A 57,671-nucleotide genomic window follows, 5' to 3' on the forward strand; every position below is an offset into this window, starting at 1 on the left:
CGTGAAAAAGCCGGCGTGGTGGACAGCGGCAGCGATGCATTGCGCACGCAACTGGTCGACCTGCAACAACGCCTCACCGCGCTTCAGGGCGAAACGCCGCTGATCCTGCCCACCGTGGATTACCAGGCCGTGGCCTCGGTGGTCGCCGACTGGACCGGCATTCCGGTCGGCCGCATGGCGCGCAATGAACTGGAGACGGTGCTCAACCTCGACCAGCACCTGAAAAAACGCATCATCGGCCAGGACCATGCCTTGCAGATGATCGCCAAGCGCATCCAGACCTCCCGCGCCGGCCTCGACAACCCGAGCAAGCCGATTGGCGTGTTCATGCTGGCCGGCACATCCGGCGTGGGCAAGACCGAAACCGCCCTGGCGCTGGCCGAAGCCATGTATGGCGGCGAGCAGAACGTCATCACCATCAACATGAGCGAGTTCCAGGAAGCTCACACCGTGTCCACCCTCAAGGGCGCGCCGCCGGGTTATATCGGCTACGGCGAAGGCGGCGTGCTGACCGAGGCGGTGCGGCGTAAACCCTACAGCGTGGTGCTGCTGGACGAGGTGGAAAAAGCTCACCCGGACGTGCATGAAATCTTCTTCCAGGTGTTCGACAAAGGCGTGATGGAAGACGGCGAAGGCCGGGTGATCGACTTCAAGAACACCCTGATCCTGCTCACCACCAACGCCGGCACCGAGCTGATTTCCAAGGTCTGCAAAGACCCGGCGAACATCCCGGAGCCGGAAGAAATCGCCAAGGCCCTGCGTCAGCCGCTGCTGGAGATCTTCCCGCCGGCGCTGCTCGGCCGCTTGGTGACCATTCCGTACTACCCGCTGAGCGACGAGATGCTCAAGGCGATCACCCGCCTGCAGCTGAACCGCATCAAGAAGCGCGTGGAGAATACCCACAAGGTTGCCTTCGACTACGACGACGCGGTGGTCGAGCTGATCGTCTCGCGTTGCACCGAGACCGAAAGCGGCGGACGCATGATCGACACCATCCTCACCAACAGCCTGCTGCCGGACATGAGCCGTGAATTCCTCACGCGCATGCTGGAAGGCAAGGCGCTGGCGGGGGTGCGCATCAGCAGCCGGGATAATGAATTGCACTACCAGTTCAACGATTGACCTGACGCAATGCGGTTCAAATGTGGGAGCGGGCTTGTGTGGGAGCTGGCTTGCCTGCGATAGCATCACCTCGGTGAACCTGACACCCCGAGGTGCCTGCATCGCGGGCGAGCCCGGCTCCCACACAGTCTTGCTCCTGCATTTGGATTCGGTTCCTCCAGTTATTACGCAATTTACGGGTTAACCGATGCTATTCAACCAAGCCTCACGCCTGGCCAAGATCACCAGCCCACTCGGGCCGGATGTGCTGTTGCTCAATGAAATGGGCGGCGGTGAAGAGCTGGGCCGGCTGTTCAACTACGAGCTGCAACTGACGTCCCTGGACGCCAACATCGACCTCAACCAGTTGCTCGGCAAGCCCATGAGCGTGGGCCTGCAATTGGCGGACGGCGGTGAACGGCACTTCCACGGCATCGTCGCGCGCTGCAGCCAGAACATCGACCAGGGCCAGTTCGCCAGTTACCAGGTGACGCTGCGCCCGTGGTTGTGGCTGCTGAGCCGCACCTCGGACTGCCGGATTTTCCAGAACCTGAGCATCCCGCAGATCATCAAGCAGGTGTTCCGCGACCTGGGCTTTTCCGACTTCGAAGACGCGCTGAGCCGCCCGTACCGCGAGTGGGAATATTGCGTGCAGTACCGCGAGACCAGCTTCGATTTCGTCAGCCGGCTGATGGAACAGGAAGGCATCTACTACTTCTTCCGCCATGAGCAGGACCGCCATGTGCTGGTACTGGCCGACGCCTATGGCGCCCACACCACCGTGCCGGGCTACGCGTCGATCCCGTATTACCCCAAGGACGAGCAGCAGCGCGAACGCGACCACATGCACAACTGGCACCTGGCGCAGGAAGTGCAGCCGGGCTCGCTGGAGCTCAACGACTATGACTTCCAGCGCCCCAGCGCCAGCATCGACGTGCGTTCGGCCATGCCGCGCCCGCACACCGCCGGCGACTACCCGCTGTACGACTACCCCGGCACCTACGTGCAAAGCGAGGACGGCGAACACTATGCGCGCACCCGCATCGAGGCCCTGCAAACCCTGCACGAACAGATCGAGTTCGCCGGCAATGCGCGGGGCCTGGGCTCGGGCCACCTGTTCAGCCTGACCGGCTTCAGTCGCCAGGATCAGAACCGCGAGTACCTGATCGTTGGCTGCCGCTACTACATCGTCCAGGAAAGCCTGGAAACCGGCGGCGGCTCGGGTTCGGCGCAGTTCGAAAGCAGCCTCACCTGCATCGACGCCCAGCAAAGCTTCCGCCCGCTGCCCAGCACGCACCGGCCTATCGTCAAAGGCCCGCAGACGGCGCTGGTGGTCGGCCCCAAAGGCGAAGAAATCTGGACCGACCAGTACGGCCGCGTGAAAGTGCACTTCTACTGGGACCGCCACGATCAATCCAACGAGAACAGTTCGTGCTGGATCCGCGTATCGCAATCCTGGGCCGGCAAGAACTGGGGCTCGATGCAGATCCCACGGATCGGCCAGGAAGTGATTGTGAGCTTCCTTGAGGGTGACCCCGACCGGCCGATCATCACCGGCCGGGTCTACAACGCCGAGCAGACAGTGCCTTACGACCTGCCGGAAAACGCGACCCAGAGCGGCATGAAGAGCCGCTCGAGCAAAGGCGGCACGCCGGCCAACTTCAATGAAATCCGCATGGAGGACAAGAAGGGGTTGGAGCAGTTGTATATCCATGCCGAGCGCAATCAGGACATCGTCGTGGAGGTGGATGAGAGCCATTCGGTCGGGCATGACCGCAACAAGAGCATTGGGCACAACGAGACGGTGACGATCGGCAACAACCGCCTGCGCATCGTCAAGCAGGAAGACATTCTCTCGGTAGGCCAGCGCAAGACCGACAGCATCAGCCAGAGCTACGTGATCGAAGTGGGCGAGAACCTGCGCCTGGTCTGCGGTGAGAGCATCCTGGAGCTGAACGCCAGCGGTCAGATCAACCTCACCGGCGTGCAGATCAGCTTCTATGCCAGCGGCGACGCCGAGTTCAATACCGGCGGTGTACTGCACCTGAACAACGGTGGCGGCGCTGGCGCCACGCCTGATGGCCAGGGCGTGAAAGCCAGCATCGACGCCAATATCAAAGCTGCGTTCCCCACGCCTAAAAGCTCCTGACGAGACCTGTTTGCCATGACGTATCGAATCAACGAATTCCAGTTTAAATTGCCTGCCGGCGAGCTGCAGGACGCGACCATCAACATCCTCAAGTTCCCCGAGCTGGGCACGTCCCTGATCGTCAGCCGCAGCCTGCTCGCCGAGGGCGAAACCCTGCACAGCAACTTCAATGACCAGCTCCAGCGCCTGGAGAAACAGGTGCAGGAGTTGCGCTACCAACCCGGTGTGGACGTGCGTTTGGGCGCGGCGCAGGAAGTGGAAGGCATCGAGTTGCGCAGCCAGTTCAACAAGGGCAATGACAAGGTGTTCCAGTACCAGCTGGCGTTGGTGATACCGGGTACGCGCAAGATGCTTGCGTTGAGTTATGTGAAGGCGGACAAGCTTGGGGATGCCGAGGCGGCGCATTGGGCGTTGATAAAAAATTCGCTGTCGTTTGACGCTATTTCTTGATGAGCTGCTTGTATGTCTGACGCTCTATGGGCTGCCCGGATGGGCGATGCGCTCTCCCACACGTCGATGATGGCCGACATCCTCGGCGGTGTGCTGGAGGTGGCGGCCAATATCGCGATCACGGCGGTGGCGACCGCTGCCGTGGTCGCGGCCACCGGCATTACCGTTGCCACCGGCGGGCTCGGCTGCTTCCTGCTGGGCGCGGTAGTGGGCACGATTGTCGGGCTGGCCATGAGCAAGACCGGGGCGGACAAAGGCCTGACGAAGTTATGCGATAGCTTCAGCAACGCGCTGTTCCCGCCCACGGTGCAGGCCAATATTCTCACCGGTTCCACCGATACCCTGACCAACAACATCCCCGCCGCCCGCGCCGCCGGGGCGATCAGCTCCCATGTCGCGCCGGCCGGCACCGAGCTGGAAGAGCCTGCACCGGCGCCCGAAGCCAGCTATCTGGACATGGCCGAGAGCTTCTTCTCGCAGATGTGGCGTCCGACCGTCGCGACACCGGCGCCCGGTGCCGTGCCCAAGCCGCTGGACCTGGTGGTGTGCATGAAGCACCCGCCGATGCCGCCGCAGTTTCTCGCCGAAGGTTCGGACAAGGTCACGATCAACGGCCAGCCGGCGGTGCGCAGCGGTGATCGCAGCACCTGTGATGCGACGGTGGTTTCGTCCGGGTTGATTTCATCCAACGTGACCGTCGGCGGCGGCTCGGTGGTGGTGCGTGAGATTCGCAGCGGCAAGACGCCGGGCGTCGGGCTGGCGGTGACGGCGTTGTTGATGCTCAAGGGCGGCAAGGGCAAGTTCTTCAGCAAGTTGCCGTGCATGCTGATCGGCGGCGCCACGTCGATGGCCGTCAGCAGTGCGATGGGGGCGATGGCGAATGCTGCCATGGGCTCGTCGAACCCGGTGCATGCAGCGACGGGCGCGAAGATATTGGGCGATGTCGATGAGCTGGATTTCGCGCTGCCCGGCATTTTGCCGATTGACTGGCAACGTTTCTATAACAGCCGCGACGAACGCACCGGCAGTCTGTTTGGCGCGGGTTGGAGCGTGACGTATGAGGTCTGCGTCGAAGTCCGACCTCATCCCGACGGCGGCGAGACGCTGGTCTACACCGACGAGCAAGGGCGCCCTATCGACATGGGCTCGATTCCCCTGGGCGGCGCGGTGTTCAGCGCCGGTGAAGGGCTCGCCGTGCGGCGGCACCTCAATGGGCAGTTGCTGATTGAAAGCGATGATGGCCTGTACCGTTTATTCGAACCCACGCCGACCAATGCATCGTTGTTACGCCTGATGCAACTCGGTGACCGCAACGACAACCGCATCTTTATTGACTATGACGAGGCAGGACGCCTGGTACGGTTGCGCGATACCTTCGACCTGGTGCAGGTTGAGCTGATTCGCGACCGCGAACAGGTGGTCCAGATCGAGCGCCTGTATCCCGATCAGCGCCGCGAAGTACTCGTCAGTTATGGCTACGACGCCGCCGGCAGCCTGGCAGAAGTACGCGATGCCACAGGCCAGGTGCAGCGGCGCTTCAGCTACGACAGCGGTCGGCGTATGGTGGAACATCAGTTGCCGACCGGGTTGCGATGTTTCTATGAGTGGGCTTTGGTTGAAGGCCTGGAATGGAGGGTTGTCCGGCACTGGACCGATGAGGGCGACACTTACCAGTTCGACTATCACTTGAGCGCAGGCCTCACCCGCATTACCGACGGTTTGCAACGCGTCAGCACCCGACACTGGAACACGCAGCACCAGATCATTCGGTACAGCGACAACCTCGGCCAGACCTGGCTGTTCGACTGGAACGACGAGCGCCAATTACTCAGCGCCACCGACCCTCAGGGCGGGCGCTTTGAATACAGCTACGACGAATCCGGCAACCTGATCGGCGAAACCGACCCACTGGGCCGCAGCGATTCGACCTTGTGGCTGGAGCATTGGGCACTGCCGCTGGTAGAGACCGACGCAGCCGACAACAGCTGGCAGTATCGCTACGATCCGCGCGGCAATTGCATCGCCGAAACCGATCCGCTGGGCTACGTCACCCGTTACCGCTATGACGCCCACGGCCAGGTCGTGGAGATCATCGACGCCACCGGCAAAAGCAAGAAGCTGCGCTGGAACCCGTTCGGGCAACTGGTCGAGCATATCGATTGTTCGGGTTACCCGACGCGTTTCAGCTACGACGAGCGCGGTTATCTGCATGTCATCACCGATGCGCTGGGTGAGCGCACACAATTCAGCTACGACGCCCAGGGGCGCTTGCTAAGCACTCAGTTGCCGGATGGCCGTATCGAGCAGTACCAGCGCGACATCAGCGGTCAACTGCTGGGCTATACCGACCCGGCCGGGCACACCACGCTCTACCAGCACAACCGTCGCGGCCAGGTCAGCCAGCGCACCGATGCCCATGGCCGGCAGGTGCAGTTCGGCTACGACAGCTACGGGCGCCTGCAAGCACTGATCAACGAGAACGGTGAGCGCTATCGGTTTGCCTGGGATGCCGCCGACCGCCTGGCCGAGCAGCAGGACCTGGACGGCAGCGCCAAGCGCTACGACTACGACCCGCTGGACAACATCACCACGGTAACGGCCATTGCGGCGCCCTATGGCAACGGCCTGGCGGTAGTCCCCGAGGCACCGCCCGCCCCCATCGTTCATCGACTGGAGCGCGACGCGGTCGGCAGGCTGGTTGCGAAAATCACCGACGATGGCCGCACCGAGTACAGCTACGATGCCGTGGACCAGCTCACGGCGGTGACTTTCACCGACCTGCAAGGCAATGCCCAGGCTCTGGGCTTCGCCTACGACGCTCTCGGCCGGTTGCTCGGCGAACAGAGTGCGGCCGGCACCCTGCAACACCACTACGACGAACTCGGCAACCTGATCCAGACCCAACTGCCCGATGGCCGTTGGCTCAACCGCCTGTACTACGGCAGCGGCCATCTGCATCAGATCAACCTCGACGGCCAGGTGATCAGCGACTTCGAACGCGACCGCCTGCACCGCGAAGTGCTGCGCACCCAGGGCCAGCTCAGCACTCGCAGCGAATACGACCGCAGCGGCCGCCTGCGTTCGCGCCAACGCCGCCTTGCCAGTCAGCCATCGTTGATGCCCGCAGCCGCGCAAAAACAGTTCGAGTACGACCCCGCCGACAACCTGATCGGCAAACTCGACCAACAACCCGCCGCACAACACCGTCAACTGCTGCACTACGACACCACCGGCCGCATCATCGCCAGCCAGGACAGCCTGCACGGCCAGCGCGAAACCTTCGCCTACGACGCCGCCGCCAACCTGCTCGACGGCCCACAGGCGGGCGCAGGGCTGGTGGTGCATAACAAGCTGCTGACGTATCAGGACAAGCGTTATCACTATGACGCGTTTGGACGGATGATTGAAAAGCGCAGTGCCAAGCGGGGTGTGCAGCGGTTTGCGTATGACGCTGAAAGCCGGTTGGTTGAAGTGCGCAATGAGAACGGCAGCGTGGTCAGAATGGCGTATGACCCGCTGGGGCGCCGGATTGAAAAAACCGAGCATGGCAGCGATGGGTATCTGCTGGGGGAAACGCGGTTTACCTGGGATGGGTTGCGCTTGTTGCAGGAGCATAAACATAGCCAGACCAGTCTTTATGTTTACGAAGATGAAGGCTACGAACCTCTGGCGCGGGTCGATGGCACTGGGCCGCTGCAAAAAATTCGTTATTACCACAATGACCTGAACGGCCTGCCGGAACAACTCACCGAAGACGACGGCCACAGCGTCTGGCAGGCGACCTACCGGGTGTGGGGCAATACGCTGGAGGAAGTGCGCGAGCCTTATTACATTGAAGAGCAGAACCTGCGGTTCCAGGGGCAGTATCTGGATCGGGAGACGGGGCTGCATTTCAATACGTTCAGGTTTTATGATCCGGATGTTGGACGGTTTACTACTCCGGACCCCATCGGGCTAGCCGGGGGTCACAACTTCTATCAATATGGACCGAACCCGGTCTCATGGATCGACCCTTGGGGATGGGCCAGCTCAAATCCCGGGGTCTATGACGTATCGTACGAAGCACACATCAACAAAGAAATCTGGCGCTCAAAGGACTCCGTACATTTCGCCGAATCCAACAGACAACTACATTACGCAATGAAGAACGATCCCGCATTGCAAGCTACTGTCGAAGCAAAACACCCAGGCATCTCAAAATGGGTTGCGCCGAAGAAAAATGGCAAGTTCAGAACAACAGCAATGAAAGGCTCGACCTGGCATCACCACCCTGTAGTAGGTGGCAATTTGCAGTTGGTCAGTCACGAGGACCATAAAAACCGTCACGGCGATTACCACCCGAAAGGCCGTAACGGAAAACGAGTAGGCGGCAGAAAAACCTGGGGTGGCGGGTCATCTTGTAGAAAATGAGGAGTCACTGATGAAAAAGATGCAAGGCATCACTAACCTGTTCAGCACCGTCAACTCCCATACCGATAACGACTGGGTCTATACCAACTTGGATAAATGGGAAGAAGAACCAAGGAATGCAATTTTCTACCTCATTTCCGAGGAGGAAATTGACGATCTCGAGGAAGACGATAAAACAGTCGAGAATTCTGCCGGCGAGCTTATCCCCAAGTCCCTGGGAAAAGAAAACGTCGAAACCTGGTTGGATGTGCAAACTCTACAAGCCATATTTGAAGTCATTCAAAAGAAGGTTAATGCGCCAGATAATGATATTTTGATCCGAGCAATCAATCACTATCGGGAATACGACGACTTCATGGAAGGCTGATTCCTATCCAACAAAAATGGGCACCCAACCCAGTCGGCGTGCCCATTCTTCCTACCTCCCCGCCCCCTTCGAGGCGGTAACGCCATCACGCGTTAACAGTATCCTTCAGCGATTTACCCGGCTTGAACGCAACGGTATTGCTCGCCTTGATCTTCACCGGCTCACCGGTTTGCGGGTTCTTGCCGGTGCGGGCGCCGCGATGGCGCTGCAGGAAGGTGCCGAAGCCTACGAGGGTGACGCTGTCCTTGCGGTGCAGGGCGCCGGTGATTTCTTCGAGAACGGCGTTGAGCACGCGGTTGGCCTGCTCTTTGGTGAGATCCGCTTTTTCAGCGATGGCGGCTGCGAGTTCTGGTTTACGCATAAGTGAAGCCTCTTTGACGGTTTTTTGTTGTTATGTCCGTGCCGCTCTCTGACGGAGCGGCGCCCAAAGCGCCGCAGGCTCTACTCTGCGGCAGACGGGAGTGAGGATGGCATGCCGCCGAACGCCGCGCCAGTCTCGCGGCGACCTTTCTAGGGGGAAAAATGTGCTTATTGCGACAGAACGGCCAGTATTTACGCCAACAACGGCGGAAGTTCCTTATTGAGCGCCAGTTTTTCCATCACGGCGCTGCCGGTCAATGCATAACCCAGCAAGCGGCCGCTGCTGTCGCGGCACAGGGCTTTAATGTCGGCGCCCTCGCCCTCAACGCTCCAAACCCCTTCGGTGCCGCGTGGCGGGGGCGAAACCACCAGCGGGCAGACCGGCGTCTTGACGGTCACCGGCATGGGGCCGTAGCTGACGGCGGTGGCGTTGCCGGCCAGGGTCTGGGCCAGGGCGCGGGCGCAGGTCATCAGGGGCATGACGTATAGCAGGTTCAAGCCGTCGACCTCAGCGCAGTCGCCCAAGGCATAGATGTTGGCGTGGGAGGTCTTGAGGTGGCGGTCCACCATGATCCCACGATTGGTCTGCAGACCGGCGGCGGCGGCCAGGTCGACACGCGGGCGCAGGCCGATGGCCGAGACCACCAGGTCGCAGGGGATCACTTCACCGTCCGACAGATGGGCTTCCAGGCCGTCCGCCGTGCGCTGCAGGCGATTGAGCACCGGGCCCAAGTGGAAGCGCGCGCCGAGGCCTTCCAATCCGGCCTGTACCGCGGCGGCGGCGGCCGGGTGCAGCAGGGTCGGCATGACTTGCTCGCACGGCGCCACCAGGTCGATCTCGTAGCAGCCAAGGATCAGGTCGTTGGCAAATTCACAGCCGATCAACCCGGCACCGAGCAACAGCACACGGCGCTTGCCCGCGGCAGCGGCACGAAAGCGCGCGTAGTCTTCAAGGTCGTTGATCGGAAAAATCAGCTCAGCCGCATCGCCTTCAACCGGTACACGCACGGTTTCCGCGCCCCAGGCCAGAATCAGGTCGCGGTAGGCCACGGCTTCCTCGCCGATCCACAGGCGTTTGTGGCCGGGGTCGATGCCGCTGACACGGGTGTGGGTAAGCACTTGGGCCTTGAGTTGCTCGGCCATGGCGCCAGGTTCGGCCATGCTCAGGCCATCGGCTTCCTTGTTCTTGCCGAAACCGGTGGAGAGCATGGGCTTGGAGTAGGAGCGCCCGTCATCCGCGGTGATCAGCAGCAACGGGGTCTCGCTGTCGAGCTTGCGAAACTCGCGGGCCACGTTGTAGCCGGCCAGTCCTGTGCCGATGATCACGACAGGTGCGTTCATTCCTTTCTCCTTGTAGTACGTGTCTGAAAACCGAAAATCAGCCGATTTCGATCATTTCGAAATCCATTTTGCCCACGCCGCAGTCAGGGCACAGCCAGTCTTCCGGAACATCCTGCCACAGGGTGCCCGGCGCGATTCCGTCATCCGGCCAGCCGTCTTTCTCGTCATAGATCAGGCCGCAGACTACACATTGCCACTTCTTCATTACTTGCTTCCTCAGGTTTCCAGGCGTCTTGGCCGACGGTCGATAGACCCGCGTTGCCGTACGGCTCAGGGCGTTTTGTACTGATCAGGGCCGGCAGATGCAAGCATGATCGACGCAAACAGTCGGTTCGGCCCGGCAAAAACCCGGAACGCCATGGTAAGCTCGCCGCCTCTTTTGCTGCCAATACTGACCCGCCGTGCCGCACTCAATCGTCCTTCCCGATGCTTGCCAATGGCTGCCCCAGAGCCTTCTGACCCCTGCGCCTGCGCCCTTGACCCTCAACTGGCTGTTCAACGAAGACTCGCTGACGCGACGGCTGACGTGGCTGTCCAACGATGGCTTCAGCGTAACGCCGTTGTTCGAGGGCTGGCAGCCGTTGCGCGATGATGAATGCGCCGCTCTGGCCTTGGCGCCGGCCAGTATCGGCTGGGTGCGCGAGGTGTATTTGCGTGGGCACGGCCAGCCCTGGGTGTTCGCCCGCAGTGTAGCGGCGCGCAGTGCCTTGCAGGGCGACGGCTTGCACATGGATGAATTGGGCAGCCGCTCGCTGGGCGAGTTGCTGTTCTGCGACCAGGCGTTCACCCGCCAGGCCATCGAGGTGTGCCATTACCCACGACAATGGTTGCCCCCGGCCAATCAGGTCGACGGCCTGTGGGCCCGCCGCTCACGTTTCGATCGCGGCCCCCTGAGCGTGCTGGTCGCGGAGATCTTTTTGCCAAGCTTTTGGCACGCGCTGCACGCTCACCCGGAGAACTGCTGATGTACCAGCGTTTGCTCAAATCCCTGAACCGCCTGAACCCCAGGGCCTGGGATTTCATTCAATTGACCCGCATGGACAAACCCATCGGCATCTACCTGCTGCTGTGGCCGACGTTGTGGGCGCTGTGGATCGCGGGCAAAGGCTCGCCCTCCTTGATCAATATCGCGGTGTTCGTGCTGGGCGTGGTGCTGACCCGCGCCGGTGGGTGCGTGATCAATGACTGGGCCGATCGCAAGGTCGACGGCCATGTGAAGCGTACCGAACAGCGTCCGTTGGTGAGCGGCAAGATCAGTTCGAAAGAGGCGCTGGTGTTTTTTTCGGTGCTGATGGGGATCAGTTTCCTGCTGGTGCTGCTGACCAATGCCACCACCATCCTCCTGTCCCTCGGCGGTTTGGCCCTGGCGGCGAGCTATCCGTTCATGAAGCGCTACACCTATTACCCGCAGGTGGTGCTGGGGGCGGCGTTTTCGTGGGGCATGCCGATGGCATTTACCGCCGAAACCGGCAGCCTGCCCGCAGCCGCATGGCTGTTGTATATCGCCAACCTGCTGTGGACGGTGGGCTACGACACGTATTACGCGATGACTGACCGTGACGATGATGTGAAGATTGGGGTGAAATCCACCGCCATTCTGTTTGGCGATGCCGACCGGGTGATCATTCTCACCCTGCAAGGCCTGGCGCTGGTGTGCCTGTTATTGGCTGGTGCGCGGTTCGAGCTGGGAGGGTGGTTTCACCTGGGATTGCTGGCGGCGGCGGGTTGTTTTGCCTGGGAGTTCTGGTACACCCGAGACAGGGACCGCATGAAGTGCTTCAAGGCGTTTTTGCACAACCACTGGGCCGGGTTGGCGATATTTGTGGGGATTGTGGTGGATTACGCGTTGCGCTAGGCACCGTTTTTTGTGGTGGTTGGGCCGACGCCTTCGCGAGCAAGCCCGCTCCCACATTCGAACGCATTTCAAGGCTGAAACCTGGTCGAATGTGGGAGCGGGCTTGCTCGCGAAGGTCTCAAAGCCGCCGCTTAGTCAGGGCTTGATCACATGCCACGCGCCACCCTTGCCATCACCGGTCTTGTCGCCAGCCTTCTTATCATCCTTGTAGGTATAGACCGGCTTACCGCCATAGGCCCATTGGCTGGTCTGGTCATCGCGGGTGATGACCGTCCACTTGCCCGTCGACGTGTCGGTGGACTCAGCCTTCAGCGGCGGCCAGTTGGTCGCGCACTGGTCCCTGCACACTGACTTGCCGTCGGCGTCCTTGTCGAAGGTGTAGAGGGTCATGCCCTTGTGGTCCACCAGCATCCCGTCTTTAGTCATCGCCGGCTCCGCCGCGAACGCCAGGCCTGGCAGCGTCAACGCCGCCATTACCAGCAGGGCTTTCCAGGAAATCGAGCTGTAAGTCATCGGAACCTTCCTTTTGTGGTTGTCAGGATTCGGACCCCTAGCGTAGTCCAGAGAGGCGCAGAATGCTCTAGCGACTAAATTACTGTCACACGACTGCAATAATTCCGTTATCTAATGCGGCGCAAGACAGTTAAATGACAAGAGGATTCAGGCAATGGTTGGCAGGAGCATTCTGATTGTTGACGACGAAGCGCCCATCCGCGAGATGATCGCCGTTGCGTTGGAAATGGCCGGCTATGACTGCCTGGAGGCGGAGAACTCCCAGCAGGCCCATGCCATCATTGTCGACCGCAAGCCGGACCTGATCCTGCTGGACTGGATGCTGCCCGGCACCTCCGGCATCGAGCTGGCCCGCCGCCTCAAGCGTGACGAGCTGACCGGAGATATCCCGATCATCATGCTCACCGCCAAGGGCGAAGAGGACAACAAGATCCAGGGCCTGGAAGTCGGTGCCGACGACTACATCACCAAACCTTTTTCCCCACGGGAACTGGTCGCTCGTCTGAAGGCTGTACTGCGCCGCGCCGGTCCGACCGATGGCGAAGCACCCATCGAAGTCGGCGGCCTGCTGCTGGACCCGATCAGCCACCGCGTGACCATCGACGGCACACCCGCCGAGATGGGCCCTACCGAATATCGCTTGCTGCAATTTTTCATGACCCACCAGGAACGCGCCTACACCCGTGGCCAGCTGCTCGACCAGGTGTGGGGCGGCAACGTGTACGTGGAAGAGCGTACCGTGGACGTGCATATCCGCCGCCTGCGCAAAGCCTTGGGCGAGGCCTATGAGAATCTGGTACAAACCGTGCGCGGCACCGGTTATCGGTTTTCAACCAAAGGCTGAGCCAGCCGATTTGTGCACGTAAGCGCCTGACTTAACAGCTGACAAGGACGCATGTTCAAGTGAATCAAAACTGGCACGGCACCCTGATCCGCCACATGCTTTTGCTGATCACCGGCTGCCTGTTGGTGGGCCTGGTCAGCGGTTATTACGGCTGGAGCCTGGCGGTCGGCATTGGCTTGTACCTGGGCTGGACCCTCAAGCAATTGCTGCGCCTGCATGAATGGCTGCGCCAACACAAACCCGACGAAGCGCCGCCCGACGGCTACGGCCTGTGGGGCGAAGTGTTCGACAGCATCTACCATCTGCAACGCCGCGACCAACGGGTGCGCGGACGCCTGCAAGCGGTGATCGACCGGGTGCAGGAGTCCACCGCCGCGCTCAAGGACGCGGTGATCATGCTCGACAGCGACGGCAACCTGGAATGGTGGAACCGCGCCGCCGAGACCCTGCTGGGCCTCAAGACGCCTCAGGACAGCGGTCAACCGGTGACCAACCTGGTGCGCCACCCGCGCTTCAAGGAGTACTTCGAGCAGGATAACTACGAAGAAGCCTTGGAAATCCCCTCGCCCACCAATGACCGCGTGCGCATCCAGTTGTACCTGACGCGCTACGGCAACAACGAACACTTGATGCTGGTGCGCGACGTCACCCGCATCCACCAGTTGGAACAGATGCGTAAAGATTTCGTCGCCAACGTCTCCCATGAACTGCGCACACCACTGACGGTGATCTGCGGTTACCTGGAAACGCTGCTGGATAACGTCGACGAGATCAACCCGCGCTGGAGCCGCGCCCTGCAGCAGATGCAGCAACAAGGTTCACGCATGCAAACGCTGCTCAACGACCTGCTGCTGCTGGCCAAGCTGGAAGCGACCGATTACCCGTCGGACAACCATCCGGTGGCCGTGCAGAGCCTGCTGCAGACCATCAAGAACGATGCCCAGGCATTGTCCGGCCAGCGCGAGCAACAGATCAGCCTGGAAGCCGACCCGGCCGTACTGCTCAAAGGCAGCGAAGGTGAGTTGCGCAGTGCGTTTTCCAACCTGGTGTTCAACGCCGTGAAATACACCCAGGACAAAGGCAATATCCGCATCCGCTGGTGGGCCGACGAACAGGGCGCACACTTGAGCGTGCAGGATTCCGGCATCGGCATCGATGCCAAGCACCTGCCACGCCTGACCGAACGGTTCTACCGCGTAGATTCCAGCCGCAACTCCAACACCGGCGGCACCGGGCTGGGCCTGGCGATCGTCAAGCATGTGCTGTTGCGCCACCGTGCACGGTTGGAAATCAGCAGCGTGCTGGGGCATGGCAGTACGTTTACCTGCCATTTTCCCGCGACGCAGGTGAGCCGTTCGCGACTCGTCGAGAAGGACGAATAAATCGCAGAGACGACGCTTTGATGTGGGAGCTGGCTTGCCTGCGATAGCGCCAGCACAGCCACTACAGATGTCGCCTGACACGACGCCATCGCAGGCAAGCCAGCTCCCACACCGGTTCTGTGACACCACAATCAGCTCCCCGCCCGGCAGCAGGCACTAGGCAAGCGCCCCGTCAGCCGCTACATTGGCCGACTTGCGCCTGCCTTCCAGGCCCACCCGTCCCCTTTATTGAACACACGGAACCTGCAAAACCCCATCATGGACCCTTCCCCTGGTATCACCCTCGCTACGCTCTTTGCCGACTTCGGCATGATCCTTTTTGCACTGGTCCTGGTACTGCTCAACGGTTTCTTCGTTGCGGCGGAATTTGCCATGGTCAAACTGCGCTCGACGCGGGTCGAGGCCATCGCCCACACCAATGGCTGGCGCGGGCAGATCCTGCGGACCGTACACAGCCAGCTCGACGCCTACCTGTCGGCCTGCCAGTTGGGTATTACCCTGGCTTCCCTGGGCCTGGGCTGGGTCGGTGAACCGGCGTTTGCACATATCCTCGAGCCGCTGCTGGGCGCGATGGGCGTCGAATCGCCGGAAGTGATCAAGGGCGTGTCGTTCTTTGCCGCCTTCTTCGTGATCTCCTACCTGCACATCGTGGTCGGTGAGCTGGCACCCAAATCCTGGGCCATTCGCAAACCCGAGCTGCTGTCGCTGTGGACGGCGGTACCGCTGTACCTGTTCTACTGGGCCATGTATCCGGCGATCTACCTGCTCAATGCCAGCGCCAACGCTATCCTGCGCATCGCCGGCCAAGGCGAGCCTGGCCCGCATCACGAGCACCATTACAGCCGCGAAGAGCTCAAGCTGATCCTGCACTCCAGCCGTGGCCAGGACCCCAGCGACCAGGGCATGCGCGTACTGGCCTCTGCCGTGGAAATGGGCGAGCTGGAAGTAGTGGACTGGGCCAATTCCCGGGAAGACCTGGTCACCCTGGATTTCAACGCCCCGCTCAAGGAAATCCTCGCGCTGTTCCGCCGCCATAAATTCAGCCGTTACCCGGTGTATGACGCGGTGCGTAACGAGTTCGTGGGCCTGTTGCACATCAAGGACCTGTTGCTGGAGCTGGCGGCCCTGGACCACATTCCCGAGTCGTTCAACCTGGCCGAATTGACCCGCCCGTTGGAGCGCGTGTCGCGGCATATGCCGTTGTCGCAGTTGCTGGAACAGTTCCGTAAAGGCGGCGCGCACTTCGCCCTGGTAGAAGAAGCCGACGGCAAGATCATCGGCTACCTCACCATGGAAGACGTGCTGGAAGTGCTGGTGGGTGATATCCAGGACGAACACCGCAAGGCCGAGCGCGGCATCCTGGCCTATCAGCCGGGCAAGCTGCTGGTGCGTGGCGATACGCCGCTGTTCAAGGTCGAGCGCCTGCTGGGCGTCGACCTGGACCACATCGAGGCCGAAACCCTGGCCGGGCTGATCTACGACACTCTCAAGCGGGTGCCGGAAGAGGAAGAAGTGCTGGAGGTCGAAGGCTTGCGCATCATCATCAAGAAGATGAAAGGGCCGAAGATCGTGCTGGCCAAGGTCCTGCTGCTGGACTGACCGTCAATTGCCCAATGCAAAATTGGGCAATGTGCCGACCGGCTGGTTGAACTCGTAAGGGATCGACACCAGCCCGGCCTCGGTGCTCTGCTGCACCACAAAGTGCAGGTGCGGCCCGCTGCTGTTGCCGGTATTGCCCGACAACGCCAGCGGGCTTCCCATCGCCACGCGCTGCCCTGCCCGGACACTCACCGAACCTTGCTTGAGGTGCAGGTACACACCCTCGGTGCCGTCGTCATGACGCACCCTGACGAAATTCCCCGACGCATCATTGCCCCGCCCGACCTGTGCATTTTCGGTCCTGACCACCACACCGCTGCGTGCCGCAATGATCGGCGTGCCTTCGGGCATGGCAATGTCCATGGCGTAGCGGCTCTTGGCGTCGGTATGGCTGAAACTGCCGTTGGGGCCTTGGCTCAGGCGGAACGGCCCACCACGCCAGGGCAAGGGATAACGGTAGGCTTGCTGCGGGTAACGGCGTTCAGGCACCAGGCGCACTGCAGGCTTGACCCGCTCGGCACGGCGTTCCTGGATCACAAACGCCTGGGCACCGGGGGTTTGCCGGTCGCTGAAAAACACCACGCCATTGGCATCGGTGGATTTGTAGAGGGTCATGGCCTGGGTCGACATGGCGACCGTGGCCAGCCCGCAGCACAGCAAAAAGCGCATGAGCATGGCGTGATCCTGCCGGGACGACTGAGCGGCAGGTTAGCAAGGGATCATGACAACTTTGTATAGAGCGCTGATATCAACTGTGGGAGCTGGCTTGCCTGCGATGACAGGGTGTCACGCACAGATCATGTATCTGGCACACCGCTATCGCGGCATAGGTATCTACACAACTTTGTAGTGAGCGGGCTTGTCCCGCGCTGGGTGGCGAAGCCGCCCCAATAAAGACGCCGTCGAGTCCCAGATAAATCCAAGTCGCCTGGTCTGGGGCCGCTTCGCAGCCCAGCGCGGGACAAGCCCGCTCACTACAGATGCTCGCACGCCCTCAAAAAAGATGTGTAGATACCTATGGCTATGGCGGGCAAGCCCGCAGGGGTTAGTGGTTGCTCCAGGATCAAGCACCCGGCACAAAGTGCTTCTGCGCGGTGCCGCGTGCGATCAGGCGGGAGATGTAGTCGAGCTTCTGCGCGTCCTGGTCGATAAACCGGAAGGTCAGTTGCAGCCAGTCGCTGTCGGGCTTGGGTTCGAAGGCGACGATGGCGTGCAGGTAGCCGTTGAGACGGGCCACTTCGGCGTTGTCGCCTTGCTCCAGGTCGAGTACGGCGCTTTCCAGCACCTGGGGCAGGATTTCGCCACGACGCACCACCAGCAGCGCTTCCTTGATGCTCAGCGCTTTGATCACGCATTGCTGGGTGCCGCTGGACAGGCGCAGTTGGCCTTGCCCCCGACCGCCGGCCGGAGACGCAGCGGCAGGCGCCTGAAGCGACGGGCTATTGAGCAGGCCTCGACTCGGCGCGGGTGCAGCCGCCGCCACAGGCGCCGACTTGACCGCTTCGGGCTTGCCGCCGGTCAGAGCGCTCAGGGAATCGTTGCCAAAAGCCGAGTTCATTTTGGTCGGTGCGCTGGCAACCAGCGCGTCGAGGCGGCCGATCTTGTGCAGGGCCTGCTTGACCTTGCTCAGCAACTGTTCGTTGGTGAACGGCTTGCTGACGTAGCCGGAAACGCCGGCCTGGATGGCCTGGACCACGTTTTCCTTGTCGCCACGGCTGGTCACCATCACGAAAGGCATGGCTTTGAGGTGCGGCTGCTCGCGGCACCAGGTCAGCAGTTCAAGGCCCGACATCTCCGGCATTTCCCAGTCGCACAACACCAGGTCGAAGGTCTCGCGCATCAGGATGGCCTGGGCCTTTTTGCCGTTTACCGCATCTTCAAGCTTGATACCCGGGAAGTAGTTGCGCAGGCACTTCTTCACCAGATCGCGGATAAACGAGGCGTCATCCACCACCAATACACTGACTTTACTCATCGACCCTTCATCCTATTAACACTTCGGCACGCAACACGCCTGACTGATGGCATTTTGCCAAAACTCGGTAGTCACAGCAGAACTTATTGTGCCTGCTGTGCAAAAAATTCATCCGCCGCAAACGAAAACGCCCGGCCAAAGGCCGGGCGTTAATTTCTCGGGCAACCTTACTTATCGTCAGTTTCGCCCGGAACATTAGGTATTTGATCGACTGAACCTTCAACTTCGGCCTTCATGCGCTTGAGGCCCATGTGCCGTACGTCGGTTCCGCGCACCAAGTAGATCACCAGCTCCGAGATGTTGCGCGCATGGTCGCCGATACGCTCCAACGAGCGCAGCACCCAAATAATGCTCAAGACCCGCGAGATAGAGCGCGGGTCTTCCATCATGTAGGTAGCCAGCTCACGCAGGGCGGTCTTGTATTCGCGGTCGATGACTTTGTCGTACTGGGCCACCGACAGCGCGAGTTCGGCGTCGAAGCGCGCAAATGCGTCGAGGGCGTCGCGCACCATGTTGCGCACCTGGTCGCCGATATGCCGCACTTCCACGTAGCCGCGCGGTGCTTCGCCCTCTTCGCACAGCTGGATGGCGCGGCGGGCGATCTTGGTGGCTTCGTCGCCGATGCGCTCCAGGTCGATCACCGACTTGGAGATGCTGATGATCAAACGCAGGTCGGACGCCGCCGGTTGGCGACGGGCAAGAATGCGCAGGCATTCTTCGTCGATGTTGCGCTCCATCTGGTTGATCTGGTCATCGATCTCACGCACCTGCTGGGCCAGCCCCGAGTCGGCCTCGATCAGCGCGGTCACCGCGTCATTGACTTGCTTTTCCACCAGCCCGCCCATCGCCAGGAGGTGGCTGCGCACTTCCTCAAGCTCGGCGTTGAACTGCGCGGAGATGTGGTGGGTAAGGCCTTCTTTGCTAATCATGTTGGCGTCCTTGGAGCGTCCGGTAGGGTGCGGAGAACCGCAGCGTCAATGCAATCAGAACCACGGCTTCCTAGCCGTAGCGACCGGTGATGTAGTCTTCGGTCTGCTTCTTCGCCGGATTGGTGAACAGGGTATCGGTGTCGCCGAATTCCACCAGCTTGCCCATGTACATGAACGCGGTGTAGTCGGAAACCCGCGCCGCCTGTTGCATGTTGTGGGTCACGATGACGATGGTGAACTTGGACTTGAGCTCGTAGATCAGCTCTTCGACTTTCAGCGTCGAAATCGGGTCGAGTGCCGAGCAGGGTTCATCGAGCAGCAACACTTCCGGTTCCACGGCGATGGTGCGCGCGATGACCAGGCGCTGCTGCTGGCCGCCGGACAGGCCGAGCGCCGATTCGTGCAGGCGGTCCTTGACCTCGTCCCACAACGCCGCGCCTTTCAAGGCCCACTCGACGGCTTCATCCAGGATGCGCTTTTTGTTGATGCCCTGGATGCGCAGGCCGTAGACCACGTTTTCGTAGATGGTCTTGGGAAACGGGTTGGGTTTCTGGAACACCATGCCCACGCGGCGACGCAGCTCGGCCACGTCCTCGCCCTTGCGGTAGATGTTGGTGCCGTAGAGGTTGATGGCACCGTCCACGCGGCAACCGTCAACCAGGTCGTTCATGCGGTTGAAGGTGCGCAGCAGCGTGGACTTGCCGCAGCCGGACGGGCCGATGAAGGCCGTCACGCGCTGCTTGGGGATGTTCATGCTGACGTCGAACAGCGCCTGCTTGTCGCCGTAATAGAGGCTCAGGCCCGGCACTTCGATGGCCACGGTTTCCTGGGCCAGGCTCAGGCTCTGCTTGTCGCGACCCAGGGCAGACATGTTGATGCCGTGGGGTTGGTTTTCGTGTTGCATGGGATGCTCCCTGTGCTACCAATTCGTTGTGTGGGAGCGGGCTTGCTCGCGAAGGCGTCGTTTCAGTCGCCAGGTGTGTTGAATGACACACCGCATTCGCGAGCAAGCCCGCTCCCACATTGAGTCCGCGCTCACTTCAATTAACTGTCCAGCGCTTTGTACTTCTCGCGCAGGTGGTTACGTATCCACACCGCCGACAGGTTGAGCGTGGCAATCACCATCACCAGCAACAGCGCAGTGGCGTACACCAGCGGCCGTGCGGCTTCGACGTTGGGGCTCTGGAAACCCACGTCATAAATATGGAAGCCCAGGTGCATGATCTTCTGGTCCAGGTGCAGGTACGGGTAGTTGCCGTCCAGCGGCAGCGACGGCGCCAACTTCACCACGCCTACCAGCATCAGCGGCGCCACTTCGCCGGCGGCGCGGGCCACGGCGAGGATCATGCCGGTCATCATCGCCGGGCTGGCCATCGGCAGCACGATCTTCCACAGCGTTTCCGCCTTGGTCGCGCCCAGGGCCAGGGAGCCTTCACGCACGGTACGCGGAATCCGCGCCAGGCCTTCTTCGGTGGCCACGATCACCACCGGCACCGCCAGCAGCGCCAGGGTCAGCGAGGCCCACAGCAGGCCCGGCGTACCAAAGGTCGGGGCCGGCAGGGCTTCGGCGAAGAACAGGCGGTCGACCGAGCCACCCAATACATACACGAAGAAACCCAGGCCGAACACGCCGTAGACGATGGCCGGTACGCCGGCCAGGTTGTTCACGGCGATGCGGATGATGCGGGTCAGGGTGTTCTGTTTGGCGTACTCACGCAGGTACACGGCCGCCAGCACGCCGAACGGGGTCACGATCATCGCCATGATCAGGGTCATCATCACGGTGCCGAAGATGGCCGGGAAAATCCCGCCTTCGGTGTTGGCTTCCCGTGGGTCATCGCTGAGGAATTCCCAGACCTTGCTGAAGTAGAAGCCGATCTTGGTCATCGTGCCCATGGCGTTCGGCTGGTAGGCGTGCACCACTTTGCCAATGCCGATTTCGACTTCCTTGCCGTTGCCGTCGCGGGCGGTCAGCGCGTCGCGGTTGAACTGGGCGTGCAGGTCGGCCAGGCGCGCTTCGATGTCCTGGTAGCGGGCGTTCAATTCGGCGCGGTCAGCGTCCATGTCGGCCTGGGCGGTGGCGTCAAGCTTGCCCTCCAGCTCCAGTTTGCGACCGTGCAGGCGGATGCGTTCGAGCCCGGCGTTGATCGCGCCGATATCGGACTTTTCAAGGGTCTTGAGCTGGGCGGCCAGCGCGTTCACGCGCTCGACACGGGCTTGCAGCTCAGGCCATGCGGCTTCGCCTTCGGCGATGACCTTGCCATCCTGCTTGACGTTGACCAGCGTGCCGTAGAAGTTGCCCCACTCACGCCGCTCGATGGTCATCAGGTTTTTCGGCGTGGCCTGGTCTTTCAACCACTCGCCGACGATCCAGGTGAAGTCGTTGCCGTTCAGGTCACGGTTGCCGACCTTGATCAGCTCACGGGTCATGAATTCCGGGCCTGCGTCGGGCACCGGCAGTCCGGCGCTTTTCAAACGCTCGCGCGGCACCTCTTCCTTCTGCACCACTTCGCCGATGACGATATGGTTGGCCTGGCCCGGTACGTTGTAGTTGGCCTGGATCAGGTCGGCCGGCCAGAAGTGGCCCAGACCGCGCACCGCAATCACCGCCAGCAAACCAATGGTCATGATGACCGCGATGGACACCGCGCCACCGCTGATCCAGACGCCGGGGGCGCCGCTCTTGAACCATCCATTCAGGGAGTTCTGTTTCACAGACTTCTACCTTTCTTAAAGCGACGAGTATTTCTTGCGCAGACGCTGACGAATCAGCTCGGCGAGGGTGTTCATGATGAAGGTGAACAACAGCAGCACCAGCGCCGAGAGGAACAGCACGCGGTAATGACTGCCGCCGACTTCCGACTCGGGCATTTCCACCGCGACGTTGGCCGCGAGTGTGCGCAGGCCTTCGAAGAGGTTCATCTCCATCACCGGGGTATTACCGGTGGCCATCAGCACGATCATGGTCTCGCCGACAGCGCGGCCCATGCCGATCATCAGCGCCGAGAAGATGCCTGGGCTGGCGGTCAGGATCACCACGCGAGTCATGGTCTGCCAGGGCGTGGCGCCCAGGGCCAGGGAGCCCAGGGTCAGGCCGCGCGGCACGCTGAACACGGCGTCTTCGGCGATGGAGTAAATGTTCGGGATCACTGCAAAACCCATGGCCAGACCGACCACCAGGGCGTTGCGCTGGTCGTAGGTAATCCCCAGGTCGTGGGAAATCCACATGCGCATGTCACCGCCGAAGAACCAGGTCTCCAGGTAGGGGCTCATGTACAGCGAGAGCCAACCGACAAACAGGATCACCGGGATCAGGATCGCGCTTTCCCAGCCATCGGGAACCCGCAGGCGGATTGATTCAGGCAGGCGGCTGAAGACAAAACCGGCGACCAGGATGCCAATCGGCAACAACATCAACAGGCTGAAAATCCCCGGTAGATGGCCTTCCACATACGGCGCCAGGAACAGGCCGGCGAAGAAGCCGAGGATCACTGTCGGCATGGCTTCCATCAGCTCGATTACCGGCTTGACCTTGCGGCGCAGGCTCGGCGCCATGAAGTAAGCGGTATAGATTGCAGCGGCAACCGCCAATGGCGCGGCCAGCAGCATGGCGTAGAACGCCGCCTTCAAGGTACCGAAGGTCAGCGGAGCCAGGCTCATTTTGGGTTCGAAATCGGTGTTGGCGGCGGTCGACTGCCAGACGTATTTAGGCTCGTCGTAGTTTTCGTACCAGACCTTGCTCCACAACGCGCTCCAGGATACTTCGGGGTGCGGGTTGTCCAGCAGCAGCGGTTGCAGTTTGCCGCCGGCCTCCACGATGACGCGGTTCGCGCGCGGCGACAGGCCGAACACGCCTTGGCCGTCGACGACCGGGTCGACCAGCAGGGTGCGGTGCGCGGTGCTATGGAACACACCGAACTGGCCGGAAGCGTCGAGGGCGGTAAAGCCCTTGCGGCGCTCTTCGGCGGCAATTTCGATGATCGGCGTGGTGCCCATCTGGAACGTGCGGATCTGCTTGAAACGCTGCTCCCCATCCGGATCGCGGGCCATGAACCATTGGGCCAGGCCGCCCTTGGAGTTGCCGATGATCAGCGAAATACCGCCCACCAGCTGGGTGCTGGCAGTGATTTCAGCGTTGGCATCGTCCAGCAGTTTGTAGCGACCGTTGAGGCTTTTGTCGCGCAGGCTGAAGACGTCGGCAAGGGCGCGGCCGTTGATCACGTACAGCCATTGCTGGCGTGGGTCGATGAAGATCGCCTTCACCGGTTCGGTCATTTGCGGCAGCTCGATACGCTTCTGCTCGCTGGTGACTTCGCCGGTCATCATGTTTTCTTCGCGGCTCAGGGACAGCACGTTCAAATACGAACCCGCCGAACCTGCGATCACCAGCGTGGTATCCGTGGCGTTGAGCGCTACATGTTCCAGCGGGCGACCCGCATCATCCAGGACGATCGGGGTTTCGCCGTAAGGGTATTCGATCGCCGGGCTGATGGTCTTCTTGCCGTCGGGGTAAGACACCTTATAGGTGTGGCGGAACACCATGGACTGGCCATTGGACAACCCGAGGATCACCAGCGGGCTGCCGGGCTGGTCTTCACCGATGGACGCGACGCTGGTCCCGGCCGGAAGCGGCAGGTCGACGCGTTTGAGCTCGGCGCCAGTCTCTAGATTAAAGAACAGCGCCTGGCCCTTGTCGGAAACCCGCATGGCGACCTGGTTCTGTTCTTCGAGGGAGATCATCAGCGGCTTGCCGGCGTCCTGGATCCAAGCGGGGGTCAGTGCGTCTTCCTTGGTCAATGAAGCACCCTGGAACAAGGGCGCGACGACATAGGCCAGAAAAAAGAAGATCAAGGTAATGGCGCCGAGAACGGCGAGACCGCCGACCAGCACGTACCAGCGGGTCAGGCGATCCTTGAGCGCGCGAATGCGGCGCTTGCGTTGCAGCTCAGGCGTATTGAAATCAATGCGCTTGGGAGGAGAAGTCGTCGTCATGGTGGAGTTGGCCAGATCATTCATGCGCACACCCTAGCGGTCCTGTATGACAGAAAGATGACAATGCGGTGACGCACCAAATCCGCCGCGAGGCAAGGCTGGCAGCGGACAAAAAAGATGGGATGAAGCCGGGCCTTTGTGGGGCCCGGTCTTACATCGGGTATTACAGGCTTAGTTGCCTTCTTTCAGACCCAAGTCAGCCAGCGCTTTGGCAGCGACTTTGGCGGGCAGCGGGATGTAGCCGTCTTTGACTACAACTTCCTGGCCCTGTTTGGACAGCACCAGCTTCACGAACTCGGCTTCCAGCGGGGCCAGAGGCTTGTTCGGCGCTTTGTTGACGTAAACGTAGAGGAAGCGCGACAGCGGGTATTTGCCGTTCAGGGCGTTTTCTTCACTGTCTTCGATGTAGTCAGTGCTGCCTTTCTTGGCCAGGGCCACGGTTTTCACGCTGGCGGTCTTGTAGCCGATGCCCGAGTAGCCGATGCCGTTCAGCGACGAGCTGATCGACTGCACGACCGAAGCCGAGCCGGGTTGTTCGTTCACGTTTGGCTTGTAGTCACCTTTGCACAGGGCCTCTTCCTTGAAGTAGCCGTAGGTGCCGGACACCGAGTTACGACCAAACAACTGCACCGGCTTGTTGGCCAGGTCGCCGGTCACACCCAGGTCACCCCAGGTTTTCACGTCGGTCTTGGCGCCGCACAGACGCGTCGAAGAGAAGATCGCGTCGACCTGTTCCATGGTCAGGTGCTGGATGGGGTTGTCCTTGTGTACAAATACAGCCAGGGCATCCACGGCAACCGGGATGGCGGTTGGCTTGTAGCCGTATTTCTGCTCGAAGGCCGCCAGTTCGGTGTCCTTCATCTTGCGGCTCATCGGGCCCAGGTTGGAGGTGCCTTCGGTCAGCGCAGGAGGCGCGGTAGCCGAGCCGGCCGCTTGGATCTGGATGTTGACGTTCGGGTATTCTTTTTTGTAACCCTCGGCCCACAGGGTCATCAGGTTTGCCAGGGTATCGGAACCGACGCTGGACAAGTTGCCCGACACACCAGTGGTCTTGACGTAAGCCGGGATCGCCGGGTCAACGCCAGCAGCCACCGCGTTGGCGGTCGCGACGCCAGCAGCGACAAACGTCATTGCCGCCATCAAACGTTTCAGTTTCATGCCTTGCTCCTAGCAGATAGGGATAATTGGATCGGGCCAAGTATCGGCAGGCCGTGTGACTACTCTATGTCTGGAATGTGACAGTTGGATGAAAGGCCAGCATTGGAAGGGATCTTACCTTGGCATCAAAATAGTCTGAGTGGGCTGCCCGCAACGTCGCCTGGAATTTTCCGACAAGTCTTTAGGGTTGTGGCTCGGAAGCGGGAACACTAACTTACCCCGGCGTCCAGGCACGCCCGCATGCGGCTCATCTTAGGTTGACAAATAAAACACCATGGACAAACTTGTCAACCTAAGGAGAACTCCCATGATCAATGACCGCATTCGCCGCGCAAGATTATTGCGCGGCATGTCCCTAGCAGCGCTGGCACAGCGTCTGGGCGACATAAGCAAGCAGGGCCTTAGCAAATATGAAAAAGGATCGAGCGTCCCGAACTCCCAGCGCCTCCTGCAATTGGCCAAGGCCTTGGAAGTAAACCCAGAGTATTTTTTCCGCCCTGAAGCCTTGCCCCTCGCCCCGCTGGAGTTTCGCAAACTGGCCAAAATGCCTCATTACCGTCAAGTACAGGTCGAGGAACAGGTCCGAGAGCACTTGGAACGCTACATTGCCCTTGAGGAATGCTTCGAGCCGTTGGATATTCAGACTGCTAGAACTCCAATGCACTTATTGCCGGCTTCCTGCGCTGCAGATGCCGAGCGAGCCGCAGAGGAACTGCGGGAGTATTGGGGCATGGGAGGCAACCCAATCGCACACCTGACCGAACAACTGGAGGAACATGGCATCAAGGTAGTGATGCTTGATGGCCCGGATGATTTCGACGGTGCTTGCGTAGCTACCCGTGACGGCGAACATGTACTGATCGCCTTGAATGCCCAGCGTCCAGGTGAACGCATTCGTTTCACTGCCGCTCACGAGCTGGGACATTGGGTGATGCAACTTCCCGAAGACATGTCTGAGCGTGACAAGGAAAACTGCTGTCACCGTTTCGCTGGAGCGTTTCTTTATCCAGCCAAGGCCGTTATCCGCGACTTCGGCAGCCGACCGCGCTCTAGGATTCATACTCAGGAACTGCTCATTGCCAAACGTCAGTACGGGCTATCAATGCACGCTGCGCTACGCCGCCTCAAAGATCTCAGCCTGGTAGGCGACACCGGCTACAAATTACTCACCATTCAATTCAGCACTAATGGCTGGCGTAAGGCTGAACCCGAACCCCTACCCTGCAAACCGCCAGCACGTTTCGAGTCTTTAGTGTTCTGGGCGTTGGCGGAGGAATTGATCACTAGATCCCGGGCCGCGGAATTGCTGCGAAGACCCTTGAAGGCACTGGAGAGTGAATGAGCCTGATCTATATCAGCGACACGAATATCTGGATCGACTTCAGAAATGCCGGACTGCTGGAACAAGATGTTCAGATTGCCTTTCACCCTTTGCTGTACAGATTTTGTTCTCTATGAACTGGCCGACTTCCCCCACGACGAATTACTAGCCCAAGGATTGTTGGTCGAGTCGTTTGATGACGCGGGAGTACAAAAACTACTCAAAATGAAACGCGAGCATGGCAACAGTTCAATGGCCGACGTGTCCTGCTATTTATTGGCCCATACAACCGGCAGGCCATTGCTTACGGGAGATGGAAAATTACGCCGACAAGCACAGAAGGACGGCCTCCAAGTAAGAGGGGCCCTCTGGCTGCTGGACCTTATGGTTGAACACCACACGATCACATCATCGGTCGCCGCGCAGGCCCTGGAGAATATGCTTTGGCATGGTGCCCGATTACCAGGCACCGAATGCTCAACAAGGCTCTCGCAATGGCGAGAGCCTAATTGAACCTCAACGCCCTCGCTTCCACAGATACCCGCCCACCACCATCCCCATCACACACAGCGCGGCTACGTAGTAGGACGGGCCCATCGGGCTTTCCTTCATCAGCAGCGATACCGCCAGCGGCGTCAGCCCGCCGAACACGGCATAGGCCACGTTGTAGGAGAACGACAAACCACTGAAACGCACCACGGGCGGGAACGCTTTGACCATCACGTAGGGCACTACCCCGATGACGCCTACAAACAAACCGGTCAGAGCGTATAGCGGGAACAGCCAGTCCGGGTGGGCCATCAGGCTGTGATACAGCGTCCAGGAAGTAGCCAGCAACAGCGCACAACCGCAGATGAGCACGCGGCCGGCGCCGAAGCGGTCAGCCAAAGCGCCGGAGGCGATGCAGCCCAGGCTCAAGGTGACGATGGCCAGGCTGTTGGCCTGCAGCGCAACGGTCGGGCTGAAGTGGTAAATGGTCTGAAGCACGGTCGGGGTCATCAGGATGACCACCACAACGCCGGCCGACAACAGCCAGGTCAGCAGCATCGACAAGACGATGGCGCCACGGTGGTCGCGCAGTACGGCGCGCAAGGGCAACTCGGCGGCCAGGGCCTTGCGCTGCTGCATCTCGGCGAAGATCGGCGTTTCGTGCAGCCAGCGGCGCAGGTACACCGACAGCAGGCCGAACACGCCGCCAAGCAGGAACGGGATGCGCCAGGCGTAATCCGACACCTGCTCCGGGCTATAAAGCGTATTGATCGCGGTGGCCACCAGCGAACCCAGCAGGATCCCGGCGGTGAGACCGCTGGTCAGTGTGCCGCAGGCGTAGCCGATATGGCGTGGTGGCACGTGTTCAGAGACAAACACCCAGGCACCTGGCACCTCACCGCCAATCGCCGCGCCCTGGATGATGCGCATCAGCAGCAGCAGGACCGGCGCCCACAGGCCGATTTGTGCGTAGGTTGGCAGCAGGCCCATGATCAGGGTCGGCACGGCCATCATGAAGATGCTCAGGGTGAACATTTTCTTGCGGCCCAGCAAGTCACCGAAGTGCGCCATGATGATGCCGCCCAGGGGGCGCGCCAGGTAACCTGCGGCGAAGATGCCGAAGGTCTGCATCATGCGCAGCCATTCGGGCATGTCGACCGGGAAAAAGAGTTTCCCGACCACGGTGGCGAAAAACACGAAAATGATGAAATCATAAAACTCCAGCGCCCCGCCCAAGGCAGACAGCGACAGGGTTTTGTAGTCGTTGCGGGTCAGCGGGCGCGAAGGTTGCGCACTGCTTGCGGGCACGGAGGACATGGCAAGGCTTCTCTTATTAGTCAGAACGGCAAGCCCGAGGTGTTGGCCGGGCCGGAACGGGTTCGGCAAGATAGCAAATCGCCCGGAAAAGCACATCAGAAGCACAGTTGCGGCAAAAAGCCCCCGTACAGCCGCCATTTGCCGACCAAATGAGCGCCCAGAGGTCGTCGTGGCGCCAGGGTCTCGATATACTCGGCCCTTGCAAGCGCAAGACCCGCTGTCTTGAGGGGCTGCTGTGCCAAAACGTCGTTGGGTGCCGTCCAGCCGATTTGGCAGAGTTTCCCTTTAGTACGCCTTACGAGAAACGCATCACGCGGTGTATGTTGGTGCTGAAACGTTTTTTTCGAAGACGGCTATCCACTTGAAATACCCATGAAGCGTTACGGGTCAGAGGCCCTTGGCATGATCGAACTCGAACAAGAAGATCCAATTCCGCAAGGCGATCTCGCCCTGCAAATCACCGCGCTACCGCGTGAAACCAACGGTTTTGGCGATATTTTCGGCGGCTGGCTGGTCGCGCAAATGGACCTGGCCGGTACCGCCATGGCCAGCAAGGTTGCAGGTGGGCGCGTGGCCACCGTGGCCATTGATCGCATGGCATTCCTGGTGCCGGTCGCCGTGGGCGCGCAGCTTTCCTTCTACACCCAGGCCCTGGAAATCGGCCGCAGCTCGATCCAGATGATGGTCGAAGTGTGGAGTGACGACCCGTTGTCCAGCGAATGGCGCAAGGTCACCGAGGCGGTGTTCGTGTTCGTCGCCATCGACGGCAGCGGGCGCACCCGTTCGGTGCCGTCGCGCGCGCGTTAAACATCGCCGGGTTTTGACGGTCAATTGCCCCATTGCCTGCCATTGAAGAGTGTTGCTATGCCTACGCCCCACGTTGAAAGCCTGAAAATCGACGAGCTGGACTGCTGGCGCATCCGCCACAACGGCGCCGAACTGATGATGGCCCAGCAGGGCGCGCACATTTTCAGTTACGGGCGCGTCGGCGAGCAGCCGCTGATCTGGCCCAACCCTGAAGCGGTGTTCAAGCAGGGCAAAGGTATTCGTACCGGTGTGCCCGTGTGCTGGCCGTGGTTTGGCGTTTTTGACCGCAACCCGCTAAGCGTCAAGTCGATGCGCCAGAGCGATCAGCCGGCCGGCGCTCATGGCTTTGCGCGCACGGCACTGTGGGAGTTGGCAGCAACCGAATTTGAAGGCGACGCATTGCGCATCGATCTGGTGTTGCCGGTGCCCGCAGGCGGGTTTCCCGGCTGGCCCCACAAGGTAGGCCTGAAGCTCAGCCTGTTGCTGGACGACCAGCTGCATATCCGGCTGACCAGCCATAACCATGACACTGACACTGTCACCTTCAGTCAGGCGCTGCACACCTACTTCGCCGTGAGCGATGTGCGCAACGTGCAGGTCGAAGGCGTGGACGGGTCGACGTATATCGATACGGCCGATGGCTGGACGCAGAAGCAGCAGTCCGGCCTGCTGCACTTCACCGCCGAGACTGACCGCATTTATCTCGACACCCCAGCCCAGCTGGCTATTGTCGACAAAGACTGGCAACGCCGCATTCAGCTCACGGCCGAGGGTTCGAAGTCGACCGTGATCTGGAACCCCTGGACCGAGCGCGCCAAGGCGTTTGATGACATGGCCGATGATGGTTGGCCGGGGATGCTGTGCATCGAAACGGCGAATGTGCTGGATGATGTGGTAAGCCTGGCGCCCGGCGAAAGCCATACCCTGGGCGTGAGCATCAGCGCTATTGCCCTGTAGACGCCGATCAGAATGTGGGAGCTGGCTTGCCTGCGATACAGGCGACTCGGTGCGTCAGTTGCACCGAGCTGATGCTATCGCAGGCAAGCCAGCTCCCACATTGGCCGGTGTTGCGGCTTAGAGATCGGATTCCTTTACGACCCGCACCTTCCCCGCATCCAGCGCATAGGCTGCATCGGCCAAATCGTTATTCACCTTCTCGACCTTGAGCGTGCCAGTGACCCACAACGGCGTGTAGATATCATCCAGCTTCAACCCCTTGGGATAACGCACCAGCACCAATTGGTTCGGCGGCGGCGGCGGCACGTGGATACATGCGCCCGGATACGGCACGAGGAAAAACAGCGTGCTGCGCCCCTTGGCGTCGGTTTCCAACGGCACCGGATAGCCGCCAATGCGGATGTCCTTGCCGTTCATGGCCGCCACGGTCTTGGTGGAATACATCACCGCCGGCAACCCCTTGCTCTGCTTCAAGCCACCTTTATCGGTAAAGGTGCCCTGGGCTTCGGGGGAGTTGTGGTCGATCTCGGGCATGGCTTCGAGGGCTTTTTGATCCGACAGTGGCATCAGGTCAAGCCAGTCGGTTTCCGGCAATTCGCCGGCGTGCGCCAGGCCAGGGCCCAGCAAGAGGAGAGTCAACAGAAGACGGCGCATGGAGAAACTCGGCAAGTACAAGTGCCGAACATTCTAGCCCTCTGCGCCTGCGCAGCGCAGAGGACTTTTTCGGCTGATTACTTTCTTTTGATCAGGCCGTAGATCACCAGCAGCACGATCGCGCCCACCAAGGCACCAAGGAAGCCTGCGCCTTGGCCAGCCTGGTAGATACCCAGCGCCTGACCACCGTAGGTCGCGGCCAGGGAGCCGGCGATACCCAGCAGGATGGTCATGATCCAGCCCATGCTGTCGTCGCCTGGCTTGAGGAAACGCGCGAGCAGACCGACGATCAAGCCGATGAAGATGGTTCCGATGATACCCATGGCATTTCCCTCTGATTGAAGTGAACTATGCCAAAGCCTAGTCAGGCTTTGGCATCCTGCAATCAGAGGATAACAGGCGCCGAATGGTTCCCGCCGTTTCCAGGCTTATTGCTCGGCGAGCAAAGCCTCGACCTTGAGGATCTGTGCCTGCAGGGTCGCACGGTCCTTGCAGCGCAGGTTGGCGTGGCCGACCTTGCGCCCGGCCTTGAAGGCCTTGGCGTAGTGATGCAGATGGCAGTCCTCGATCGCGACTACCCGCTCAACCGGCGGCACCGAGCCGATGAAGTTGAGCATGGCGCTCTCGCCGATCTTGGCCGTGGAACCCAGCGGCAGGCCGGCGACGGCGCGCAGGTGGTTCTCGAACTGGCTGCATTCGGCGCCTTCGGTGGTCCAGTGCCCGGAGTTGTGCACGCGCGGGGCGATTTCATTGGCCTTGAGGCCGCCGTCGACTTCGAAGAACTCGAATGCCATCACACCGACATAATCCAGCTGCTTGAGCACGCGGCTGGAATAGTCTTCGGCCAGTGCCTGCAGCGGGTGATCGCTGCTGGCCACGGACAGCTTGAGGATGCCGTTGACGTGGGTGTTGTGCACCAACGGATAGAAACGGATCTCGCCATCACGGGCGCGCACGGCGATCAATGACACCTCGCCGGTGAACGTCACGAAGCCTTCCAGCAGGCAGGGCACGCTGCCCAGCTCGGCAAAGGTGCCGGCCACATCGGCTTCGCTGCGCAGGACTTTCTGGCCCTTGCCGTCATAACCCAGGGTGCGGGTCTTGAGCACGGCCGGCAGGCCGATGCTGGCGACGGCGGCGTCCAGGTCCGCCTGGGACTGGATGTCGGCGAAGGCCGGGGTGGGAATACCCAGGTCCTTGAACATGCTTTTCTCGAACCAGCGGTCACGGGCGATGCGCAGGGCTTCGGCGCTCGGGTACACCGGCACGAACTGCGACAGGAAGGCCACGGTTTCGGCCGGGACGCTTTCGAACTCGAAGGTCACCAGGTCGACTTCGTCGGCCAGCTGGCGCAGGTGGTCCAGGTCGCTGTAGTCAGCGCGCAAGTGTTCACCCAGGGCTGCCGCACAGGCGTCCGGCGCCGGGTCGAGGAAAGCGAAATTCATCCCCAGCGGGGTACCCGCCAGAGCCAGCATGCGGCCCAATTGGCCGCCACCGATTACACCGATTTTCATCAATCAATAACCTCAGGCGATACGTGGGTCTGGATTGTCCAGCACGCTGTCTGTCTGCTCGGCACGGAATTTCTTCAGCACCGCGTGGAACTGCGGGTGCTTGGCGCCCAGGATGCTGGCGGACAGCAGGGCTGCGTTGATCGCGCCGGCCTTGCCGATCGCGAGCGTCGCCACCGGAATACCGGCCGGCATCTGCACGATGGACAACAGCGAGTCCACGCCCGAGAGCATCGCCGACTGCACCGGCACGCCGAGCACCGGCAGGTGAGTCTTGGCCGCACACATGCCCGGCAGGTGCGCCGCACCGCCGGCACCGGCGATGATCACCTCGATGCCACGGGATTCTGCTTCATCGGCATACTGGAAGAGCAAATCCGGGGTGCGGTGGGCGGAGACCACCTTCACTTCATACGGAATGCCGAGTTTTTCCAGCATATCGGCGGTGTGGCTAAGGGTGGACCAATCGGACTTGGAGCCCATGATCACGCCAACCAATGCACTCATCGTCGTGCCTCTTCTCTCTGGGCGCCCGCAGGCGCGTCAAAAAACAACAAGCCACGCGGGAAATCCAGCGTGGCTTGTTGTACGAATTTTGGCCGATTGGACCGGCCGAAGGCCGCGCAGTATACCGTAATAATCCAGATAAACAGCCCCTGGGATGACCATCTGTCTTGCCGGCCAAAGCGGCGGTTTTATTGACTCACAGGTCAGCGAAAACACCCCGAACCCTGTGGGAGCTGGCTTGCCTGCGATAGCGGTGGACCAGTGACTGAAATGTCGTCTGATACACCGCAATCGCAGGCAAGCCAGCTCCCACATTTTGATCTTCATCGTTTTCAAGTGCCTTGCGCCGCGCCACCTTCCAGCTTGCGCCACAACAACCGCACATTCGCCTTGCGCACCAACGCACAGCGATACAGGCGGATCTCCAACGGCACATGCCATTGCGGCCCGCCGCACACCACCAGCTCGCCACGGGCCAATTCGGCCCGCACGCTCAACTGTGGCACCCAGGCGATGCCCAGCCCTTCCAACGCCATGCTCTTGAGGCTGTCGGCCATGGCGGTTTCATACACGGTGGTAAAGCGCAGTGCACGTTGGCGCAGCAATAGGTTCACCGAGCGGCCCAGGAACGCACCCGCGCTGTAGGCCAGCAGCGGCACACTGCCCTCGCCTTCCAGGTCGAACAGCGGCTTGCCATCGGCATCGGCCGCGCACACCGGGAGCATTTCGGTGTTACCCAAGTGCAGCGACGGGAAGATCTCGGCGTCCATCTGCATGGCCGCATCCGGGTCGTAGAACGCCAGCATCAGGTCGCAGCCGCCTTCACGCAAGGCGTGCACGGCGTCGCCCACGTTAGTGGCGACCAGCCGCGTGGCGATGTTCAAACCTTCGTTGCGCAATTGCGCGATCCAACGGGGGAAGAAGCCCAGCGCCAGGGAGTGGGCGGCCGCGACTTGCATGACCTCGCCCTGCCCGCCTTCCAGATGATGCAAATGGCGCAGCACTTCACCGAGCTGTTCGACCACGGTGCGTGCAGTGACCAGGAACAATTGCCCCGCTGCGGTCAATTCCACCGGAGTACGCGAGCGGTTGACCAGCGTCAGACCCAACGCGGCTTCAAGGCTGCGGATGCGTCGGCTGAACGCTGGCTGGGTAACAAAGCGCCGCTCCGCCGCCTGGGAAAAGCTGCGTGTGGCCGCCAGGGCGCTGAAGTCTTCCAGCCATTTGCTCTCAAGGTTCATCACATCCTCCCAAGGGTACGCACCATTTTGGCACACACGCCCGCCATCATAGCTGGGTCACACCTGCATTATGCCGTTTGTGCATAGGCCAGTGCTTAACAGCATTGGCCCAAAAACTTCCACACGCCTAGCATTCGCAGCGTTCCGGCCAGTTCCGGGTCCTTATCGAGATGATTTCCGTCATGTCCTCCGCTGCATCATTCCGTACCGAAAAAGACCTGCTTGGCGTACTCGAAGTACCTGCCCAAGCGTATTACGGCATCCAGACCCTGCGAGCGGTGAATAACTTCCGTCTCTCGGGCGTTCCGATTTCGCATTACCCGAAATTGGTGGTCGGTCTGGCAATGGTCAAGCAAGCGGCGGCTGACGCCAACCGCGAGCTGGGCCAGCTCAGCGAAGCCAAGCACGCTGCCATCAGCGAAGCCTGTGCCCGCCTGATCCGCGGCGATTTCCACGAAGAGTTCGTGGTGGACATGATTCAAGGCGGCGCCGGCACTTCAACCAACATGAATGCCAACGAAGTCATCGCCAATATCGCGCTGGAGGCCATGGGCCATCAGAAGGGCGAATACCAGTACCTGCACCCCAACAACGACGTGAACATGGCGCAGTCGACCAACGACGCCTACCCGACCGCGATCCGCCTGGGTCTGCTGCTGGGCCATGACGCGCTGCTGGCCAGCCTCGACAGCCTGATCCAGGCCTTCGCCGCCAAGGGCGTCGAGTTCGGCCATGTGTTGAAAATGGGCCGCACCCAACTGCAGGACGCCGTGCCGATGACCCTCGGCCAGGAATTCCGCGCCTTCGCCACCACCCTGAGCGAAGACCTGGCACGCCTGAAAACCCTCGCACCGGAGTTGCTCACCGAAGTGAACCTGGGCGGCACCGCCATCGGCACCGGCATCAACGCCGACCCGCGTTACCAGGCCCTGGCCGTACAACGCCTGGCCACCATCAGCGGCCAGCCGCTGGTACCGGCGGCCGACCTGATCGAAGCCACCTCCGACATGGGTGCGTTCGTGCTGTTCTCCGGCATGCTCAAGCGTACCGCGGTGAAGCTGTCGAAGATCTGCAACGACCTGCGCCTGCTGTCCAGCGGCCCACGCACCGGGATCAACGAGATCAACCTGCCGGCGCGTCAGCCAGGCAGCTCGATCATGCCCGGCAAGGTCAACCCGGTGATTCCGGAAGCGGTCAACCAGGTGGCGTTCCAGATCATCGGTAACGACCTGGCGCTGACCATCGCTGCCGAAGGTGGCCAGTTGCAACTGAACGTGATGGAGCCGCTGATCGCCTACAAGATCTTTGACTCGATCCGCCTGCTGCAACGCGCCATGGACATGCTGCGCGAACACTGCATCGTCGGCATCACCGCCAACGAAGCGCGCTGCCGCGAACTGGTGGAACACTCCATCGGCCTGGTGACCGCCCTGAACCCGTACATCGGCTATGAAAACGCCACCCGCATCGCGCGGATCGCCCTTGAAAGCGGCCGCGGCGTGCTGGAACTGGTGCGCGAAGAAGGCTTGCTCGACGACGCCATGCTCGACGACATCCTGCGCCCCGAAAACATGATTGCCCCACGCTTGGTCCCGCTGAAGGCCTAAGTGTTTGTTGCACCGCTCACCAGGCTGAGGGACTAGACACCTCTCACCTTTTGAGGGCCTGAAGGCTCGTTCTTCAGGCCCTTTTTTTTAACTTGGAAACACGCTCGACCGAACACTGCAAAACGCTGTGGGAGCCGGGCTTGCCCGCGATGGCGGTGGGTCAGCGACAGCATTGTTGCCTGTCACACCGCCATCGCGGGCAAGCCCGGCTCCCACAGTCAACGGGTGTAGCCATAAGACTTTGGTGAAACCTTTAATCAGCCCGGGAAGACGGATGACGTTCGCCTAGGTATAGTGCCGCCCCTCTTCGCGTGCGCGGCCGTCGGTAACGAGGCCCGGGATACAACGCGAAACCGCATGAATAACAACCCGCAAAAGGATTGGGGTCGAACTGTCGCGCACTGCCTGGTGCGATGCGACGGAGCCGAACCCGCCTGCGTTTGCCATTAGAAAAATCAGCGAGGAACACTCCATGCTCGAAGTCATCAACGACTTCCTCTCAGGGAAAGTACTGATCGTGCTCATTGTCGGGCTCGGCGGTTATTTCACGATTCGCTCGCGTTTCGTTCAATTGCGTCACTTTTTCCACATGTTCTCGGTGTTTAAAGACAGCCTGAAAAGCAGCTCCGGTCAACTCAGCTCGTTCCAGGCGTTGATGCTCAGCCTGGCCGGCCGCGTCGGTGCCGGCAACATTGCCGGTGTCGGCATCGCCGTGACTCTGGGTGGCCCGGGCGCCGTGTTCTGGATGTGGGTCACCGCATTGGTGGGCATGTCGTCGAGCTTTATCGAATGTTCCCTTGGCCAGCTGTACAAGCGCACTGACGCCGAGGGCACCTACCGCGGCGGTCCGGCCTATTACATCCAGCACGGCCTGCACAAGCGCTGGCTGGGCATGGTGATGGCGTTCCTGCTGCTGGTGACCTTCGGCTTTGCCTTCAACGGCCTGCAAGCCCACGCCGTCACCCACTCGTTGAACAACGCCTTTGGCCTGGACACCACCTACACGGGCCTTGCGCTGGCGGTGCTGCTGGGCCTGGTGTTCATCGGCGGGATCAAGCGCATCGCCTCGATCGCCGACCTGCTGGTGCCGGTCAAGACCCTGGTCTATATCGCCGTGACCCTGTACGTGATCGTGCTGCAATTCGACCACGTGCCGGCCATGCTCGCGACCATCGTCAAGAGCGCGTTCGGCCTTGATCAGGCCTTCGGCGGCCTGGTGGGCAGCGCGATCATCATGGGTGTGAAGCGCGGCGTGTTCGCTAACGAAGCCGGCCTGGGCAGCGCGCCCAACGTGGCGGCCGTGGCGTCGGTGGAACATCCGATCGCCCAAGGCGTGGTGCAAGCGTTCAGCGTGTTCCTCGACACCTTCGTGATCTGCACCTGCACCGCGTTGCTGATCCTGCTCTCCGGTTTCTATACGCCGGGTTTTGAAGGCGACGGCATTGCCCTGACCCAGAATTCCCTGGCCGCCGTGGTCGGTGACTGGGGCCGCATGTTCATCTCTGTGGCCCTGGCGTTGTTCGTGTTCACCTCGATCATGTACAACTACTACTTGGGCGAGAGCAACCTGCGCTTTTTGGTCGGCAACAACCGCAAGGTGCTGATGGGCTACCGCGCACTGGTGCTGGTGCTGATCTTCTGGGGTTCGATCGAGAACCTGAGCACTGTGTTCGCCTTCGCCGACATCACCATGACCCTGCTGGCGTTCGTCAACCTGTTCGCCCTGGCGTTCCTGTTCAAGATCGCCATGCGCATCCTGAACGACTACGACAACCAGCGTGCGGCGGGCATCAAGACCCCGGTGTTCGACTCCAGCCAGTTCCCCGACCTGGACCTGGACCGCACGGCCTGGCCAGCCAACCCGGTGAAACCGGACACCGTTGCAACCGCTGAGCTGAGCCCTCAAGTGCAACGCTAAGCGCAGTTAGATGACACGCCGCACGACCTTGGGCATGCTCGGGGCCGTGCGGCGTTTTTCGTTCAGGAGATTTCGATGCAATCAGCCAACAACGTCATGGTGCTCTACACCGGCGGCACCATCGGCATGCAGGCCAGCGCCAACGGCCTGGCCCCCGCGTCCGGCTTCGAGGCACGCATGCGCGAACAGCTGGCCGACCAGCCAGTGCCGGCGTGGCGCTTCCAGGAAATGGCCCCACTGATCGACAGCGCCAACATGACTCCGGCCTATTGGCAGCGCCTGCACGCGGCGGTGATCGATGCGGTGGACCAAGGCTGCGACGGCGTGCTGATCCTGCACGGCACCGACACCCTGGCCTACAGCGCGGCGGCCATGAGTTTCCAACTGCTGGGCCTGCCGGCGCCGGTGGTGTTCACAGGTTCCATGTTGCCGGCCGGCGTACCCGACAGCGATGCCTGGGAAAACGTCAGTGGTGCGCTGACCGCGCTGGGCGAAGGCCTGGTCTCGGGCGTGCAGCTGTACTTCCATGGCGCGCTGATGGCGCCGACCCGCTGCGCGAAGATCCGCAGTTTCGGTCGCCACCCGTTTGCGGCGTTGCAGCGCAATGGCGGCGTGAACCAGGCCGACCTGATCCCGGCGGCCCTGCACTACCGTCAGCCCAAGGGCCTGGCGAATGTCGGCGTGCTGCCCCTGGTACCCGGCTTCGATGCCGGGCTGCTGGACGCATTGCTCGACAATGGCCTCCAGGCGCTGATCCTTGAATGTTTCGGCAGCGGCACCGGGCCAAGCGACAACCCCGCGTTCCTCGCCAGCCTGCAACGGGCGCAGGCGCTGGGCGTGGTGGTGCTCGCCATTACCCAATGCCATGAAGGCGGCGTTGAGCTGGACGTCTACGAAGCCGGCAGCCGCTTGCGTGGTGTCGGCGTGTTGTCCGGCGGCGGCATGACCCGTGAAGCGGCGTTCGGCAAGCTCCACGCCCTGCTCGGCGCCGGGCTCGACACCGATGAAGTCCGTCGCCTGGTCGAACTGGACCTGTGCGGCGAGCTGCGCTGACGCCTATATATAAGCACCGCCCCGGCGGCGACGCGCTTTCTAGGATGGCAACACTTGGGACGTTACCCGGGTCGTTGCCATTTTTTATGCCCGTCAGGATTGCTTATGCCCTCATCGACGTCACAACACTCCCCTCAGGTCAGCCTTACCTCGGCACTGATCACTCAAATGGCCAGCGGCCCCGCTTTTCGCGAAGTCGCCGCTGGACTGCTGCGTGAAGAGCTGCTGGAACGTTATCCACACCTGGATATCGACCCCAATATCGCCATGCTCGGGACGCCTGTCTGGGAGATTGTCGAGGATCAGGTGGTGAGCCGGCCTGCGCATTTCCAGGCACTCACCGATATCCTGGCGGTACAGGCGGTGCTGGCGGTGCCGGCCCTGTACATCGAGGGCGAACATTTCCTCACGCAACTGCCGATTACCGACCCGCCCGTACACTTGCCGGTGAGCATTCTCGACATCGCCGGCATGCTCAACACGCTGGCACCGGTGATGCTGCGCGGGTACCAGCAAAGCCAGCTCGACTTCTGGAACCAGCTCGGCGGCGACAGCGGCCCGCGCTGGCAGGTATTTTCCAGCGTGCTACGTGACTACTGGAACGTGCAGCATGTCGAAGGTTGGACGCAGGAGGACTGCCGCATGGCGCGCCAGTTGTATCAGGCGCCTGATCCTCTTGACCGACGCGTCAACGACCCTTATGGCACGCGTGCCTACTTGGTCGATATCGATCAAGTTGACGCCGGGGGCCGTGCGGAGCACCTCAACGATCGTCTGGTCAGCGTACTGATCGGCAAGCAGGACGGGCGCAAAGTCATCCTGGTGCACTCGTTGCTGCTGGGTTACAGGAAGTACGCCAGCCTGGAGCAGTTGGGCAACGATGTGTCGCTGCTGGTCTACACCGCGACGCCGCACCAAACGATTCAGTGGCGCCTGCTGGAGCCCGAAGGCGATTTCTTCGACCAACTGGCCTGCACCATGATCAGCATCCAGATCGCGGCCATCGGCAGCATGGACTTTTCCGACCTGCGCGAGAGCGGTAACCCCATCGCCCTGGCCATGCCACCGACCCCTAAGGCCCTGGACAATGGCCGCGAGTTGCAGTGGTATCAAGACGCCCTGCCCGACTGGCTGAGCGACGGCGCGCCCGCTGACCTGAATGCTTACGCTCGACATCTGAAGGACTTGGCCGCGCTGCACAATCAGAATCAGAGCAGTGGCTTCCAGGATGGCATCAAGCCCATCCAGCCGTTCGCCCTGGAGCGCCTGCGCGCCGAAATGCTCAAGGAGCATCCCGAGGCTGAGCCGGGCACGCTCGATGGGCTTGAGATTGAAATTCAAAGCCCGGTGGTATGGGGCGCCTTCGCAGTGACCGGGCAAATCGAAACCACGGTGTTCAGCCTCCCGGATCTGGCCCTGCAAAACCTGATCGCGCTGCCCTTGGGCATTGAGTCACTGCGCAAGAAAACCACCCAGGCGTTGCCGGACTGGCTCACCGTCGACTACCTGAAATCCCTGATTACACGTGTCGACATCGGTACAACCTACCCCGCCCTGATCAAACGGACACTGCTCGACGACCCGCAGGAATTGGCGCGGCGCCAGCAGCTGTACACCCAGCATTTGCGTATCCAGTTGCCCTTGCTGGCACTGCAACACAAAATCCGTCATGAAGCCGGGATCGACGAACGCGGCTACCGTTTTGTGAAGGCCGCGCTCGAAGTCGAGCCGGCCGACCGCCAAGTGGACGGCCACGCCATTGTCATCCGCCGCCTGGCCTTCGTGCCCACACGGCGACTGGATGGGGCGCCGGATGTGGTCGACAACATGTTTGTGATCGGCCCCCAGACCATGAACGCCGGGCCCTGCCTGTTGTATCGCCCCTTGCTCGACCAACCACTGACCCAATACCCCTCGCCCGCCAACCTGCTGTATGCCATCCAGCAATCGAGCAGCCTGCGCGACTCCGTACTGGCCTGGTTGCCCGACAACACCCGCGATGACTATGAGCGCTACGTGTTCCCCGGCCCGCTGCCGTCGCCCTGGGTAGCGGTGGACTTTCTGGTGGACCCGCTCAAGTTGATCACCTTGAGCGGGCCCCTGGCGCTGGGCACCGCCGCCCTGGAAGACGACATACTGGCCAGCCTGTACAAAGCCAATGCCGACGCACTGGTCAAGCTGGCCGACCGCCAATCGGTGTCGAATGCCGAGGCACGTTGGGCCACGTTCAAGCGCGCCGGTTGGCTGATTTTCAATGCCGCGCTGCCGTTTCTCGGGCGCACGGCGGGGGTTGCGGCCTGGATCTGGCAAATCATGGACGACCTGCAGCAACTGGCCAAGGCCGAACAACACCCAGACCAACAGTCGTCCCAGTCGGCGCTCGCCGACCTGCTCTTGAACCTGGGGATGGCCATCGCCCTGCATAGCGCGGCCCGTAGCGCACCGCGCCGTCAGGGGGGCGCCGAGCCGGCGCGAAAGCCTGTGCCGCGCCCACCTGCCGCCGCCAGACCGGTGCTGCGCAAAGTCGCGGACATCACCAGCGCGACGCTACCGTCAGACCACGGCCAGCCGCTGCACTCCATCGGCGCCACCAGCAGCACGCCCGTGCGCCTGTCGATGGTGCTGGACCGCTTCAAAATCGAAAAACCCGCGGAGCTCGGCGAGGCCATTGCCACCGAAGGCGCCCATCAGTACCTCTACCGCAGTGGCGAACATTATTACGCCCCGGTGGGCGAGCGCTGGTTTCAGGTCCAGGTGGATGAAAATGAGGCGGTAATAATCGTGGACGCCACCAGACCGGAACGCACTGGCCCATTGCTGATTCACAACCGCGAAGGCCAGTGGTTCATCGACACGCGCCTGCGCCTGCGCGGCGGCGGCCCCAAGTTCCTCGCTAAAAAGGCACGCGAACTGGCACAAAAGCGCGCGCAGGAATTACGCAAAGAACTCAGCGAGTTCGAAAGTGAGAAAAAAACCGCCCAACAGCAATTGCAGCATGCGCAGCAAGCCGCCGCCGCTGGCCCGTCCACGTCGGCGCAAGCCGCTTACTCGCAGACCCTGCGCGAGCAGTGCGCGGACTATGAAGGCGCCCTGCAAAAGCTCAAGTCGTTGAGCGTGCAGGCACCCACGCCGGACTACCCGCAAAAGTCCCTCGCCTATCTCAAGGCCCAGACTGAACTGACCCAGGCCGGCATCCGGCAAACGCTTGTCGAATTCACCCCGCTGTTGCGCGCGGGTCTGGAGCAGATTGAACGTCAGGCCCAGACACCACGCCAGCGCAACATCGAAAACACGCGGCAACTGAACACGCTGAACAAGGAGATGATCAAGCATCTGACCTACATGCAAACGCGCGTCGACGAGCTGCGCAAACTGGGCAATGACGGCGCACGCCTGATCAGCAGCACCCAAGGCGCGTTGCCGGTTTACAGCAGTGAAGATCTCAAGGCCTTGCAAGTGGCCATGGCGCGCAATCTGTGCCTGCCGGAAAGCACCCTCGTCACCCAGCCCTGGGCATGGACCGCTATCGACCAGATCGTGACCACCGGGGAAATTGCCATCCAGTGCCTGCGTGAAACCCTACTCGATCAGAACGAGTCGCGCCTGGACGACCGCATCGACACGTTGAACAGCCTGGTGGAGCAATTTCAGTTGCTGGATGAACGCTTGCAGGATTTCCCTGCGCAGTTTTCCGAGCAGGCCATCGACACTCAGCTTCAGGAACTGCGCGACCATCTCAAGGCCTTCCGCTATCGCGCCGCCGCCCAACTGGGCTTGCTCAGCGCCGAGCGCGCCATTGTCAGAGCACGCCCCACGCCGCCGCCCACTCCACCGAGCCCGGCACGCAAGTTCATCAAGACCCGCTACCATGGGCAATTGATTGGCGAACCACGTCTGGAGGATCTGGCGACGCAAACCTGGCTGGTAGAGATTCGTTCGCCACTCACCCACCAGGTGGTCGCCACCTTCCACGAAAAACCCAAGGGGGTTTGGGTGGAGCGCGTCAGGACCCCGACACCGAGCACTACGCCGGTTGACCTGCAAGCGTGCATCGCCGACGGCCAGGCCTTGCTCGACCAACTGCCGGCCTTCGTGGAACGCGCCTCGACCCGCGCCGACCTGCCGGAACGCACGCCCTTGGGCATTGAGCTGCTCTACCATCAGCATGCCAGCCGGCTGGAACAGGCCGTCGCCGCCATCGAGAGCGCCCTGACCCACCGCAACGTCTCCGACACGCCCGCGGCGAGCGAGGTCCGCACGGCGTTGAGCCAGGCCGTTACCGAGCTCTACCAGCGCGCCAACCAGTACGTGTCGACCGCGCTTAAACAGCACCCGCCGACCGTGGCCGGCGTGGAGTGGCTGAAAAACCACGACGCAATCACGATCAAGAAAACGATCAACCGGCGCCGCCTGAAAAGCCCTACCCCCGATTATCTGGACGAGTACACCCTCAGCGACCGCCAGACCCAGGAAGTACTCTGGTACGCGCATTTCCACTACAGCACCGATTGGACACCGGCCAAGGCGTACCTCTCGGCACGCTTGAAAACCCCGGTAGAACGCAGCTTGGGGGCAGCGGCCGATACGCCCAAAGGGTTGACCACCGCGCAGCAAGTCGCGTTTTACCGCAGTGAAATCAGCCTCAGACAAGCCCAGACGTTGTTTTTCGAAAAATCCAAGACTCGATCGGGGAGCTGATCAGCATTGCCACGCCTGGCGCAACCGCGCCAGCGCTGCGCCAATAGCAACTTCAGGCACGGCGGCGAAACCCAGCACCAGCCCGGCGCGCTGATCCATCGGTGTGGTTGAATCCGTCAGCCAGTAACTACTCAAGCCGTTGATCTCTACATCCGCCGCGTGGGCCTGTGCAAGCAACTGCCGCTCACGGGCCAGGCTGCTCACACGTACGGTCAAATGCAGCCCGGCCGCAACATTGGGCAGTTCGCCCACCTCTTCCAGCCCGCGCGGCCAACCGTCCAGCAGCGCGTTGCGCCGGCTCAAGGCGGCACGGCGCATGCGGCGGATGTGCCGCTGGAAATGTCCGCTGGCCATGAACTCGGCCATCACCGCCTGGGTACTCACTTCGGAGTGCCGCATGTCAACCGCGCGGCGCCGGGCGAAGGCGCCCACCAGCCCGGGCGGCAGCACCAGGTAGCCCAGGCGCAACGCCGGAAAGGCCACCTTGCCGAAGGTGCCGACGTAGAGCACGCGCCCGTTGCGATCCAGCGCGGCCAGCGGTGACAGAGGCGCGCCACTGTAGCGGTACTCTCCGTCGTAATCGTCTTCGATGATCCAACCCTGCGTGCGCTCGGCCCAGACCAGCAATTCCAGGCGCCGCGCCAGGCTCATCACTACACCCAACGGGTATTGATGCGAAGGCGTAACGTAGGCCACACGGCAATCCTGCAGGCTATTGAGCACGTGGCAATCAAGGCCCTCGGCGTCCACCGGCACACCGTGCAATCGCCCGCCCGCCAGCGCGAACGCATGGCCGGCGGCGCGGTAGCCGGGATTTTCCACCGCCACGCCCTCGCCGGGCTCCACCAGCAGCTGTGCACAAAGGCTGATTGCCTGCTGCGCGCCGCTGGTGATCACAATTTGCTCAGCCGAACACTGCATGCCGCGCGAGCTGCGCAGGTAGGCGGCGATCAGGCCGCGCAAGCGATCGTCTCCCGCCGGGTCGCCGTAACAGAGCTTTGCCAGGTCGGGTTTACGCCAGAAAGCCCCATTGAGCTTGGCCCATACCTCAAACGGGAAGAGATCGAACGCCGGTACACCGACTCGAAACGCCCGTGGTGGCCCGTGCGGCGGCGCAGGCAGATGGTTAGTTTCCAGGCGGCCCAAGGCCGGGCTGTGGATAACTTCGTCTGGCGATTTGACCGGTAAATCCAGCCAATTTGTGGATAAGGCTGGGGATAAGCCTGTTGAAAACCCTGTGGATACTTTTGTGGATAGTTTTTTTGCGTCGGGTAACTTGGCTACGTAAGTGCCATCGCCCACCCGGCTTTCGATAAACCCTTCCGCGTAAAGCTGATCGTAGGCGCGCACGACGCTGTTGCGCGAAATCGACAAGGTAGCCGCCAAATCGCGGCTGGCGGGCAAGCGCGTGCCGCTCACCAGCCGCCCATCCAGCACGCGCTGGCGTAGGGCGTGATACAGCTGGCGCGTCAGGCCCTGACGGCGATCCAGCTCAATACCGGCGGGGTTGAAGGAGAGTGGCGGCGACACGGGCGGCATATTGGACCTATCGAATTGGAGCCAGGTGGCTCTTACAACGGACCATTAGCCTGCCTAGGATGCAGGCATTCGCCAAGGACTATTTCCATGTACATACCCCGCGCTTTCGCCCTCGATGATTTGGCTCAGTTGCAGCAACTGATCCAGCACACTCGCCTGGCGCAGCTGGTCACCCTGGGTGAGCAAGGCTTGCAAGCGAGCCATCTGCCGTTGCTGCTCAACGCCGATGAAGGCCCTAACGGCACACTTTATGGGCATTTGGCCAAGGCCAATCCGCAGTGGAAGGACCTGCAAGATGGCAGCGAGGCCTTGGTGATCTTTGCCGGTGCCGAGGCTTACATCAGCCCGGCGCTCTACCCGGCCAAGGCCGAGCACGGCAAAGTGGTGCCGACCTGGAATTACATCGCTGTGCACGCCTACGGCAAGGCCGAGGTATTCAGCGACGCCGAGCGGTTGCTCGGCGTGGTCACCGCGCTGACCGACCGCCATGAAGGCAACCGCGCGCAGCCCTGGAAAGTCAGCGACGCCCCGGCGGACTACATTGAAGGCATGCTCAAGGCCATCGTCGGCTTCGCCCTGCCGATCGAGCGCCTGCTCGGCAAACGCAAACTCAGCCAGAACCGCAGCCCGGCCGATATCGCCGGCGTGCGCGAAGGCCTGGCCGCCAGCACCGATACGCGCGACCAGGCCCTCGCGCGCCTTATTCCTCCAGGAGCGTCAGCATGAGCCAGATCGAGATCCGCCCAGTCACCGCCACCGACCATGCCGCCTGGTTGCCGCTGTGGCAGGCGTACCTGAAGTTCTACAATACCGAGTTGCCGGACGCCGTGAGCCAAAGCACCTGGCAGCGCCTGATCGATGCCAATGAGCCAACCCATTCGGCGCTGGCCTGGCAGGACGGCAAGGCGGTGGGCATGGTCAATTTCATCTACCACCGCTCCAACTGGAGCATCGAGAACTCCTGTTATCTGCAGGATCTGTTGGTGGATGCGTCCCAGCGCGGCACGGGCGTTGGGCGAAAATTGATCGAATTCGTCTACACCACCGCCAAAACCGATGGGTGCTGCAAAGTCCACTGGCTGACCCACGAAACCAACGCCACCGCGATTCAACTCTACGAGCGCATCGCCGAACGCCCAGGTTTCATCCAATTTCGCAAAGGTCTTTAAGGAGCGCAGCATGCCCACTTCCCCCACCGACTGGAAAGGCGCCCCGGCGCCGACTGTTGAACTGCTTGAAGGGCGTTTTATCCGCCTGGAAAAACTCGACCCCGCGCGCCACGCCGATGGCCTGTGGCAAGCCCTCGAAGGCCCCGGCGCCGACGCCAAGCTGTGGGACTACTTGCCTTACGGACCCTTTGCCGAGCGCGCCGCGTTCGACGCGTGGCTGAACAACCACGCCACCCATAGCGACCCGTACTTCTTCAGCGTGATCGACCGCGCCAGCGGCGACGTGCAAGGTATCCTCAGCCTGATGTCCATCGTCCCGGCCCAAGGCCGTATCGAGATCGGCCACGTCACCTTCGGCGCGCCCATGCAGCGTTCGCCCAAAAGCACCGAAGCGGTGTACCTGCTGGCCAAGTATGCGTTCGACCAGGGCTATCGCCGGTTGGAGTGGAAGTGCAACAACGGCAACGCCCGTTCCCGGTATGCGGCCGAGCGGTTGGGGTTCAGTTTTGAGGGGGTGTTCCGTCAGCACATGGTGGTGAAGGGGCAGAACCGGGATACGGCGTGGTATTCGATCATCGACGGCGAATGGCCAGCGATTGAAGCGGGATTCGAACAGTGGCTGTCGGAGTCGAACCAGACAGCGTCGGGCCAGTTGAAAACCCTGGCCGAGTGCCGGGCCTGATCCTCCCAGACACCACAAAACCCCTGTGGGAGCTGGCTTGCCTGCGATAGCGTCAGGTCAGCCAGCCTCTGTGCTGCAGGCCCACCGCTATCGCAGGCAAGCCAGCTCCCACATTTAGATCGGTGTGGTTCAACTACCTCAGCTTCTGGGCCAACACCGCAATATGCTCCGGCCCGATCCCGCAGCATCCGCCCAGGTGGCTGGCGCCGCGCGCCTGCCAGTCCGCCGCCCAGTGCAAGTAACCCGGCGGGTCCAGATCTTCACGCAAGGGGTCCAGACCATCGTTAGCCGTGGCTTCCTCGGGCTGCGGCGGAAAGGCGTTGGCGTAGGCGCCCACGTCAATCTGTACGCCCAGGCGCTCGAACGTCTGGCGCGCGGCATCAATGGCATCACCGATCACTTCCGGCTGGCTGCAGTTAAATAGCAGCACTTGCACACCCAACCGAGCCGCCGCTTCGGCCGCGTCCGCCACCGGTTCACCGGAGCGCAGGCGAGGCACTTCGTCGGTGTCTTCGTCCTTGAGGGTAAACGACAGCCAGAACGGCTTGCCGTCCTGTGGTAAACCGGCGTGGATCGCACGCGCTTCGGCAATCGAACTCTGGGTTTCGGCCAGCCACAGGTCGACAAACGGTGCGAGGCCTTGCACCAGAGGAGTCAACAATTCGTTGACGCGCTGTGGCTCGAACAGATCGGGCCGATACGAACCGAACAGCGGCGGCAGTGAGCCCGCCACACGCACCGCCTTGCCGGATGCGTCCACCGCCCGTCGCGCCAGCTCGCCGGCCAGCGCCGCCAATGCCTGGCCTTCTGCAGCGAAGCGTTCTTCGCCGATATGGAAAGGCACCACCGCGTAGCTATTGCTGGTGATGACATTGGCGCCGCTGTCGATGTACGCCGCATGCACCGCTTCCACCGCTTGCGGCGCTTCGCTCAAGGCTAACGCCGACCATTCCGGCTGCCGGAACGGCGCACCACGGCGTTGCAGTTCACGGCCCATGCCGCCATCGAGAATCACTGTTGCTGTGGCCATATGCTTTTTACTCATAAGCTTATGAAAATAACTCACTATGAGAGTCGTTCTTATAACTATTTAATACGTTGAATTCTGTTTATAACAACTCTTTTTTCAAAGGTGTCTCTTCGTGAAACTTAAACCGCTGCTGGCCCTGGGCCTGACGATCCTGGCTGCTTCGACACAAGCCTTCGGCGGTGCCACGCTGGACCGGGTCGAGAAAAACAAAGAACTGGTCGGCGTGCTGATGGAAAGCTACCCACCGTTCTCGTTTCTGAACGACCAGAACCAGCTCGACGGTTTCGACGTGGATGTGGCCAAGGCCGTGGCGCAGAAACTGGGTGTGAAACTGCGCCTGGAAACCCCTTCCTGGGACGTGATCGCGGCCGGCCGCTGGAGCGGCCGCTATGACATCTGCATCTGCTCCATGACCCCGAGCAAGGCCCGCGCCGAAGTGTTCGATTTCCCGGTGGAGTACTACGCCTCGCCGGCGGTGATCGTGGTCAACGCCAAGGATGATCGCATCCACGGCGCCAAGGACCTGAGCGGCAAGAAAGTCGGTCTCACCAGCGCCTCCAGCTATGAGAGCTACCTGAACAAGAACCTGGTGATCGAAGGTGCTGAAGACACACAGTTGCAGTACCCCTTCGAAGAGGTGCAGATCGCCCCGTACGACACCGACAACGTGGCCTTCCAGGATCTCGGCCTGGGCGCCGGCGTGCGCCTGGATGCCATCCTCACCAACCTGGTCACCGCCCAACCGCGCCTGACACAGGACAAGCGCTTCAAGCTGGCCGGCGAGCCGCTGTATTCGGAACCCAACTCAGTGGCCATCGAAAAAGGCGACCCGCAGTGGGACAGCAAGGTGCGTGAAGTCTTCGCCGAGTTGAAACAGGACGGCACCCTGAGCAAGCTGTCGCAAAAATGGATCGGCGCCGACATCAGCCAATGACTGCATTCCCCGCACCGCCCAAACCGCCGGTCAGTGAGTCGCGATGGCAGCGGCTCTTCGGTTTCCGGACCCGCCTGTACCTGACCTGGGCCGCGCTGTTCTGCCTGTTCGCCAGCTTCTTCCTGAGCTTTGACCTGAAGTTCTCGATCATTCTGGACAAGCTGCCCAACCTGATGGGCCTGCACCTGGCACCCAACGGTTTCCTGCAAGGCGCGGCGCTGACGCTGTTTTTGTGCCTGTGTTCGATCGGGATTTCTTCGGTGCTGGGGTTTGTCACGGCGCTGGGACGCCTGTCGAAAAGCGCGGTGGCGTTCGGGATCGCGAGTTTCTACGCGTCATTCTTTCGCGGCACGCCGCTGCTGATCCAGATCCTGCTGATCTACCTCGGCCTGCCCCAACTGGGCCTGGTGCCGGGCGCCATCGTCGCCGGGATCATCGCGCTCTCGCTGAACTACGGCGCCTACTTGAGTGAAATCTTCCGCGCCGGCATCCTCGGCGTCGCCCACGGTCAGCGCGAAGCCGCACTGGCCTTGGGCATGCGCGACAGCGCGATCTTCTGGCATGTCACCCTGCCCCAGGCGATGCGCACCATCATCCCGCCCGCCACCAACCAGTTCATCTCAATGCTCAAGGATTCGTCGCTGATCTCGGTGATGGGTGTCTGGGAAGTGATGTTCCTGGCCCAGTCCTATGGCCGTTCCAGCTACCGCTATATCGAAATGCTGACCACTGCGGCGATTATCTACTGGGTGTTGTCGCTGGGCCTGGAGCTGATCCAGGCTCGGATGGAGCGGCATTATGGCAAGGGGTACGTGCGTCGCAGTTGAGTTCAGCGGCGCAGCTTGACGACGCCCATTTGCATGCCGAACGGTTTGAACACGGCATTGAGCGACTTCAAGGTCTGATTGCCCTCGCCATGTTCGATATGCACCAGGGTGCGCACGGAAATTTTGCACATCCTGGCGAACTGGGTTTGTTGGAGGCCGGTGACTTCGGTGCGCAGACGCCGCACCGCGGCCGCGATATCCAGCGTGCCATCGGCCAATGCCGCCTGGATGCTGTCGATCAGTTGGGTGCGCTCTTCAAGGGTCAGGCTCATTTCAATCCCCAGTCTTTCAGGCGTTGCGGCAGGTTTTTCAACGCTATGCCGGGGTGGTTCATCGTCACGGCAGGCAAGCCGCTGGTGCTGAGGATGTCGGGTAACGCTGAAAGCTGCTGCGCGGCGTCCCTGAGCCCTTCGTAGAGGGCCTGACTGTCGACGAGATCGCTCAGCAAATCACATACGCCGCGCCAGTCCACTTCGCCCGCACGTTCAAGTTCCCTGGGCCATTTCGTGGTGCGGGTGATGCCTTCGTCATCCATCACCATGGGCGCCAGGTCGTAGATCGGGGCCAGGCGCAAGGCGTTGGTTTGACGAATAATCGAGGTATTGCGCCCGTGGTTGTCCGAGTTGCCCAGGATCTTGTTCAACAGGTCACGCTTGAGGTACTCCGCGACCAGCGCCGGCACGTCAGGTGCTTGTCCTGCCCCCTGCCATAACCTCACCAACTGCTCGATAACCGCACGATGCCCCATGGCACTTCCAGGGACAGTCACGCCAGCCATTGAGTAGATGGATTCCACGGCATAACGCTCGACGCCTTCGCGGCCAACGTGCCTGTCAAAACGCTGCATCCACAGGCTCGGCTTGCTGGCCTCTTCCAAAGCCAGTCCTTGCGCCGCGACCGTGTCGATGCCCAATGTCTGAAGGGCCTGGTAGTAGTGGTATTCGCTGCGCAGAATGTCCTGGTCAAGCTGCGTGCCTTTGTTGCGGGCGAACTTCACGAACCAGTGCTGCCGGACGTGTTCGTCATCGAGCACGGCATCCGGGAACAGCAGGCCTTGCTGGTTTTCGGTCAGCAACAGCTTCGGTGCTTCGCCTCCGGCACCCGTGGCGCCACCGATGGCCGCCCCCTGCTCATAGGCGTATTCGAGAAAACTATTATCGCGCTGGATGACTTCCTGACGCGTAAAGCCCATGGGTGGGCGACTGTCCATCGCGGCAACCGACTCTTTGATGCGCATATGACCGATAGGCGCAGGTGTGCTGCGCATGAGTAAGAAAAGGTCTGCGCTGATGTCATCCGGTTTGTCCTGACCAAGATGTGCCAGCAGAAAACGCTTGGCGGCCCCTGCCGGTGCGATGTCATGAAGAAAAGCCGGGGCACCCTGCGTTCGGCACGCCTCCCACAGCAAAGGAAACCTGACACTCACTGACTTTACAAAAGGCGTGGCGAGGTCATCGAGGTGGTCCACCAGATAGCACTGGTCATAACCAAAGCTGCAGCGACTTTCGAAGCCCTCTTGCGGGGTATCAAAGGTCAGCAGCATGGCGTCCTGCCATTTTCCTTCGGTGAAGAGTTGTAGGGTCAGCTTGAGCATGAGTGCACCTGCAATTTAATGCGTTTACGCGACATACAGGAGATGAGTTAACGCAATATAGTGCAGATAAAGCCGTTAATCACCCCCAATAACTGCATTAAAATGCACATAAGCGCCGTATGGTCGCTTTCTTACGCAATAAAATGCATAAACGTTAATCACGCCCCGATAGAGACAACTCCTGCAAATCGGAAGTCTACGGCCTGACAGTTATCCCCGCCCCGCCTCGCTAAATTCCCGCCCTCATCCACAAGAGGTCGGGAATTCATGCCCATTACCCCCCGTAGAATCGTATTTGCCATCGGCCTTTTAGCCGTCGCCAGCCTTCAACATGCACACGCGCGTGGGGATATCGAGTACACGCCGTACTGGTATCAGCCCTACGACGCGCTGCCTTTTGAGTACTACGCTATTCCCGAAGTAAAAAACCCAGCCCTCGACGGCTATTTGCTCGGGCAAGCCACCACCCACAATGGCCGGCAGGTGGCGAAAGTGCTGGATCCCGCGCTGACTCGCCTGCTGCAGTCGGGCGAATTGAGTTCGGAACAGGTCAAGGCCCTGGAAAAATTCAACGCTGAACTCGCGCAAAAACCGGGCGCGTTCGGTGCGGCCCTTGAGCAACTGGCCGGCAGCCAGAACGCGAGCCTGGCGGCGGCTACCCAGAGCACCACCCAGCAGTTGAGCAGCCGAGTGCTCTCGACCCTGCGTGAATTGCCCACCGACACCGACGGCCACTTCTGGGTAAAAAACCTCGGCAGCGAAGGCGGCCTCGACAGTCAGCGCGGTACTGCCGGCCTGGATACGGCCAACCAAGGCGTGCTATTGGGCGCCGACTGGGCAGTTGACCACGCCTGGCGAGTCGGTGTGCTGGGTGCAAAATCCAGCAGCCGCCTGGATACTCAACGCTTCAGCGCCGACCTGGACAGCTGGCACCTGGGCGGTTACGCCGTGCGTCAGGACGGGCCGCTGGCCTTGCGCCTGGGGGCGATCTACAGCAGCCATGCCGGCCAGAATCAACGCAAGGTTGACGTCCTGGGTTACAAGGATGCGCTCAAGGGCCGCTACGACGCCAACAGCCAGACTGTCTTCGGCGAGGCGGGTTACCAACTGGGCGATGCCGACATCAGCATCGAACCCTTTGCCGGGCTTGGCTACCAACGCTACAGCCGTGACAGCTTCAGGGAACAAGGCGGGCCGGCCGCGCTGAACGTCGATGCGCAAACCCAGCAAAACCTGAGCAGCACCCTTGGCCTGCGCCTGGCCAAACCGTTTCGGTTCGACAACCAGATGACCCTCACGCCACACCTGAGCACAAGCTGGAAACACCTGTATGGCAACGTCGACAGCCAGGTGCGCCAGTCCTTTCGCCAGGGCGGCATTGAGGGGTTCACCATCCAGGGCGCGTCCCTCGATCGCAACAGCCTCAACCTGCAGGCCGGGCTGGATCTGGCGCTCTCGGCAAACCATACCCTCGGCCTGGCCTACAGCGCTGAAAAAGGCACCCACAGCAGCAACCAAGGCCTGATAGCCCAGTGGCGGATGGGTTTCTGACCCAATTGCAGGCGAAAAAAAAGGGGAGCACCTGCCCCCCCGAGGATTAAACGGTAGTGTCGAAGGCTGTATCAGCCTTCGATCTCAATCAGGATTTCGCCAGGGTTCACCCGGTCGCCCTTGGCCACATGAACAGCGGTCACCTTGCCGGCAATGGCGGCCTGCACTTCGGTCTCCATCTTCATGGCTTCGGTAATCAGCACGGCCTGGCCGGCCTTGACCACGTCACCTTCCTTGACCAGCACGTCGACGATATTGCCCGGCATTGCCGTGCTGACGTGACCCGGCTCGGTGGCCTGCTTGCGCTTGCTGCCGCCGCCGCTGACAAACTCGTTGAGCGGCTCGAACACCACTTCTTCCGGCATGCCGTCGATGGACAGATAGAAGTGGCGCTTGCCTTCGGCCTTCACGCCGACGCCGGTGATGTCCACGCGGTAGCTTTCGCCGTGTACATCGATGACGAACTCGGTCGGCACGCCTTCGCCACCGGCGCGCGCAACGCCGCCGGCTTCTGGAATCGGCAGCAGCACTTCCGGCGCGAGGGTGCCGGCGTCGCGTTCTTCGAGGAATTTGCGGCCGATGTCCGGGAACATGGCGTAGGTCAACACGTCTTCTTCGGACTTGGCCAACGCGCCGATTTCACCGCGCAGCTTGGTCATTTCCGGCTTGAGCAGGTCGGCCGGGCGCACGTCGATAACCTCTTCGCTGCCGATGGCCTGGCGACGCAACTTCTCGTTCACGGTGCCCGGCGCCTTGCCGTAGCCGCCTTGCAGATAGAGTTTCACTTCGTTGGTGATGGTCTTGTAGCGCTCACCGGCCAGCACGTTGAAGAACGCCTGGGTACCGACGATCTGCGACGTCGGCGTCACCAGCGGCGGGAAGCCAAGGTCTTCCCGCACGCGCGGGATCTCGGCCAGCACTTCGCTCATGCGATTGAGCGCGCCCTGCTCTTTGAGCTGGTTAGCCAGGTTGGAAATCATCCCGCCCGGCACCTGGTTGACTTGCACGCGGGTGTCGACGGCGGTGAATTCGCTCTCGAACTGGTGATACTTCTTACGCACCGCATAGAAGTACAGGCCGATCTCCTGCAGCAGTTCAAGGCTGAGACCGGTGTCGAATTCGCTGCCTTTAAGGGCGGCGACCATCGACTCAGTGCCGGGGTGGCTGGTGCCCCAGGCGAAGCTGGAGATGGCGGTGTCGATGTGATCGGCACCGTTTTCGATGGCCTTGAGTTGGCACATCGCGGCCAGGCCAGCGGTGTCGTGGGAGTGGATAAAGATCGGCAGGTTCTGCTCGGCTTTCAGCGCCTTGACCAGTTCGCCGGTGGCGTAAGGGGTCAACAGGCCGGCCATGTCCTTGATTGCGATCGAGTCGCAGCCCATGGACTCCAGCTGCTTGGCCTGGGCCACAAACGCTTCGACGGTGTGCACCGGGCTGGTGGTGTAGGCAATGGTGCCCTGGGCATGTTTGCCCGCAGCTTTCACCGCTTCGATGGCCACACGCAAGTTACGCACATCGTTCATGGCGTCGAAGATGCGGAACACGTCGATGCCATTCACTGCGGCCTTGGCGACGAAGGCTTTTACGACATCATCGCTGTAATGGCGGTAGCCCAGCAGGTTCTGGCCGCGCAGCAACATTTGCAGACGCGTGTTGGGCAACGCGGCGCGCAGTTGGCGCAGGCGCTCCCACGGATCTTCTTTCAAAAAACGTACGCAGGCGTCGAAGGTCGCGCCGCCCCAGACCTCCAGGGACCAGTAGCCGACTTTGTCGAGCTTGTCGCAGATCGGCAGCATGTCGTCGGTGCGCATGCGGGTCGCGAGCAACGATTGGTGAGCGTCGCGCAGGATGGTGTCGGTTACGAAAATCTTCTTGGACATTGTTGTATTCCTCACAGGCCTGCGTGGGCGGCGATGGCGGCGGCGATGGCCAGGGCCAGCTCTTCGGGTTTGCGCTTGATCGAGTAGTTGGTCAGCTCAGGATGGCTTTCCACGAAACTGGTGTTGAACTGACCGCTGCGGAATTCCGGGTTGCGCAGGATTTCCTGGTAGTAGGCGGCAGTGGTCTTCACGCCTTGCAGGCGCATGTCGTCCAGGGCACGCAGGCCGCGGTCCATGGCTTCTTCCCAGGTCAACGCCCACACCACCAGTTTCAGGCACATGGAGTCGTAGAACGGCGGGATGGTGTAGCCGGTATAAATCGCCGTGTCGGTACGCACGCCGGGGCCGCCGGGCGCGTAATAACGGGTGATCTTGCCGAAGCTGGGCAGGAAGTTGTTCTTCGGGTCTTCGGCGTTGATACGGAACTGCAACGCGAAACCACGGTGCTGGATGTCTTCCTGTTTCACCGACAGCGGCAAGCCCGAGGCGATGCGGATCTGCTCGCGGACAATGTCGATCCCGGTGATTTCTTCGGTGATGGTGTGTTCCACCTGCACTCGGGTGTTCATCTCCATGAAGTACACCTCGCCCTCGGCGAGCAGGAACTCCACGGTGCCGGCGTTCTCGTAGCCCACGGCCTTGGCGGCGCGTACCGACAGGTCGCCGATGTAGGCGCGCTGTTCAGGGGTGAGCTGCGGGCTGGGGGCAATTTCGATGAGCTTCTGGTTGCGGCGCTGGATCGAACAATCGCGCTCGAACAGGTGCACCACATTGCCAAAGGTGTCACCGAGGATCTGCGCCTCGATGTGCTTGGGGTTGACGATGCATTTTTCCAGGAACACTTCCGCCGAACCGAAGGCCTTGGTGGCTTCGGAAATCACGCGGGGGAAGGCTTGTTCAAGTTCTTCGCGACTGTTGCAACGGCGGATACCACGACCGCCACCGCCGGAAGTGGCCTTGAGCATCACCGGGTAACCTATGCGGTTGCCTTCGGTCAGGGCTTCGGCGATGTCGGCGACGTTGCCCTCGGTGCCCGGCGTGACCGGCACACCGGCCTTGATCATGCTGCGGCGCGCTTCGGTCTTGTCGCCCATGCGGCGGATCACCTCAGCGGACGGGCCGATGAACTTGATCCCGCGTTCGGCGCAGATGTCCGCCAGTTCCGCGTTTTCCGACAGGAAGCCGTAGCCAGGGTGCAGCGCATCACAACCGGTTTCCACGGCCAGGTTCACCAGCTTGCGCGGGTTCAGGTAGCCGGCCAGTGGCTCGGCACCAATGCTGTGGGCTTCGTCGGCACGCTTGACGTGCAACGCGTGGCGGTCGGCGTCGGAATAGACCGCGACCGAGCGAATGCCCATCTCGGCGCAGGCACGCACGATTCGTACGGCAATTTCACCACGGTTGGCGATCAGGATCTTTTTTATCACTTGGAAATTCCCTTGAGCCGATTGCTGCGTTCTTCGACCCGCTGGAGCCGGGTCGACGCGTGACCAAATGTTTCATGACAGTCGCGAGACACACACTAAGCCTGCAGGAGGATTAACAAAAATCAATAATTATTGGGTTGCGCATAAGTAAAGACTTATAGTTGGCCGGAAGGCCTGCAGCGAAAGGATTGAAGTATGCGTAAGTCATTGATGCGGCTGACATTGCGTCAGTTGCAGATTTTCCATGAGGTGTGCGACTTACGCTCTTACAGCCGCGCCGCCGAGGAAATGTCTCTCACCCAACCGGCCGTCAGCCTGCAAATTCGTCAGCTCGAAGAGCTGATCGGCCAGCCGCTGTTCGATTACGTCGGCAAAAAACTCTACATGACCGAGGCCGCCGAGGCCCTGCAGCGGGCCAGTCGGGATATTTTCGGGCGCCTGGAAAACCTCGACATGCAGCTGTCGGACATGCAGGGCTCGCTGCAGGGCCAGTTGAAACTGGCGATTGAATCCAGCGCCAAGTATTTCGTGCCGCACCTGTTCGCCGCGTTCAAGCGCCAGCATCCGGAAGTGCAGTTGCACCTCACGGTGGTGAACCGCGCCCAGGTGATCCGTCGGCTTTCGGACAACCGGGACGACCTGGTGATCATGTCCATGGTGCCTCAGGACATGGGGCTGGAGTTCCTGCCGTTCCTCAACAACCCGATTGTCGCCGTCGCGCCACCCGACCACCCCCTGAGCCTGCAAGGCCCACTGCGCCTGCAGGACCTGGAGCCTTACACACTGCTGATCCGCGAACCGGGTTCCGGTACGCGGCTGGCGTGCGAAGAGTATTTCAAGGAGAAACGCGTGCACTTCACCCAGACGGTGGAAGTGGCCTCGGCCGAGGCGCAACGTGAGTGCGTCTGCGCAGGGCTGGGTGTGGCCCTGTTGACGCGGCATGCGGTGAACATGGAGTTGGCCACCGGCGGGCTCAAGGAGCTGCCGGTGGAAGAGCTGCCGCTGTACCGCAGTTGGTGCCTGGTGCAGGCCAAGGCCAAGCGCCTGTCACCGGTGGCCCATGCGTTCCTGGGCTTTATTCGCAGCGAACGGGTGCAGATCAGCGCCCTGGCTGAGCGCTTCGCTGGGCAGCCGCGGGTGCCTGCCAATGCAGTTCCGGGTAGTCACTGATGCTCTGGAGCAGTTGGCGCTCCTCGCAACGGTCTTCGATTGCGCGACGGAACGCCATGCGGCGTTGGTCTTCCTGCTGACGACGGGTCTTTACGGTGCTGTTGCTGTCTTCGTAGGGCCGGGCCATTTGGAGTCTCCCAATGCGAGTGCGGGGAGTTCAGGATGGTCCTGGGGGATGACGGTTTGGCGGCGTGGGGGTTACAGGATGATGAATCTTGCGGAATTGACACACATCCATGTGGGAGCTGGCTTGCCTGCGATGGCGATCCGTCAGCTGCCACATTCATTGATTGACCCACCGCCATCGCAGGCAAGCCAGCTCCCACAATTTGACCGAGTGTGGCGTTGGATCAGTCGTCCAGG

Annotated in this window: 50 protein-coding genes (2 of these 50 cut by a window edge); 25 read left to right on the forward strand and 25 right to left on the reverse strand. The window is 61.3% G+C overall.

Annotated elements, in window-relative coordinates; translation table 11 throughout:
- From tssH to BLL36_RS14385, 5 genes are all read left to right on the forward strand, one after another.
- Positions 1-1,122: the final stretch of a type VI secretion system ATPase TssH gene (gene tssH, locus BLL36_RS14365; protein WP_076952069.1), read on the forward strand. It extends 1,536 nt beyond the left edge of the window; the window shows 1,122 of its 2,658 coding nt (coding positions 1,537-2,658); its start codon lies off the left edge, out of view; its stop codon occupies positions 1,120-1,122.
- A gap of 187 nt (positions 1,123-1,309) precedes the next feature.
- On the forward strand, positions 1,310-3,250 hold the full coding sequence (locus tag BLL36_RS14370) for a type VI secretion system Vgr family protein (RefSeq protein WP_076952070.1): 1,941 nt from the start codon (positions 1,310-1,312) through the stop codon (positions 3,248-3,250).
- A gap of 15 nt (positions 3,251-3,265) precedes the next feature.
- The gene (locus BLL36_RS14375) at positions 3,266-3,700 is read left to right on the forward strand and encodes a DcrB-related protein (protein ID WP_076952071.1); all 435 of its coding nucleotides are present in this window, start codon (positions 3,266-3,268) and stop codon (positions 3,698-3,700) included.
- 12 nt (positions 3,701-3,712) lie between these two features.
- Positions 3,713-8,110, forward strand: a complete 4,398-nt coding sequence (locus BLL36_RS14380; protein WP_130925929.1) for an RHS repeat-associated core domain-containing protein — start codon at positions 3,713-3,715, stop codon at positions 8,108-8,110.
- Positions 8,111-8,120: 10 nt separating this feature from the next.
- Positions 8,121-8,477 carry a DUF7716 domain-containing protein gene (locus tag BLL36_RS14385; RefSeq protein ID WP_076952072.1) on the forward strand — a complete coding sequence of 119 codons (357 nt, stop codon included), beginning with the start codon at positions 8,121-8,123 and terminating at the stop codon, positions 8,475-8,477.
- 85 nt (positions 8,478-8,562) lie between these two features.
- Here BLL36_RS14385 and BLL36_RS14390 read toward each other — a convergent pair whose 3' ends face one another.
- The 3 genes from BLL36_RS14390 to BLL36_RS14400 form a co-directional block, all read right to left on the reverse strand.
- The gene (locus tag BLL36_RS14390; RefSeq protein ID WP_003176958.1) at positions 8,563-8,838 is read right to left on the reverse strand and encodes an HU family DNA-binding protein; all 276 of its coding nucleotides are present in this window, start codon (positions 8,836-8,838) and stop codon (positions 8,563-8,565) included.
- A 191-nt stretch (positions 8,839-9,029) separates the two neighbouring features.
- Positions 9,030-10,178, reverse strand: a complete 1,149-nt coding sequence (locus tag BLL36_RS14395) for an NAD(P)/FAD-dependent oxidoreductase (protein ID WP_076952073.1) — start codon at positions 10,176-10,178, stop codon at positions 9,030-9,032.
- A 37-nt stretch (positions 10,179-10,215) separates the two neighbouring features.
- A complete protein-coding gene (locus BLL36_RS14400; RefSeq protein WP_003213373.1) occupies positions 10,216-10,383 on the reverse strand; it encodes a rubredoxin in 168 nt (55 codons plus the stop codon).
- Positions 10,384-10,579: 196 nt separating this feature from the next.
- Between BLL36_RS14400 and BLL36_RS14405 the strand changes: the two genes are divergently transcribed.
- Together BLL36_RS14405 and ubiA are read left to right on the forward strand one after the other, a co-directional pair.
- Positions 10,580-11,143: a chorismate--pyruvate lyase family protein gene (locus tag BLL36_RS14405; RefSeq protein WP_076952074.1), complete on the forward strand. Its 564-nt coding sequence runs from the start codon at positions 10,580-10,582 to the stop codon at positions 11,141-11,143.
- The gene (gene ubiA / locus BLL36_RS14410; RefSeq protein ID WP_076952075.1) at positions 11,143-12,033 is read left to right on the forward strand and encodes a 4-hydroxybenzoate octaprenyltransferase; all 891 of its coding nucleotides are present in this window, start codon (positions 11,143-11,145) and stop codon (positions 12,031-12,033) included. Before BLL36_RS14405 ends, ubiA begins: the two co-directional genes overlap by 1 nt.
- A gap of 135 nt (positions 12,034-12,168) precedes the next feature.
- Here ubiA and BLL36_RS14415 read toward each other — a convergent pair whose 3' ends face one another.
- Positions 12,169-12,546, reverse strand: coding sequence for a COG4315 family predicted lipoprotein (locus tag BLL36_RS14415; RefSeq protein WP_076952076.1), 378 nt, complete (start codon positions 12,544-12,546; stop codon positions 12,169-12,171).
- A gap of 154 nt (positions 12,547-12,700) precedes the next feature.
- On the opposite strand from BLL36_RS14415, the gene phoB reads away from it, so the two are divergent.
- The 3 genes from phoB to BLL36_RS14430 all read left to right on the forward strand — a co-directional run bounded on the left by phoB (position 12,701) and on the right by BLL36_RS14430 (position 16,371).
- The gene (gene phoB / locus BLL36_RS14420) at positions 12,701-13,390 is read left to right on the forward strand and encodes a phosphate regulon transcriptional regulator PhoB (protein ID WP_010207570.1); all 690 of its coding nucleotides are present in this window, start codon (positions 12,701-12,703) and stop codon (positions 13,388-13,390) included.
- A gap of 95 nt (positions 13,391-13,485) precedes the next feature.
- Positions 13,486-14,772 (forward strand): phosphate regulon sensor histidine kinase PhoR, encoded by a 1,287-nt coding sequence (phoR, locus tag BLL36_RS14425; RefSeq protein WP_231999013.1) that lies wholly within the window; start codon positions 13,486-13,488, stop codon positions 14,770-14,772.
- Positions 14,773-15,030: 258 nt separating this feature from the next.
- Positions 15,031-16,371 (forward strand): hemolysin family protein, encoded by a 1,341-nt coding sequence (locus BLL36_RS14430; protein ID WP_076952078.1) that lies wholly within the window; start codon positions 15,031-15,033, stop codon positions 16,369-16,371.
- A 3-nt stretch (positions 16,372-16,374) separates the two neighbouring features.
- Here the strand turns inward: BLL36_RS14430 and BLL36_RS14435 are convergent, their stop codons facing one another.
- From BLL36_RS14435 to BLL36_RS14465, 7 genes are all read right to left on the reverse strand, one after another.
- Positions 16,375-17,046, reverse strand: a complete 672-nt coding sequence (locus tag BLL36_RS14435; protein WP_076952079.1) for a peptidoglycan DD-metalloendopeptidase family protein — start codon at positions 17,044-17,046, stop codon at positions 16,375-16,377.
- Positions 17,047-17,434: 388 nt separating this feature from the next.
- A complete protein-coding gene (locus BLL36_RS14440; RefSeq protein ID WP_076952080.1) occupies positions 17,435-18,346 on the reverse strand; it encodes a response regulator in 912 nt (303 codons plus the stop codon).
- 167 nt (positions 18,347-18,513) lie between these two features.
- Positions 18,514-19,275, reverse strand: coding sequence for a phosphate signaling complex protein PhoU (gene phoU / locus BLL36_RS14445; protein WP_076952081.1), 762 nt, complete (start codon positions 19,273-19,275; stop codon positions 18,514-18,516).
- Positions 19,276-19,345: 70 nt separating this feature from the next.
- A complete protein-coding gene (gene pstB, locus BLL36_RS14450) occupies positions 19,346-20,179 on the reverse strand; it encodes a phosphate ABC transporter ATP-binding protein PstB (protein WP_076952082.1) in 834 nt (277 codons plus the stop codon).
- A 140-nt stretch (positions 20,180-20,319) separates the two neighbouring features.
- A complete protein-coding gene (gene pstA, locus BLL36_RS14455; RefSeq protein ID WP_076952083.1) occupies positions 20,320-21,990 on the reverse strand; it encodes a phosphate ABC transporter permease PstA in 1,671 nt (556 codons plus the stop codon).
- A gap of 15 nt (positions 21,991-22,005) precedes the next feature.
- Complete coding sequence (locus BLL36_RS14460; protein ID WP_197678491.1) at positions 22,006-24,039, reverse strand: ABC transporter permease subunit; 2,034 nt, start codon at positions 24,037-24,039, stop codon at positions 22,006-22,008.
- A gap of 399 nt (positions 24,040-24,438) precedes the next feature.
- Positions 24,439-25,425 (reverse strand): phosphate ABC transporter substrate-binding protein PstS, encoded by a 987-nt coding sequence (locus BLL36_RS14465; protein WP_076952085.1) that lies wholly within the window; start codon positions 25,423-25,425, stop codon positions 24,439-24,441.
- A 307-nt stretch (positions 25,426-25,732) separates the two neighbouring features.
- Here BLL36_RS14465 and BLL36_RS14470 point away from each other — a divergent pair, with 307 nt between their 5' ends.
- Both BLL36_RS14470 and BLL36_RS14475 read left to right on the forward strand, forming a co-directional pair.
- On the forward strand, positions 25,733-26,767 hold the full coding sequence (locus BLL36_RS14470; protein ID WP_076952086.1) for a helix-turn-helix domain-containing protein: 1,035 nt from the start codon (positions 25,733-25,735) through the stop codon (positions 26,765-26,767).
- Between the two features lie 66 nt (positions 26,768-26,833).
- A complete protein-coding gene (locus BLL36_RS14475) occupies positions 26,834-27,259 on the forward strand; it encodes a PIN domain-containing protein (protein ID WP_231998935.1) in 426 nt (141 codons plus the stop codon).
- A gap of 3 nt (positions 27,260-27,262) precedes the next feature.
- Here the strand turns inward: BLL36_RS14475 and BLL36_RS14480 are convergent, their stop codons facing one another.
- On the reverse strand, positions 27,263-28,552 hold the full coding sequence (locus BLL36_RS14480; protein ID WP_076952087.1) for an MFS transporter: 1,290 nt from the start codon (positions 28,550-28,552) through the stop codon (positions 27,263-27,265).
- Between the two features lie 402 nt (positions 28,553-28,954).
- On the opposite strand from BLL36_RS14480, the gene BLL36_RS14485 reads away from it, so the two are divergent.
- Together BLL36_RS14485 and BLL36_RS14490 are read left to right on the forward strand one after the other, a co-directional pair.
- Positions 28,955-29,359, forward strand: coding sequence for an acyl-CoA thioesterase (locus tag BLL36_RS14485; RefSeq protein ID WP_003176975.1), 405 nt, complete (start codon positions 28,955-28,957; stop codon positions 29,357-29,359).
- Positions 29,360-29,416: 57 nt separating this feature from the next.
- Positions 29,417-30,316 (forward strand): D-hexose-6-phosphate mutarotase, encoded by a 900-nt coding sequence (locus BLL36_RS14490; protein ID WP_076952088.1) that lies wholly within the window; start codon positions 29,417-29,419, stop codon positions 30,314-30,316.
- 117 nt (positions 30,317-30,433) lie between these two features.
- On the opposite strand, the gene BLL36_RS14495 is transcribed toward BLL36_RS14490, so the two are convergent.
- The 5 genes from BLL36_RS14495 to BLL36_RS14515 form a co-directional block, all read right to left on the reverse strand.
- Positions 30,434-30,970 carry a DUF3299 domain-containing protein gene (locus BLL36_RS14495; protein ID WP_076952089.1) on the reverse strand — a complete coding sequence of 179 codons (537 nt, stop codon included), beginning with the start codon at positions 30,968-30,970 and terminating at the stop codon, positions 30,434-30,436.
- Positions 30,971-31,047: 77 nt separating this feature from the next.
- Complete coding sequence (locus BLL36_RS14500; protein WP_003231726.1) at positions 31,048-31,293, reverse strand: GlsB/YeaQ/YmgE family stress response membrane protein; 246 nt, start codon at positions 31,291-31,293, stop codon at positions 31,048-31,050.
- 105 nt (positions 31,294-31,398) lie between these two features.
- Entirely contained in the window at positions 31,399-32,484 is a 1,086-nt protein-coding gene (locus BLL36_RS14505) for a 5-(carboxyamino)imidazole ribonucleotide synthase (protein WP_076952090.1), read from the reverse strand.
- Positions 32,485-32,496: 12 nt separating this feature from the next.
- On the reverse strand, positions 32,497-32,988 hold the full coding sequence (gene purE, locus BLL36_RS14510; RefSeq protein WP_003176980.1) for a 5-(carboxyamino)imidazole ribonucleotide mutase: 492 nt from the start codon (positions 32,986-32,988) through the stop codon (positions 32,497-32,499).
- A gap of 332 nt (positions 32,989-33,320) precedes the next feature.
- Positions 33,321-34,229, reverse strand: a complete 909-nt coding sequence (locus tag BLL36_RS14515; RefSeq protein ID WP_076952091.1) for a LysR substrate-binding domain-containing protein — start codon at positions 34,227-34,229, stop codon at positions 33,321-33,323.
- Positions 34,230-34,411: 182 nt separating this feature from the next.
- On the opposite strand from BLL36_RS14515, the gene aspA reads away from it, so the two are divergent.
- From aspA to BLL36_RS14535, 4 genes are all read left to right on the forward strand, one after another.
- Positions 34,412-35,836 (forward strand): aspartate ammonia-lyase, encoded by a 1,425-nt coding sequence (gene aspA, locus BLL36_RS14520; RefSeq protein WP_065883807.1) that lies wholly within the window; start codon positions 34,412-34,414, stop codon positions 35,834-35,836.
- Between the two features lie 472 nt (positions 35,837-36,308).
- The gene (locus BLL36_RS14525; protein ID WP_076952092.1) at positions 36,309-37,754 is read left to right on the forward strand and encodes an alanine/glycine:cation symporter family protein; all 1,446 of its coding nucleotides are present in this window, start codon (positions 36,309-36,311) and stop codon (positions 37,752-37,754) included.
- Between the two features lie 75 nt (positions 37,755-37,829).
- The gene (locus BLL36_RS14530; protein ID WP_076952093.1) at positions 37,830-38,807 is read left to right on the forward strand and encodes an asparaginase; all 978 of its coding nucleotides are present in this window, start codon (positions 37,830-37,832) and stop codon (positions 38,805-38,807) included.
- Positions 38,808-38,912: 105 nt separating this feature from the next.
- A complete protein-coding gene (locus BLL36_RS14535; RefSeq protein ID WP_076952094.1) occupies positions 38,913-43,505 on the forward strand; it encodes a hypothetical protein in 4,593 nt (1,530 codons plus the stop codon).
- Here BLL36_RS14535 and pdxR read toward each other — a convergent pair whose 3' ends face one another.
- The gene (gene pdxR / locus BLL36_RS14540; RefSeq protein WP_076952095.1) at positions 43,506-45,044 is read right to left on the reverse strand and encodes a MocR-like pyridoxine biosynthesis transcription factor PdxR; all 1,539 of its coding nucleotides are present in this window, start codon (positions 45,042-45,044) and stop codon (positions 43,506-43,508) included.
- Between the two features lie 87 nt (positions 45,045-45,131).
- Here pdxR and BLL36_RS14545 point away from each other — a divergent pair, with 87 nt between their 5' ends.
- From BLL36_RS14545 to BLL36_RS14555, 3 genes are read left to right on the forward strand one after another with little or no spacing between them, the layout of a single operon-like run.
- Positions 45,132-45,770, forward strand: coding sequence for an FMN-binding negative transcriptional regulator (locus BLL36_RS14545; protein ID WP_076952096.1), 639 nt, complete (start codon positions 45,132-45,134; stop codon positions 45,768-45,770).
- Entirely contained in the window at positions 45,767-46,213 is a 447-nt protein-coding gene (locus tag BLL36_RS14550; RefSeq protein WP_076952097.1) for a GNAT family N-acetyltransferase, read from the forward strand. Before BLL36_RS14545 ends, BLL36_RS14550 begins: the two co-directional genes overlap by 4 nt.
- 10 nt (positions 46,214-46,223) lie before the next feature.
- Positions 46,224-46,895 carry a GNAT family N-acetyltransferase gene (locus BLL36_RS14555; protein ID WP_076952098.1) on the forward strand — a complete coding sequence of 224 codons (672 nt, stop codon included), beginning with the start codon at positions 46,224-46,226 and terminating at the stop codon, positions 46,893-46,895.
- A gap of 133 nt (positions 46,896-47,028) precedes the next feature.
- Here the strand turns inward: BLL36_RS14555 and BLL36_RS14560 are convergent, their stop codons facing one another.
- Positions 47,029-47,925: a homocysteine S-methyltransferase family protein gene (locus tag BLL36_RS14560; protein WP_076952099.1), complete on the reverse strand. Its 897-nt coding sequence runs from the start codon at positions 47,923-47,925 to the stop codon at positions 47,029-47,031.
- A 112-nt stretch (positions 47,926-48,037) separates the two neighbouring features.
- Here BLL36_RS14560 and BLL36_RS14565 point away from each other — a divergent pair, with 112 nt between their 5' ends.
- Positions 48,038-48,859: an ABC transporter substrate-binding protein gene (locus tag BLL36_RS14565; protein ID WP_076952100.1), complete on the forward strand. Its 822-nt coding sequence runs from the start codon at positions 48,038-48,040 to the stop codon at positions 48,857-48,859.
- Entirely contained in the window at positions 48,856-49,686 is an 831-nt protein-coding gene (locus BLL36_RS14570; protein WP_076952101.1) for an amino acid ABC transporter permease, read from the forward strand. The genes BLL36_RS14565 and BLL36_RS14570 overlap by 4 nt, the downstream gene beginning before the upstream one ends.
- A 2-nt stretch (positions 49,687-49,688) precedes the next feature.
- Here the strand turns inward: BLL36_RS14570 and BLL36_RS14575 are convergent, their stop codons facing one another.
- Both BLL36_RS14575 and BLL36_RS14580 read right to left on the reverse strand, forming a co-directional pair.
- Positions 49,689-49,958 (reverse strand): helix-turn-helix domain-containing protein, encoded by a 270-nt coding sequence (locus tag BLL36_RS14575; protein WP_076952102.1) that lies wholly within the window; start codon positions 49,956-49,958, stop codon positions 49,689-49,691.
- On the reverse strand, positions 49,955-51,280 hold the full coding sequence (locus BLL36_RS14580) for a type II toxin-antitoxin system HipA family toxin (protein WP_076952103.1): 1,326 nt from the start codon (positions 51,278-51,280) through the stop codon (positions 49,955-49,957). The genes BLL36_RS14575 and BLL36_RS14580 overlap by 4 nt, the downstream gene beginning before the upstream one ends.
- A gap of 267 nt (positions 51,281-51,547) precedes the next feature.
- On the opposite strand from BLL36_RS14580, the gene BLL36_RS14585 reads away from it, so the two are divergent.
- Positions 51,548-52,831, forward strand: a complete 1,284-nt coding sequence (locus tag BLL36_RS14585) for an autotransporter outer membrane beta-barrel domain-containing protein (protein WP_076952104.1) — start codon at positions 51,548-51,550, stop codon at positions 52,829-52,831.
- A gap of 71 nt (positions 52,832-52,902) precedes the next feature.
- Here the strand turns inward: BLL36_RS14585 and oadA are convergent, their stop codons facing one another.
- Both oadA and BLL36_RS14595 read right to left on the reverse strand, forming a co-directional pair.
- Entirely contained in the window at positions 52,903-54,711 is a 1,809-nt protein-coding gene (oadA, locus tag BLL36_RS14590) for a sodium-extruding oxaloacetate decarboxylase subunit alpha (RefSeq protein ID WP_076952105.1), read from the reverse strand.
- Positions 54,712-54,722: 11 nt separating this feature from the next.
- On the reverse strand, positions 54,723-56,138 hold the full coding sequence (locus BLL36_RS14595; RefSeq protein ID WP_076952106.1) for an acetyl-CoA carboxylase biotin carboxylase subunit: 1,416 nt from the start codon (positions 56,136-56,138) through the stop codon (positions 54,723-54,725).
- Between the two features lie 195 nt (positions 56,139-56,333).
- On the opposite strand from BLL36_RS14595, the gene BLL36_RS14600 reads away from it, so the two are divergent.
- Positions 56,334-57,308: a LysR family transcriptional regulator gene (locus BLL36_RS14600; RefSeq protein ID WP_076952107.1), complete on the forward strand. Its 975-nt coding sequence runs from the start codon at positions 56,334-56,336 to the stop codon at positions 57,306-57,308.
- Here the strand turns inward: BLL36_RS14600 and BLL36_RS31295 are convergent.
- Positions 57,238-57,435, reverse strand: a complete 198-nt coding sequence (locus tag BLL36_RS31295) for a PA3496 family putative envelope integrity protein (RefSeq protein ID WP_076952108.1) — start codon at positions 57,433-57,435, stop codon at positions 57,238-57,240. The genes BLL36_RS14600 and BLL36_RS31295 overlap by 71 nt on opposite strands.
- Before the next feature lie 223 nt (positions 57,436-57,658).
- Positions 57,659-57,671 carry the 3' portion of a transcriptional regulator HexR gene (gene hexR / locus BLL36_RS14610; RefSeq protein ID WP_003177007.1) on the reverse strand. The gene runs 854 nt beyond the window's last position, so the window shows 13 of its 867 coding nt (coding positions 855-867); its start codon lies off the right edge, out of view; its stop codon occupies positions 57,659-57,661.

Source organism: Pseudomonas cedrina subsp. cedrina (assembly GCF_001983175.1).
GTDB classification, from domain to species: Bacteria; Pseudomonadota; Gammaproteobacteria; order Pseudomonadales; family Pseudomonadaceae; genus Aquipseudomonas; species Aquipseudomonas cedrina.

Excerpts from the sequence above, each read along its gene's own strand:
- BLL36_RS14370 (WP_076952070.1), top strand. The coding sequence starts at position 1,310 with ATGCTATTCAACCAAGCCTCACGCCTGGCCAAGATCACCAGCCCACTC.
- BLL36_RS14375 (WP_076952071.1), top strand. The coding sequence starts at position 3,266 with ATGACGTATCGAATCAACGAATTCCAGTTTAAATTGCCTGCCGGCGAG.
- BLL36_RS14380 (WP_130925929.1), top strand. The coding sequence starts at position 3,713 with ATGTCTGACGCTCTATGGGCTGCCCGGATGGGCGATGCGCTCTCCCAC.
- BLL36_RS14385 (WP_076952072.1), top strand. The coding sequence starts at position 8,121 with ATGAAAAAGATGCAAGGCATCACTAACCTGTTCAGCACCGTCAACTCC.
- BLL36_RS14390 (WP_003176958.1), bottom strand. The coding sequence starts at position 8,838 with ATGCGTAAACCAGAACTCGCAGCCGCCATCGCTGAAAAAGCGGATCTC.
- BLL36_RS14395 (WP_076952073.1), bottom strand. The coding sequence starts at position 10,178 with ATGAACGCACCTGTCGTGATCATCGGCACAGGACTGGCCGGCTACAAC.
- BLL36_RS14400 (WP_003213373.1), bottom strand. The coding sequence starts at position 10,383 with ATGAAGAAGTGGCAATGTGTAGTCTGCGGCCTGATCTATGACGAGAAA.
- ubiA (WP_076952075.1), top strand. The coding sequence starts at position 11,143 with ATGTACCAGCGTTTGCTCAAATCCCTGAACCGCCTGAACCCCAGGGCC.
- BLL36_RS14415 (WP_076952076.1), bottom strand. The coding sequence starts at position 12,546 with ATGACTTACAGCTCGATTTCCTGGAAAGCCCTGCTGGTAATGGCGGCG.
- phoB (WP_010207570.1), top strand. The coding sequence starts at position 12,701 with ATGGTTGGCAGGAGCATTCTGATTGTTGACGACGAAGCGCCCATCCGC.
- phoR (WP_231999013.1), top strand. The coding sequence starts at position 13,486 with ATGCTTTTGCTGATCACCGGCTGCCTGTTGGTGGGCCTGGTCAGCGGT.
- BLL36_RS14430 (WP_076952078.1), top strand. The coding sequence starts at position 15,031 with ATGGACCCTTCCCCTGGTATCACCCTCGCTACGCTCTTTGCCGACTTC.
- BLL36_RS14435 (WP_076952079.1), bottom strand. The coding sequence starts at position 17,046 with ATGCTCATGCGCTTTTTGCTGTGCTGCGGGCTGGCCACGGTCGCCATG.
- BLL36_RS14440 (WP_076952080.1), bottom strand. The coding sequence starts at position 18,346 with ATGAGTAAAGTCAGTGTATTGGTGGTGGATGACGCCTCGTTTATCCGC.
- phoU (WP_076952081.1), bottom strand. The coding sequence starts at position 19,275 with ATGATTAGCAAAGAAGGCCTTACCCACCACATCTCCGCGCAGTTCAAC.
- pstB (WP_076952082.1), bottom strand. The coding sequence starts at position 20,179 with ATGCAACACGAAAACCAACCCCACGGCATCAACATGTCTGCCCTGGGT.
- BLL36_RS14465 (WP_076952085.1), bottom strand. The coding sequence starts at position 25,425 with ATGAAACTGAAACGTTTGATGGCGGCAATGACGTTTGTCGCTGCTGGC.
- BLL36_RS14470 (WP_076952086.1), top strand. The coding sequence starts at position 25,733 with ATGATCAATGACCGCATTCGCCGCGCAAGATTATTGCGCGGCATGTCC.
- BLL36_RS14475 (WP_231998935.1), top strand. The coding sequence starts at position 26,834 with ATGTTCAGATTGCCTTTCACCCTTTGCTGTACAGATTTTGTTCTCTAT.
- BLL36_RS14480 (WP_076952087.1), bottom strand. The coding sequence starts at position 28,552 with ATGTCCTCCGTGCCCGCAAGCAGTGCGCAACCTTCGCGCCCGCTGACC.
- BLL36_RS14485 (WP_003176975.1), top strand. The coding sequence starts at position 28,955 with ATGATCGAACTCGAACAAGAAGATCCAATTCCGCAAGGCGATCTCGCC.
- BLL36_RS14490 (WP_076952088.1), top strand. The coding sequence starts at position 29,417 with ATGCCTACGCCCCACGTTGAAAGCCTGAAAATCGACGAGCTGGACTGC.
- BLL36_RS14495 (WP_076952089.1), bottom strand. The coding sequence starts at position 30,970 with ATGCGCCGTCTTCTGTTGACTCTCCTCTTGCTGGGCCCTGGCCTGGCG.
- BLL36_RS14500 (WP_003231726.1), bottom strand. The coding sequence starts at position 31,293 with ATGGGTATCATCGGAACCATCTTCATCGGCTTGATCGTCGGTCTGCTC.
- BLL36_RS14505 (WP_076952090.1), bottom strand. The coding sequence starts at position 32,484 with ATGAAAATCGGTGTAATCGGTGGCGGCCAATTGGGCCGCATGCTGGCT.
- purE (WP_003176980.1), bottom strand. The coding sequence starts at position 32,988 with ATGAGTGCATTGGTTGGCGTGATCATGGGCTCCAAGTCCGATTGGTCC.
- BLL36_RS14515 (WP_076952091.1), bottom strand. The coding sequence starts at position 34,229 with ATGAACCTTGAGAGCAAATGGCTGGAAGACTTCAGCGCCCTGGCGGCC.
- aspA (WP_065883807.1), top strand. The coding sequence starts at position 34,412 with ATGTCCTCCGCTGCATCATTCCGTACCGAAAAAGACCTGCTTGGCGTA.
- BLL36_RS14525 (WP_076952092.1), top strand. The coding sequence starts at position 36,309 with ATGCTCGAAGTCATCAACGACTTCCTCTCAGGGAAAGTACTGATCGTG.
- BLL36_RS14530 (WP_076952093.1), top strand. The coding sequence starts at position 37,830 with ATGCAATCAGCCAACAACGTCATGGTGCTCTACACCGGCGGCACCATC.
- BLL36_RS14535 (WP_076952094.1), top strand. The coding sequence starts at position 38,913 with ATGCCCTCATCGACGTCACAACACTCCCCTCAGGTCAGCCTTACCTCG.
- pdxR (WP_076952095.1), bottom strand. The coding sequence starts at position 45,044 with ATGCCGCCCGTGTCGCCGCCACTCTCCTTCAACCCCGCCGGTATTGAG.
- BLL36_RS14545 (WP_076952096.1), top strand. The coding sequence starts at position 45,132 with ATGTACATACCCCGCGCTTTCGCCCTCGATGATTTGGCTCAGTTGCAG.
- BLL36_RS14550 (WP_076952097.1), top strand. The coding sequence starts at position 45,767 with ATGAGCCAGATCGAGATCCGCCCAGTCACCGCCACCGACCATGCCGCC.
- BLL36_RS14555 (WP_076952098.1), top strand. The coding sequence starts at position 46,224 with ATGCCCACTTCCCCCACCGACTGGAAAGGCGCCCCGGCGCCGACTGTT.
- BLL36_RS14560 (WP_076952099.1), bottom strand. The coding sequence starts at position 47,925 with ATGGCCACAGCAACAGTGATTCTCGATGGCGGCATGGGCCGTGAACTG.
- BLL36_RS14570 (WP_076952101.1), top strand. The coding sequence starts at position 48,856 with ATGACTGCATTCCCCGCACCGCCCAAACCGCCGGTCAGTGAGTCGCGA.
- BLL36_RS14575 (WP_076952102.1), bottom strand. The coding sequence starts at position 49,958 with ATGAGCCTGACCCTTGAAGAGCGCACCCAACTGATCGACAGCATCCAG.
- BLL36_RS14580 (WP_076952103.1), bottom strand. The coding sequence starts at position 51,280 with ATGCTCAAGCTGACCCTACAACTCTTCACCGAAGGAAAATGGCAGGAC.
- BLL36_RS14585 (WP_076952104.1), top strand. The coding sequence starts at position 51,548 with ATGCCCATTACCCCCCGTAGAATCGTATTTGCCATCGGCCTTTTAGCC.
- oadA (WP_076952105.1), bottom strand. The coding sequence starts at position 54,711 with ATGTCCAAGAAGATTTTCGTAACCGACACCATCCTGCGCGACGCTCAC.
- BLL36_RS14600 (WP_076952107.1), top strand. The coding sequence starts at position 56,334 with ATGCGTAAGTCATTGATGCGGCTGACATTGCGTCAGTTGCAGATTTTC.
- BLL36_RS31295 (WP_076952108.1), bottom strand. The coding sequence starts at position 57,435 with ATGGCCCGGCCCTACGAAGACAGCAACAGCACCGTAAAGACCCGTCGT.